This is a genomic window from Streptococcus marimammalium DSM 18627 (assembly GCF_000380045.1).
Classification (GTDB): domain Bacteria; phylum Bacillota; class Bacilli; order Lactobacillales; family Streptococcaceae; genus Streptococcus; species Streptococcus marimammalium.
Genome location: NZ_KB904357.1, coordinates 115343 through 173013, shown reverse-complemented (window position 1 = coordinate 173013; position 57671 = coordinate 115343). Strand labels below are relative to the sequence as shown.

Sequence of the window (57671 nt, the reverse complement as noted above, 5' to 3'; positions counted from 1 at the left end):
TACTGCTAGCACTTTGTTTTTGACCACCTAAACCAACTCCTGATTTAGAATAAGACTGCCACAAACGCATAGGATTAAAGAAGTGAACAACAGCAATATCTGCTAAATCCCCTTCATTTGATGACCAAGTTCTAGTGCCGTCTTTATGATAAATATACATACTATCTAAAGCTTCGGTAAATGGGACTTGTGTTCCAGGTTTTTTGACTGTATCAAGAAACTGTAACCAATTTTCTTGGTAATTAACAATATCATTGAAAAAGGGTTCGTTAATTTGTTCGCTTCCGCGTTGATGAAAATAATTTTCTATTTCAGGATAATCTTTTGTATAAGTAGCAATCAAACCAATAGTGATACTATTACTAGTCCCTGCTATGTACAGCCCTTTTCCTTGAGATAAAATCGGTAATAAATAATGAGATTTATGATTTTTAATCGAGGAATAAACATTATTTCCTCTACTTGCACCAACTAAAGCCTCCGTTCTTTCTTCAAAATAAGAAGATGGATCTTTGTGTTTTTCAATAGCTAATTTTTCAAATAAATCAATTGGTGAACTTGTCCCAGTGTATTGGCCAATTTTGTGTGTCTTAAAATGGGTTTCATTTAACGACAAAGCCATCTGTCTTTTATCATTAACTCGAGCACCATAAGATAACAATCTTTGATAAGCCGTTTCAGGTCCCTTTTTGATAGCACCAATACTTTCTGGTGAAAAAACTAATCGTTGAGGTAAATCTTCTTCAAATGAGTATTGTTCTTGTAAAAATAAAATTCCTCTAAATAATTGATGGAGATCTTGTTTTAATTGTTTAATCGTAAGATGAGGTTGACTTTCTAAGATACCTTCATTATTTGTTGGCATTAAAATATTTTGAAAATTTTTCTTAGCTTTTTGGGCTAACGATGCTAAGTGGTAGTCATCATATAATTCTTCATTTGCTTTTTGAATGGCCATTTCCCATGCTTGTTGGATTAATGCCATATTATCAAAATTTTCTTGACTTTTTTGTGCTTCTTGTCGTAGTTTAATGATAATTGGTGAAAAATACTTAGTAATTTCCTGCGGTTTAAAATCTTTTGATGATTGCTTTTTCTTTGTAAAATCCCTAATTGCAATTTCAGGAGCTGTCTTTTCAAAATCTGATAATAATAAATTTTTTAAAGCCACTTTTTTAGTAGCATTTAATTGCTCAATTACTATTTCATCAGAAAATTCCGTTACATTTCCATCAATAAAATCAATAGCATTTTGAGATTTATCCATTGATTCTTGGACCTTAAAAAACTGAGTCAGTGGATTTGATTTTTTTTCATTTGTCTCAAGAGAAATATTAGTATTAGAATTTTCTAAAATATCTATTTTATTAATATCAACATCTAATTCCTGAGATAAATCTTTAGATGACTCAATAGCATCTTGATTCTCAATATTTAAATCATGTACAATCTCATTTTCTTGATTTTCACTAATAACTTGATCTAATTTGTCATTTAACTCAATTTTTTCATATTCACCTATCTGTTGATGAATATTAGTTATTTTTGAATCATTAACAGTATCATCAGCTGAAACCTGAACAATCAAAAAAGAAAAACCTATACAGATTGAAGCTACACCTGTAGTTAATTTTTTAATAGAAAATTGTTGCTTTTTCTCTCTCATTCAAAACTCCTAGGTTAATATATTATTATTTACTTTAAATATCATATACTGATAAATAACAATTGTCAAGATTTGTTTTTTATTCAGGTAATAATACTTTTTTATAAAAAATAATCATTTTCACCTTTATAGTTAAAAAAAAAGTAATGGCCAATGCCATTACTTTTTTTCATATTATTCAACACGTGATTTAGCTAAATTTTCCTTAACATTCTCAGTTCCATCAACGACTGCATCTTTAGCTTTATTAGCAGTATCAGATGCCAGTTCACCAGTTGATTGAGCTACATTAGAGAGACGATCTTGAAGAGAAACTTTATTTTTCTCAAATTCTTCTTTTGTTTGAATATCAACAACGTTAATATTAACCTCAACTACTTCAAGATGAGTCATCTTTTCAACGTTCTTAGCAATAACTGCTTTCATTTCATCAGCAATTTTTGGAATATCTTTATCGTATTCTACAATGATATTTAAATCAACAGCGACTTGTTTTTTTCCAACTTCAACGTTAACACCATCTGTTACTGATTCAGAGTTAACCAATTTTTCCTTAAGGTTTGAGAAGAACCCACCATCAACAGACAATAGACCTTCAATTGTTTTTAGGGCATGACCAACAATTTTTTTGATAACTTGTTCTTCATAAGACACCTCACCTTTTAAAACTGAAGTTGTTGCTTGTTTGTTTTTATTTGTTTCGTTAGACATATATTTTCTCACTTTTCTTTTTATTTTTCTTTAGTTTCTTATAAAACACGTGGCTCAGTTGGTTCAGCTACTTTCTCCAAAGAACCACTAACACCTGATTTAAGTTTACCAAATTGCTCTGAGGTTGCTTCACCTGTGGCGCTTGCTACTCCTGAAACACGATCTTGTAAACTCACTGAGTCTGATTCATGTTGTTCTTTAGTCTTAATGTCAACAACTTTAACATTGACTTCAACAACATCCAAATCAGTCATTTCTTTAACTTCTTTTTCGATAATTGATTTAATATTACGATAAACTGTTGGCACATGTTTTTGATATTCTACAATGATATTCAAATCCACTGCTACTTGTTTAGTCCCAACTTCAACATGAACACCATCAGTTACTGATTCAGTATTGACTAATTTATCTTTAATATTTGAAAAGAAACCACCGTCTACTGCTAAAAGACCATCAATAGAAGCTATTGCAATACCAATAATCTTCTCGATAACTCTTTCTTCATAAGTCAATTCACCTCTGATGTCACTAACCTGTTTAGGGGTTTCTGTAACAACTGTTGATTTTACTTCATTCGCCATCTTTTTCTCCTTTTAACGATTTTTGTTAATAAACTTATCTAAGAGACCTGTTGTTTTTAAATAAAAACCAACAAAGGCTCCCAAACCAATACAAATCAATAATAACAAGGTTTTAAAAAAACCAACTGATATAATAAAAACTGCCATAAGGAGGCCTACAATTCCTCCCAAAATTGGGTATTTATATTTTTCAAAAAGTTCCATTTTTTCTCCTAATTTCTACTAAATAACACGTGGTGCAACAGGTTCTTTGTCAGGTGCTTTAATCTTTTTAACTGATATTTCAAATTTTACAGACTGGTTTAAGCCAAAGAACTCTTTCAATCCTTTTTCGATATCAGCCTTAATTTGACTCACCTCTGGAATAACATTAACTCTTGACTCAAGAGTTCCTGATACAATTACTTTGAATTTACGCTTATATAATTTAACAGAAACATTAGGAGTTTCCATTATTTCTTTGTTGTTAATCAAAGAGCGAACGAAACCTTCTATTGCTGACTTACTCAGTAACAAAGTTCCTTGTTTTTCTTTCAAATCAATCTCAGTTTTAGTTCTTGGGTAGAACAATACGACTAAAATAGCAATAATGATGACAACAAATAGTACCAATGATACCCAAAAAAGATATTGTGAAACAAGTCCACCTTTAAATATAGATAGATATGAAGGAAGTTCTATCTGAAATTGTAGCCAATCCATATAATTGGGTAAGACTACACTATGAGCATTTATAAGAATAACTGCTCCTAGAAAAGTCAAAACTACTATTCCTATCAAAAAACTAATAATTTTAGCTAATTTAGACATTCGTTATAAATTTCCTCCTATTTTGATTTCAATTTAGAAACCACTAATACTAAGATAACTGCACCAATAATTGATGGAATAACTGCCATACCTGCTAACATTGGTCCCCAATTACCTAATAATAATTGACCAATAAATGATCCGACAAGTCCAGCAACAACATTTGCTACTAAGCCCATTGAATCTCCCTTTTTAGTAATAGCTCCAGCAATAGCTCCGATAATACCGCCTACAATTAATGACCAAATTAATCCCATTATTTTTCTCCTTTTGATATAAATATTTTCTAAATTATATAAATTTATATAATTAGGCTTTAGTTAAAGACTATACAATAATTGTAGTCTTTTTTTAAATAATAGTCAATTAATATGCTCAATAAATGTTTGTTTTCAACTTTGATGTTTTTGAAATATTTTATAATAATTCAAAAAAAGAATAAACTTATTTTTAAGATTAAATATTTATTTTTATTTGATGATAAAAATGTTGATATATTCTATACTTTTACGAACTGTTTTAGAAATGATTTTCAATATTAAAATTGGTGTATAAAATATATTGAGTAATCATCTCTTTTATTGTAAAATATATACTATATACAAAAAGGAGATAAAATGGACATAAAAAAAACATTATCAAAAGCGGTGATTTTATCATTGGCCTCTGGGGCTGTTTTAGTGACTCAAGATAATTTAATTGCTCTTGACAATCCTTTTGTCATTACTGCTTTTGCAGATAGCCAAGTGGATAATCATCAAATTAATAAGAACGCTTTATCATTTATAAAAAACTACGCTGAACCAGGTTCATACACACATTGGGATGAAAACCTATCTGGTTTAATTATGACAAAAGCCCAAGAAGAAGAACTAAATGCTTTTGTCAGAAATCACATCATTAAAAATCCAAATGACAGTGATATTGAAAAGGCTAAGCATATTTTTAATTGGATTACTAGTAATGTCAGATATGCTAGTGGCAATCAAAATCCAAAAGCTAATCCTTATGATGTTATGAAAGAAAAAATCGCCGTTTGTGGTGGTTACTCTAATCTTTATAAGGCTATGTTAAATGCCGTTGGTATTCCTTCTATTATTGTATATGGAACTATTCCATCAGGAAGTACAGTCAATAATTTATCTTTAGACCCTGCTCACCAATGGAATGCCATGTATATTGATGGTGAATGGCATTATTCTGATAGCACCTGGGGAAATGGTTATTTCAAAAAATCAATAGCTGAATTTTCAAAAGACCATAAAACCACAAATATTCATAGGGTCTCATACAATGATGATCAATTAACAATTGGTTTTGAAAATAGTGGGTTATCCGTTATTAATATTAGCAGTCAAGATGAACAAATTACAATTCCAAGCACTTCTAATGACTCTCCTATTATTGCATTGTCAGTTCAACTGTCAGCTAATAATAAAACTCTTAAAAAAATGGTTCTTGGAGAAAATATTAAACACTTTGAATCTGCCGCTCTTGATTTTGAAAACTTAGAATCAATTGAAGTATCACCACAAAATAAATGGTACAGTACCAACGAGGGAGTTCTTTTTTCAAAAGATTTATCAACAATTGTTTATTATCCTAAAAATAAAAAAGAAACAGTTTTCACTATTCCAAAAGAAACAAGAATTTACGATGAAAAACAAACCTTTCAAAATCCTTATCTAACCAGTTTTATAGTTGAGGAGGGTAATCCTAATTTTTCAGCTTACAAAGGAAGCTTATTTAATAAAGAACAAACAAAATTACTTACTGTTGCCGAAGGTGCTTCTGAAGTTACTATTCCTGGGTCAGTCTTATTAGATAATATTGCATTATCTTTCAAGCCAAACTTAGAAACAGTTACTTTAGAAGAAGGTATTACTACTATTCCTGATTATGTATTTAATGGATCTGAACATTTGACAACTGTTAACATCCCTGACTCAGTTACCACTATTAGTGACAATGCTTTTTGGGGGATATCAACTAATCAACTAACACTTGTTGGTGGTGAACAATCAAAAGCCAAAGAATTTGCACAACGACATAAGATTGCCTTTCGTTCTCATCAAGCAGATGACCAAATTGCTGATGATGAGGAGACTGAAAGAAAATTGGAAAAATTAATTAGCGATGTTAATCACGTTAAAGAAATGGATTATACCATTGAAAGTTATATAACATTTCGAAATAGGGTTTCTGAATTAACTTCCCTACTAGCCAGGGATTCTTTTACTGTGAACGAATTAGACAGCTTAATTGAAAGTATTTATCAAGCTTACGCTAATCTTGTTCCCAAAGAGAGCATTGAAAAACAACTATTAAATGAATTTTTAGTAGCTAAAGAAGCTTACGAAACTATTAAAGAAGGGATTGACCCAAATGTCCCACTTTCTCGCCAAACCTTAGAAAAATTAAATAAAGCAACAATTACTTATAATAACGCTCTTGAAGTCGCTAAAGAAGTTATTAAAGATGCCACTATTTTAGAACAATTAAATGTTTATAATACTATTGATGAACAACCTATTGAATGGGTTGTACCAAATGCTGCACCTAAATCTGAGGATGCACCCGAATTCAATGGTAAATTAGAAGAAAAAGTTCCTGAAAATGCACCAACTGCTGAAGACGCACCTAACATTTTGTGGAATACTTCTCAAAACCCACCTACTACTGAAGACTTGCCAAGTATTGAATGGAATATCCCTCAAAATGCACCAACTTTAGAAGATTTGCCTGAATTTAATGGTCTATTAGAGGAGAGAGTCCCTGAAACAAGCCCAATTACTGAAAGTCTACCAGAATTTGATGGTGCTTTAATTGAAAAAAAACCTGACGTGGTAATAACTATTGAAGATAAACCGAGCATTGAATGGAATACTTCTCAAAACCCACCTACTACTGAAAACCTACCGAGTGTAGAATGGGATATCCCTCAGAATGCGCCAATAACTGAAGACTTGCCAAATATTGAATGGGTTATCCCTCAGAATGCGCCAACTTTAGAAGATTTGCCTGAATTTAATGATTCATTAGTAAGCAAGATTGCTGAAGCGGCACCAATAGCTGATGATTTGCCGCCGTTTAATGAACCCTTAATTGAAAAAGTTCCTATGGTGGCACCATCTGTTGAAGATAATCCTAGTATTGAATTGAGAAACTCTGAAAAAGTTTCACATATTGAACAAGCAATAGCAGAATCAAAAGTGCCTAAAAACAATTTAAGCACTGAAGATAAACAAGAATTTAAAGGAAAATTAACTGAAAAAGAAAGTTCAGGAAATGATACTTTCAAACATGAAAAAGCTAAAGAGACACTTCCTAAAACTGGTGATTTAAATCAATTCTCTCCTTTAGCAATTTTAGCTCTCATTAGTAGTGTAGTAATAGGAATTCTAAGTAAGAAAAAGCAAAATAATTAATTGTTTCATAACAAAACCTCAGTACTTATTGATACTGAGGTTTTGAGTTTTTATTCTAACATATTGATAATATTTTTTTTAATTTTACTATAAAAGAATAGAGAAATAAACATTGATACGACTTCTGCGACAAAAAAGGCCCACCAAACATTGTTAACATTTCCTGTTAAAGATAATAGCCATGCTGCTGGACTAAGAATTATTAATTGCCGAAATAATGATGTCATTAAAGAGTAAATGCTTTTTGAAAATGCAGCAAAAACACCACTAATTGTTATCCCAACAGCTGCCATTGGAAATGATAAGGCTATTATTTGTAAAGCTGAAATTCCAATAGCTTCCATTTTCGTACTAGCATTGAATAATGACAACAATTCTTTTGGAAATAATTCTAAAATAATTAAACCTATAACCATAAGTGTAATGGCTAAGAGCATTGCAAATTCCACAGCTTCATCAATTCTATTTTTTTGTCGAGCACCATAATTATAAGATAAAACAGGAACTAAGCCACCATTTAAGCCAAAAAGAGGCATAAAAAAGAAGCTTTGCAATTTAAAATATATTCCAAAAACAGCAACTGCTGTCGTAGAAAAACCTAACAATATCTGATTCATAATCAATAACATTAGTGAACCAATAGATACCATTAAAGTTGATGGTATACTGACAGAGTATATTTTTACAATAGTTGATTTAATAGGATGTAGAATACTTTTTAAAGATAATGTAATTTCTTTATTATACTTAATATTGAAGTATAGGGCTAATAATGAAGCCATTGCTTGTGCCATAATGGTTGCAATAGCTGCTCCTGCAATGCCCATCCCTGGAATACCAAAAAAACCAAAAATTAAAATCGGATCTAAGATAATGTTTATAATTGCTCCAAATACTTGAGAATACATACTAAGAACAGTTCTCCCAGTTGATTGTAGCAAACGCTCAAATGTTATTTGGGCAAAAGCACAAAAACTAAATACACAGATAATTGTTATGTAAGATTGGCCATACTCAGCAATTATCTCGTTTGAAGTTTGAAGTAACATTAATGGTCTGATAGCAAAAAGACCTAACACAAGAAAAAGGAGAGAGTGACAGATATTTAAAAAAATGCCAGTGTTTGCAGCATTACTAGCACCAATTAGATCCTTTTCACCTAATTTCTTTGACAAAAGGGCATTCATACCAACTCCCGTTCCGGCAGCTACGGCTATTCTTAAGTTTTGCACTGGAAAAGCTAATGAAATGGCTGCTAAAGCATTTTCATTGATTTGAGCCACAAACATACTATCAATAATGTTGTATAGAGCTTGTACCAACATTGAAAACATAATAGGCAATGAAATATTAAGAATTAATCGTTTTATGGACATCGTGCCCATTTTATTCGAATTTGATATTTGAGTAATTGAAAACACCTACCATTCTAATCATTAAAATACTAAATAAATATATCACATTTCAATTTAAAATTCATCAAATTTTTTTCTTAGCAATTTAAAAAACTCAAATCAAAATAATAAAATTTAATTAAAACACATTTATGATAAGTTCATATAAATAAAGAACCACCACAAATAAACTTATAAAAGAAAATAAATCTTAATGAACGTTTTGGATTTAAAGTGATTTAATCATCTTATCAATTTTTAGAATTGCAATAATCAAAAAAAAACCATGTAAAGTAATTCAAAATCCATTCATTTTAAAACATATCGCTTTACAAATAAAATAATTAAGGATATAATTATTTCATATTCTAAATAATTTTAAGGAGAAATTTTATGACTAAAAAAATTCTTTTCATCGTTGGATCATTACGTAAAGAATCATTTAACCAGCAACTTGCTAAAGAGGCTGAGGCTCTACTTTCTGGAAAAGCTGAAGTGTCTTACTTAGATTACTCTGAGGTACCTGTCTTTAACCAAGACATAGAATTAACAGATCTTCCAGCTATTTCAAAAGTACGTGATGAGATTCTAGCTTCGGATGCTATTTGGATTTTCTCTCCAATTTATAACTTTGCTGTTCCAGGAGCTGTTAAAAATCTTTTTGATTGGCTATCACGTGCTTTAGATCTTTCTGATCCAACTGGACCATCTGCAATTAACCAAAAAACAATAACTGTTTCTTCAGTTGGAAATGGTGGACATGAGCCTATGTTTGATGAGTACAATAAAATGCTTTCGTTTATCCGCACAAATGTTGTTGGTGATTTTACTGCATCTAAAATCAACCCTGAAGCTTGGCAAACTGGTAAACTAGAAATTTCAGATGATGTAAAAGAAAATCTAAAAAAACAAGCTAATACTCTTCTTGAAGCAATCAACTAAGTGACAAACACTTTCAACCGGCTCTCTCAAAAATGGCAATTTAATTTAATAAAAGGATTGTGTTTAATCTTAAAAACGAAAGATAAACATTATATTTTCCTCAAAGGACTAGATCTGTATTTTACAGATTAGTCCTTTTAGTTTTCTTTTTATTAATTTGTTATTGTAGTTTTTCTGATAATTAGATATAGCTATCTTAAATACTACAAGAAAAACATCCTTATTTCTTCTATAGAGCATTTCTGATTCCTAATTTCAAAAAATGTTATTCTGCATTTTCATGATTTTAAAAAAATTGTGAGTTTTAGGATAGATTTCTGCCTTAGGATCAATCTTAAAAAATACTTTACGAATTTTTTTGATTGGTCACTCTATTAATTCTTATAATAATTAGATAATAGAAATTTTCATAACTTAATTTATATATTTAAACTCTACCTTATTATTAATTTCGTTTGAATTTCTACTTATACAAGTAAATTTCATCAATTTAATCATAACGGACATTATAAGTAATTTATTTTTAAAAAAAACAGACCTACAAATGTAGGTCTGTTTGGATACTTAAAGATTTATTTATTATTCATCTTCATCATCGTCTTCACTAAAAAGCACATCATTAACATGTTGAATATTTGTTGTACCAAATTCGACAAGATCAACATCCTGATCTAATAAAACACCATTCAAGAAACCGATAACCATTGGCATATTCATACCTACATAGAAATCAAATTTCTTACCTTCAAGCATCATTCTTGAAACAACGTTTGCTGGTGTTCCACCAAGGAGGTCTGCAAAAACAACAACGTTTTCAAGACCTTCAACAACTGCTTCTAATTTTTGACGAAAATCATCTGGGCCTTCTTCTGGTAAAAGGCTAACCGCATGAATATTTTCTTGAGGGCCCATAATCATCTCTGTGCTTTTTTTCAATTCTTCACAGAATAAACCGTGACTAACTAAAACTAAGTGTTTACTCACTCGATTCGCCTCCTAATTAGACTGTAAAGATTTCAAAACCAAAGAAGTTAGTAATAAGTTTTGAACCGATAGCGATTGCAATAACAATAAAGATTGCTCTTGTTGATGTCATACCTTTACGGCCAAGTAACCAGTAAACAAATCCTGCAAACATAGCTGGTACAAGTCTTGGGAAGATTTTGTCAAGAGTGCTTTGAAGATCAAATGTAACACCACCAAAGTCTTGAGCAAAACCAAATTTAAAGTTAATCATTGTTGCGATAAGTGCACCGACCATGAATACCCCAAGAACAGTTGCAGCATCAGTAAGAGCTGATAATCTGTGTTGCATTGTTGTAACAAGGTTTACCCCTTCTTTGTAAGCAAACTCTAATTGTTTCCAACGGAAAACGTTGATTACCATAGTAACAGCTACCCATAGGAAAATACCAACTGGATTTCCTTCAATAGCAAGACCAGCAGCCAAACCACCCATGATAGCTGGTACAGTTGCAGCAAATAAAGCATCACCAATTGCAGCAAATGGGCCCATCAAACCTGTTTTGATACCAGTAACAGTATCTTTTGATGCAGTACCTTCATTTTCTTCCAAGGCAAGGTCGATACCAGTAACAATTGTGTGGAAGAAGTTTGAAGTGTTAAAGAATTGTGTATGTGTACGCATCATTTCTAACAATTCAGGAGTATTATCTCCATACATTTTACGAAGTTGTGGCAAGATCATGTAAAGGTATCCTGATGCTTGCATACGCTCATAGTTCCATCCTAATTGGAAAGTAAATAAACTACGACGATTAACTTGATTAAAATCAGCTTTTGTTAATTTGTAATTAGATTTCGTCATCTTCAATTTCCCCACTTTCTGATTGAGTAGAAGCTACTGCTACTGGTGCATTAACTGCATTTTGGTAGCTGATTCCTGCTAACGCAAAACCGATTATAGCAATACCGATCATTGGAAGACCGTTAAATTGTGCACCACCTAATGCTTCTGCAATTTCTGATACAACACCTACACCACCAGCAAGAGTACCGATGTATCCGTAAAGAGTTGTAAGCATAGCAGTAATAGCAAAACCTAAACCAAGATATAGAAGGTTTTTCTTAACTGGAAGGTAACGAAGTAAGATAGCAAAACCGACACCAGGAAGCATTTTACCAGCAAGGATAAGACCATCAGCCATCCATTGTGCGTTATTAGTAATCCAGTCAGAGATATTTCCAACAGCATCTCCACCAAGTGCAAGCGCTAAGAATACTGGAAGCGCACGAGAAAGTGCCCAAGGAATTGCACCTAATAGGTAGTTAATTTCAATTCCTTTATAGTTGAAGTTTTCAACATGTTTGTCAATACGGTGTGCGAAGTAAGTAGTTGAGAAACGACCTAATACGTCTGTGTATACCATAAGTGCCGCAACAGGTACCGCAATCGCTGAGATTGCAAGTTCTCTGTCCATTCCTGTACCAACTGAGAACGCAGTTGCAAGAAGAGCTCCTGAAGTTGCGTCGATACGAGAAGCACCACCAAAGGTACCTACACCAAGAACAACGAGTTGTAAGCTACCACCGATATAAAGACCAGTAGTTACATCTCCCATTACAAGACCTGCGATAAAACCTGAGAATACAGGTGAACCAGCAGATGAAACAATTGTTAACTCATCACAGATTTGGTATGCTGAGTAAAGAGTTAAAAGTAAAATTTGCCACCATTGAATCATGGTTGTTTCCTCCTTTTATTTGGATAAAAATTATAACTTATTAAGTAAAGGCATGAAGTCGTTGATTGGATCACTTGGAACCATTTGAGCAGTTAAGTGAACACCTTTAGCGTCAAGTGCTTTGAATGCTTCAATATCACTATCTACGACATTAATGCTACGTGTAACAGAACGAGTTTCTTCTGTTTGAGACATGTTTCCTACATTTAATTCAGTCAATGGTACACCGTACTCAACTAAACGTAAGAAGCGATCAGGTCTTCTAGCTACAATAAGTAAACGTTGTGCGTCATACTTACCGGCCATAATGTTGTTAGCTGCTTTCTCAACAGGTAAAACACTTAATTTTACACCTGGTGGGACAGCTAATTTAAGACCCGCTTTTTCGATAGCATTCTCAGCAACTTCATCATCGATTACCATAATTCTAGTAATTCCTAAAGAAGTTGACCAAAGGTTTGCTACTTGACCATGAATTAAACGACCGTCAATTCTTGAACCAATAATTGCCATGATTTTCCTCACTTTTCTTTTTTTTATAATATTACAGGTTGTTCTGAAAAAGTTATACTTTCCATAAATTGTCCCTCAGTTTCGAAGACAACAATTTCATTATCTCCCTGCTTTAAGTATCCATGTGGTAAATAAAGAGAAAGTATAGGTCCTTTATTCCAGAAACGACCAATATTAACATTGTTTACAAAGACAACACCTTTTCCAAATCCAGTCAAGTCAAGATAAGTATCTTTTACATCATCTAAGGTGATATGGTATTTATAAAAACTCGGAGTTCCTTCTTGCCACTCTTGATTAAAATCAACTTTAGAGAGATTTTCAAGTGGTAATGGATATATTTTCCAATTACCAATATAATGCAAGTCGGCTATAACACCTCTACCCAGACCTTTTCTCTGTGTAGGTGCAGTTAATTTATGTCCATAATTAACTCGACCCATGTTTTCTACCAATATCTTTAGATGCGTTTCGTTACTTTGCGGTGTAAATAAAATATCCTCACCAATTTCTTCTTGATATTGTGTTGTCACTAACTTATCATCAGCATAAAGTTTTATCCTATCTCTAGCATCGATAACACGTAATTTTTCTTCATCTGTTTTATCATTTTCAATGACAGTGTGATAAAGAGTGTAACCAGTGTTTTGACCAATTTCTTCCATATTCAATGGATAGAAAGAAGAGACGTAATCGCTTTCATTTTCAATCAATGAAAACAGACTCACTTTATCTTTCAACTCAGCTTTATCATAAGCTTTTGCCTCTTTAATGAGAGGATTACTATATGATAATTCTGGAAATCTTTTTTTCATAAGATTTTGAAGAGCGTAAAATTTCTTACTTGGATTTCCTGCTTCATCTAAAATAGCATCATAATCATAAGATGTTACTTGTGGTAAGTCTTTTTGACCTCTTGCTGAACATCCATTCATAAAACCAAAATTGGTTCCCCCATGAAACATGTATAAATTGACACTGCCAATTTCTAAAGCATCCATAACAGATTGAGCTAATTCATCTGGGTCACGTCTTATGACTTCTTCACCCCAACGATTAAACCATCCATCCCAAAATTCCATACACATGAGCGGCCATTTTTTGCCGTGTTCATCAAAGAAATCTTGCATCATTTTAAAGTTTTCTTTTGCTTTAGAACCAAAGTTTCCAGTTGGCAATATATCATCTTCTATCAAGCTTCCTGCTCTTAAAGTAGCTCGCCACGGACCATCTGATGTGAAAAATGGTGCATCAATGCCTCTTTTTTCCATCAATTTTTTAATTGCTCTTAGATATTCTTTTTCTTCCCCATATGAGCCATATTCATTTTCGATTTGGAACATTAAAATGTTTCCTCCTCGATTCAATTGACGTTTTGCTAGTTTAGGGATGAGAAACTCATAGTAATCATCAACATGTTGCAAATAAGTAGGATCAGCCGTACGAATACGAATGTTTTCTTTAAGAAGCCATGCTGGTAGACCACCAAATTCCCATTCTGCACAAATAAATGGTGAAGGGCGAACAATCGCATATAAACCAAGTTCTTGTGATAAGTCTAAGAATCTTTCAATATCAAGAATGCCTTCAGATGTAAACTGTCCTTTTTGAGGTTCATGCATATTCCAAGGAATATAAGTCTCAACAGTATTAAACCCTAAAGCCTTTAGATTATATAGAGATTGATACCAATCATCTGGATGAACTCGAAAATAGTGAATACTACCAGACATAATTTTGATAGGTTTATCGTCTATATAAAATTGATCAGAAATCTTAAACTGAGGCAAACACTTCACCTCCCATTTCTTTTTAATTTTTACATTATTATATTAACATATCTGAGTGGTTATATCAAGTTATTTTTTCAAAAAATTATTTTCTATGTTACTTTTTTAAAAAATATTTAGTATAATAATAATTATAAAAGAGATTTTTAAAAACCAATTTAATGGATTCGCTTACATTTTTTTAAGTTAGGGAGTGATGTAATATGAAAATACCTAAATACCAAATGATTCAAGATGAACTTCGCCAACAGATTATTAATGGTAATTTTGAAAATGGTGATAAATTTTATACAGAATTAGAACTAAGAAAAATTTATAAGGTCAGTTCTATTACTGTCATTCGTGCTATGAATGAACTTGTTAAAGATGGGTATTTGGTTCGCCAACAAGGAAAAGGGACTTTTGTTTCTCGCTCAAGAAAGGGAAAATTGGTTGGCTTTTCAGATATTGAAGTCTTTCCATTAAAAAATGATATCGTCACTGTTCTTTCTATTGAAAAAGGGAATGACCCTGACTATATTAATAAATTAGAATTGGCTAAAAACGATTTTTACTATAAAATAGTAAGACTAAGAAAAGCTGACAAACAACCATACATCTACCAACAATCTTATATTCCAGCACGCTATGTTTTAAATCCTAATAAACCTTTATCTCATTATAATTCTATATATAAACGTTTTAAAGAAGATTTTAATATTCATATGTCTGAGGAACCCTTTGTTGAAACAAACGAAGTCAGCCTTCCTACTCCTAAACATATCGCTAGTAGCTTGAAATTAAAAACAAATGAACCAAGTATAAAGCAAATTAAATTAACTAAACGTAGTAATAGTGAAGAAGTTCTAGAGTATATTGAAAGCTATAAACATTGGAAATACTTTAAATTTGAAATTACTGCAAATGGGCAATAAAAAAACTGGCTTGACCAGTTTTTTTTATTTTTTATTTGTATTCATGAATGATAACGCCTTTAACAACACGGTTAACTGTCCCTGTTTTAGAAGGAGTATCAGGAGTGTTTTTAACTTTCACAGCCGTCATGAGTGAAATCATTTGAGCGACAAAAACATCTGCTAGACTAAGATAAGCGTCGTGAAGAATGATATCAGATTTCAACTCAAAAGTATCACCTGAGAAAGTTAAATCACCTTTTTGTCCAACAGCAAGTGTTTTAAGAGCGATTTGATCACCATAAACTTCCTCAATTAAATCCAAATCGTATTGTCTTGTGTAAGGATTGTTATGAATGAAATCAATTAGAAGAGTTTTCTCATTAACAAATGATTTTGGTCCATGTCTAAAGCCCATTGAAGAGTCAAACATAGTAGCCACTTTACCAGCTGTTAATTCAAGAATCTTAAGTTGTGCTTCTCTTGTTAAACCAGATAATGAACCAGACCCTAGATAAACGATACGATCAAAGTCTAAATCAACAATAGCTTTGATAACATCTTCTCTATCAAGAATGTCATGAGTAATCTCTGCTAAATAATTAACAAAAATTTCTTTTTCAGCTAATGAATGCTTAGTGTCAAAGGTTAATAAAGTTGTTAGTAACATACATGAGAAGCTACCAGTCATTGCAAAACCTGCATCGTTAGATAACTCAGGCATTAATAACAGAAGATTTTTATCATCACCTTCAGCATTTTTGGCTAATTGCCCTTCTTTAGCACATGTAATTGTAAGGTGGAAAACTGACGGCACTAATTGGTTAGCTAATTGAACAGCTGCAACACTTTCTGGGCTATTTCCACTACGAGCAAATGAAACAAGAAGAAGTGTTTCGTCTTCAAAAAGATGTTCATAAGGAACAGAAGCTAAATCAGTCGTTCCTACACTTTCAAAAATAAAACGGCTTCGATCACCATTTTGTTTTAAAAATGGTAAAACTGTATCTCCGACATATTGAGAAGTTCCAGCTCCAGTAAAAATTACTTTCACGCGCTTATTAGGGCTAGCCGCCTTCACTTTCTCCAAGAAAGCCATTATTTCTTCTTGTCGTTGTTTATATGAGTCAAAAGCCTCTTGCCAAAGCTCAGGCTGTTGCTTGATTTCTTTGGTTGTAATCTTAGCACCTAATTTTTCTAATTGTTCATCACTATATTGAAACATTATTTTCTCCTTTTTATTTTTATTTCTGATAGTTATCAGTTAGGTTTTATGATGTGTGATTTTGTATCTAAATTGGTCAGCACGTGCAATACTAAAAGTAAACTCAATGATATGATTTTTTGTATTAAACGTTTTGCGGATAATATGCAAAACAGGACTTCCTGATTTAATCTTTAAAAATTTGGCCTCACGGTCAAGTGCAATGCTGGCAAAAAATTCTTCTTCTGCTGTCCTTATGGTCTGACTATAATCATCAGAGAAAATCTCATAAAGAGGTTTTTGAGAGACACGTTCATACTTTAAATTTTTAAAAATATCCTTTGGAATATAGGAACGCTCTACCATCATCGGTACATCATCAGCAATTCGCAATCGTTCAATCTCGTAGACTATATCATTTTGAGAAATATTTAGCTGCTTAGCAATATAATCTGAAGCCTTAACCTCACTAAAAGAGAGAATTTTAGTTTTAGGAACTTTCCCTAAATTTCTCATATGATCAGTAAAACTGTAAGATGCTGATAAGTCAACTGTACCACCGCTAGTTTCAGCTACAAATGTCCCTTTACCATGCTTTTTATAGATTAAACCTCTGGTTTCTAATTCCTGCAAGGCCAATCTTACTGTCATTCGACTGACACCATATTGATTGGTTAATTCACGCTCAGACAATAATTTATCATTGGGAGAAAACAACTCTTTTATCTTTTTGGCTAGTGTATCAGCTAGTTGTAAATACAACGGTTTGTCACTCATCGTTTTCTCCTTTCATCGCCTGGTTATAACCACACTTCCAGTATAATATATTAATATAAAGTAGTCAAGAGGAAAATGAGATTTCAAAGAAAATTTTTAATCTTTCAAACTCTTATTTAATCAATAAGATAACGCTTTCAATCGGAGAGCAATCTCTCTAATTTTTCAAAATAGTCCAAAGTATTTCTAATTCTTTTTCAGAGGTAAGTTTAATTGATAAAGCTGGCAAATTAGTCCTAACAAAATAAGTCATCTTGAAACTTGATGATTTGGCATACAATGACCATCTTTTAAGTGACATAAATTTCTAATATCGCTAATGCCGCTACAATGCTAGTGTAACTTTTTTGTGAGATCATTTTTACCCCTTTTCAAATAGTGTTTTTGCTAGTCTTATCGCTAGTTGACCAATTTCATCCTTTCTTTCCAAGTCGGCATGATTACTAAGGCTTCTTTCATCCCAAACCTCAGCATCTAGGTTGTCAGCTGAATAAAAGAGTTGCGCATGGTTAATTTCTCTAAATTGACTCATAGCAGCAATCGCCGAGCATTCCATATCAACACAAATGGCTCCTTCTAACTTTCTTTGTTTCATTTTGGCAGCTGTTTCTCGGTAAATACCATCTGTTGTCCAAACCTTTCCTATTTGATAAGAAACTTTTTCCTCATTAAAAAAGGTTGTCATTTCAGAAAGAAAGTCTTTATTAACTGATACTTCGCAACTACTTTTTAAATAATGATAGCTAGTCCCCTCATCTCTAATAGCAGAGTTTGGTATGATAATAGAGGTTTCTTCAATAGTAGCATCTAAAACACCACATGTCCCAAATACCAACAAATTCTTCATTCCCATAGCAATCAAATCCTCAAGTACAGCAACACAACCAGCTGCACCAACATAGGAGTTAAAAAAACCAATCCGAGTTTCTTCTATTGTTAAAACATAGATTGGTATCTCCATATTAGCCATTGTTGTTGTCGTTAGGACTTGATGAGGAAACTGATGCAACAATCTTTTAAAGGTCTCACGCGCAAAACAAGTAATAACGGTACAAGGAAAATCTTTAATTGGAGCAATAATATCTTCTGGATTAATAATTGCTTTTTTTGCTTCATCAAATTCTGTTAAAATCATTGGCAAGTCTCCCACTTTTATTTGTTCTATCATATCAAAAAGAGAATAAAAAAAAAAGTCTCGTTTAGTAGGTGACTTCTTTTTTTATATATTTTTTTGTTTCATTTCTGAATCTTGATAAACCAGCTTATTTTTTAAGCCATTTGATAAATAAAGAACTTGATCAGTGGTTAAGATGAGAACTTCTATTCCCTCTAAAGTATCTACTATCGCCAATATTTCTTTAGGTGTCTTAGTATACAAACGACTGGACCAAATTTCTCCATCTAAAGAGTCTTTTGAAATAATCGTCAAACTGATAATATTTGTGGTTAAAGGATAACCTGTTTGTCGGTCAATCAGGTGATGAAAACTTTTGCCATCAATCATTGATTGTCTTTCATAGGTACCCGAAGTGACAACTGATTGGTTTTTTAAACTTAACACAACACTATCTTCCTCTTTTTTATGGTAAGGATTTCTGATACCAACGCGCCAATAACCATCAGCACTATTTGGATTGTCGCCATATAAAAGAACATTTCCCCCAAGATTTATAACTGCTGAGGTGACCTTGTTTTTTTGATAACAAGCTTTTAGCTTATCAGCAGTATAACCTTTAGCAAGGGCACCAAGATCTAGAGCCATTCCTTTTTGGGCTAGAAAAACCGCTTTTTTAGTCTCATCTAATCTAATCTGATGAGGATTAGTCAGAGCTAAAGCCTTTTTAATGGCAACAGACGTTGGTTTCTTAGCATCTTGAAAACCAATACGCCATTGGCGAATAACACTGCCTAAAGCAATGTTTAAACCACTATCTTCTGATAAACTATGGGTTTTGCCGATGCTTATCAATTCAAACAAATCAGGATGGACTTGTTTAGGCTGATGCCCAGCATTAAGATTGATGGCTGTTAGTTCTGATTTACTGCTGTGAGCACTAAAACGCTTTTCATACTCTTTTAAAAGTTTTTCTGATTGCTTCATTATATCAGATGGATTGGTGGCTGTGATCGATAAATCAATCACCGTTCCCATCATTTTAAACCGTTTAGATATCTGTTTAATCATGTTAGTCCTTTTAAAAAATTCTGTTTAGAAGTGATTCTACACTGCTTGGGAGCTTGTTTTGTTATTAATAGTCAATGATTATGAATTCTAAAAAGACTTAATCGTTTTCTTCAAAAAAAATAGTTATTATTTTTTAGAAGAGTGTTGGGATAAAAAGGTTAAAATTGCTTTTCATGTCTACGCAGTCGACATCCAAACAGACATTTACATCTATGTCCTTTTTTTGAACCTTTTAGGTCAAAATCACTCTTTTCAATAAAGACAAAATGCTTGAAAAAGTGCTTAAAATAAAGGATTCTTAGCCTTTCTTTCGTTGTAGTCTCACTACCGCCTCGGTTCTTGCAGTATGAGGAAACATGTCTACTGATTGAATGTACTTAACATCATAAACACTGACTAGTTTCACCAAGTCTCTTGCCAAGGTAGAAACATTACAAGAGACATAGACCATTTTTTCTGGTTTATAAGTAGTGATTATCTTTAATAGCTTATCATCTAATCCCGTTCTTGGAGGATCTACAATTAAAGCAGTTGCCCGGTAACCTTCACTGTACCATTTTGGGATAATCTCTTCTGCTTTACCTGCTTCGTAATAGGTATTGTTAAAACCCATTTGTCTAGCATTGTTTTTTGCATCATGGATTGCTTCTTTGATGATATCCATCCCTCTCACAGAAGCCACCTTGTCAGCAAAAGCAAAGCCAATGGTCCCAACACCACAATAAGCATCTATGAGATGATCTTTTTTCGACACATCTAATGCCTTAACAGCTTCTTGATAAAGAATCTTTGTCTGTTCTGGATTCAGTTGATAAAAAGCTCTTGGCGATAGAGAAAACTGGTAATCAAGAACACCCTCAGTAATACTTTCTTGTCCCCATAATAGACTTGTTTTGTCACCATAAATATCACTTTTTTTAGAAGTATTGATATTCATGGAAACTGTTTTAATGTCTTTGAATTCATCAGTCAAGACCTTAACAATAGGTATAAAATCAAGGACTTTACTAGTGACAAACATAATTTGAACTTGATTGGTCTCCCTTGCTTTTCTAATCATGACCGTTCTAACACCAGCAGTTTTTCGTTCATCATAGATAGGAAAATGAAACTCTTCTAATAATTCCGAAATTCGATTGATGATAATTTGTGTCATTTTATCTTGAACAAGACAATCCCTAATCTCTACAAGACGATGAGAATTTTCCGCAAAAAGTCCCGCATGAACACTCTGGCCAAAGCGTCTGGTCTGAAATTGCAACTTAGCACGGTAATGCTTTGGTTCTTTCATCCCAATTGTAGGTCTAATTTCAAAATGCTCAAAGCCCTGAGGCTTAAATTTTTTCAAGGCTTGCTTTAAAAGATCTGTCTTAAAAACTAATTGCTTATCATAACGAAGATGCATGATTTGACAACCACCACACTCTTCATAAATAGAACATTCTGGTACCACACGAAATTTTGAGTTTTTATTGATTTTAAGCAATTTAGCCTCAGCAAAATGACGCTTTACTGCGGTAATTTGGCAAAAAACATCCTCTCCTTTTAAGGCTCCTCTGACAAAAACCAATGTTTTCTTGTAAAAACCAATGCCTTCTCCGTTGATTCCCATTTTTTTAATTTTTAAAGGAATTCTTTGTTTTACTGTTAAATTCATGCTTCTATTTTACCATTTTGATATAATAAAAACATGAAAATTAGTCGATTAGAAAAGAAAAAACGCCTTTATCTGCTGGAATTAGATAAAAAAGAACAACTTTACATCACAGAAGATACTATTGTTCGCTTTATGCTGACCAAAAATAAATCTATTAATGAAAAAGAGTTGGAGGAGATTAAAAATTTTGCCCAGTTTTCTTATGGTAAAAATCTTGCAATTTATCTTTTATCATTTAAACTGCGAACTGAAAGAGAAGTTTTTGACTATCTTGTAAAACATGACATTAAAAAAACTAGTATTCCTACTATTATCCAACAATTAAAAGAAGAAAATTGGCTTAATGATCAAAAGTACATAGAAACTTTTATTGAACAATCTCTTAAATCTGGTAATAAAGGACCTTATATATTAACTCAAAAACTAAAGCAAAAAGGCTTAGACGAAAAAATAATTGAACAAACCATTGAGAAATATGATTTTACAGAAGTAGCTGAAAAAACAGCTCAAAAACTTTTAAGAAAATACGAAAGCCGACTTCCTGTTAATGCCTTAAAAGACAAGATTACTCAATCTCTTACTACCAAAGGGTTTTCTTACACTGATGCAAAAATAGCATTTGATACATTAACTATTGAGAATGATGACGAAAATGATGCGACTTTAATTCAAAAAGAAACAGAAAAACAATATCGAAAATATAGCAGGAGATACGATGGTTATGAATTAAAGCAAAAACTCATGCAAGCTCTTGTGAGAAAAGGTTTTGATTATGATCGCATTAAAACAGTACTTCGTGACTATCTTGACTTATAATTTCACAAAGCGTGCGTTTTCGAATAAATTGTGATAGACTAGTTAAGGACAACGTTAATTGTAGAAAGTTGGTAGGCCATGAAAATTCCTAAAGAAGGCGACTTTATTACAATTCAAAGTTATAAACATGATGGCAGCTTACATCGGACGTGGCGTGAAACAATGGTTCTTAAAATAACCGAGAATGCTATTATTGGCGTAAACGACCATACTTTAGTCACTGAAAATGATGGTAGACGTTGGGTAACAAGAGAACCAGCTATTGTCTATTTTCATAAAAAATATTGGTTTAATATCATTGCTATGATTAGAGATAATGGCATCTCCTACTATTGTAACCTAGCAAGTCCTTATGTTTTAGATGCTGAGGCTCTAAAATATATTGATTATGATTTAGACGTTAAAGTCTTTGCAGATGGGGAGAAAAAATTGTTAGATGTTGATGAGTATGAAAATCATAAAAAAAAGATGAATTATTCATCTGATATCGATTTTATTCTGAAAGAAAATGTCAAAATATTAGTTGACTGGATTAATAATCAAAAAGGTCCATTTTCTCAATCCTATGTTAATATTTGGTATAAGCGTTATCTTAGACTGAAGAATAAATAAAGTTGTCAAGCACCTATTAATCATAGGTGCTTTTTCAATAAAAAAAGAATCATTTCTGATTCTAAAAATAGTCCGTACGGGATTCGAACCCGTGTTACCGCCGTGAAAAGGCGGTGTCTTAACCCCTTGACCAACGGACCATAATTTATAAATGGGCACGAGTGGACTCGAACCACCGACCTCACGCTTATCAGGCGTGCGCTCTAACCACCTGAGCTACGCGCCCAAATTTATTGTTAATGCCGGCTACATGACTTGAACACGCGACCCTCTGATTACAAATCAGATGCTCTACCAACTGAGCTAAGCCGGCAAATGACCCGTACTGGGCTCGAACCAGTGACCCATTGATTAAAAGTCAATTGCTCTACCAACTGAGCTAACGAGTCTTATTTTTTGTTAACACTAACAAACGGTCCCGACGGGAATCGAACCCGCGATCTTCGCCGTGACAGGGCGACGTGATAACCGCTACACTACGGGACCTTTTAGGTTTTTAAAAGAAACAACTATTTTATTTTATCATCTCCTTTCTTCATTGTCAATCTTTTTTTAAAAACCACCTACAAAATTGTAGATGGTTTTACATTATTTTTTAAGTTTTTCTTTATAAGAATCAATCTCTTTTGAGTTCCCCCAAACAAAATGATTCGGTTTAATCTCAACCATTGTTGGTTTATCAACTGAATAATCATGCTGATCAACATCATAAACAATCAATTCTTTTTGACGTTCTAAAATAGGATCTGGAATAGGAACAGCCGATAATAATGATTTTGTATATGGATGGATTGGATTTCTAAATAATTCTTCAGTTTCTGCAACCTCTACAATAACACCTTTATGAATAACAGCGATACGATCAGAAATAAAACGAACCACTGATAAATCATGAGCAATAAATAGATATGTTAAACCGAGCTCTTTTTGCAATTTTTTTAATAAATTTAAAACTTGCGCTCGAACAGAAACATCTAAGGCAGAAATTGGTTCATCCGCAATAACAAAATCAGGATGCATCACAAGAGCTCTTGCTATACCGATACGTTGACGTTGTCCACCTGAAAATTCGTGTGGATAGCGTGTTAAATGTTCAGGTAACAGCCCAACAGAACTTATTATTTCATCAACCTTTCGTTTACGGTCTTCTTCATTATCATATAATTTAAAATTATATAAGCCTTCTGAGATAATATAATCAATTGTTGCACGTTCATTAAGGCTAGCAGCAGGGTCTTGAAAAATCATTTGGATTTTACGAATGACATCTCGTTGTTCATTTTTGCTTATTTTACCATTAATTTTTTTTCCTTCATATAAGATATCACCCTTACTAGTAGGATTTAATCCTATAATGGCACGGCCAATAGTTGTTTTTCCTGAACCAGATTCACCAACTAATGAGAATGTTTCTCCTTTATTAATGAAGAAATTAGCATTTTTAACAGCAACAAATTTTTTCTTTCCTTTTCCAAAAGAAATTTCTAAGTCTTTTATTTCAACTAATCTCTCAACCATTTTGTTGCTCCTCCAAAATCATCTTATTTTTAATTTTTTCATGCAAGTTTTGAATCGCCTCTGGCTTTTCAACTTTTGGAGCATCTGGATGAAGTAACCATGTTTTAGCCCAATGAGAATCAGTTATATGAAAAATAGGTGGATGCATTTCGAAATCGATTTCCATAGCATAATCAGACCTCAAAGCAAATGAGTCTCCTTTTATTTGAGTATAAAGAGAAGGTGGTGTTCCTGGTATTGAAAAAAGTTCACCTTTTTCATTAGCCAACTGAGGAAGACTTGATAGTAAGCTCCATGTATACGGATGATAAGGATTATAGAAAATATCTTCAATAGTTCCAAACTCAACTATTTCTCCGGCATACATAACGGCTACTTTATCAGCTATACTTGCAACTACACCTAAATCATGGGTAATAAAGATAGTAGTAAATTTGTATTCTTTTTGTAAAGTTTTCAATAAGTTAATAATTTGAGCCTGAATGGTTACATCAAGTGCTGTTGTCGGTTCATCACAAATTAAAATATCTGGTTTACAAGCTAAAGCAATCGCGATAACAATCCGTTGTCTCATACCACCAGAATACTGAAAGGGATATTCATCAAAACGCTTTTCAGCTTCTGGGATACCAACTTTGTTCATATAATCAATTGCCATTTTTTTCGCTTCTTGAGAAGAAACTTTTTGATGCTTAATAATAACTTCTGTGATTTGACTTCCGATGGTATTAATAGGATTAAGACTGGTCATTGGATCTTGGAAGATGGTTGCTATTTTCTTTCCTCTAATTTCTTCCCAATCCTTGTTGCTAGTTAAAGCCGTTAAGTCTTGACCACGATACAAGATGCTTCCTGAAGCAATGCGTCCGTTTTCCTCTAACATACCAGTGAAGGTTTTTGTGAGAACAGATTTTCCAGAGCCTGATTCTCCCACTAGGGCAAGAACTTCTCCTTCTTCTAATTCTACCGAAACACCTCGGATGGCAGTAAGAATCTTGTCACGGACGTCAAATTCTACCACCACATCCTTGGCAGATAATATTACATTTTTTTCTTTTAACATATCTACTCCAATCTATGAATGTGAACGTGGATCACTTGCATCAGCAAGGTTTTGACCTACAATAAAAAGAGATAATGATACTACCACAAGAGTGGTTAATGGAATCCAAAAAAGATATGCATTAGTAGTCACATTCTGTGTATAGTTTTGAATTAATCTACCTAAACTAGGTACTGTATATGGTAGGCCTAATCCAAAATATGACAGAAAGGCTTCAGTCGAAATAAAGCTAGGTAACATTTGTGACATTTGAGTTACAATAACTGAAATAAGTTGAGGTAATAAATTTTTCGTAACCATTTTGAAAGTAGAAGTACCTAAAGTACGACTGGCTAGGTTATATTCTAAATCACGATAGCGTAAAATCTGAACACGAATAAAATAGGCTACACCTATCCAACCTGTAATAGTCATTGCTAAAACTAGATTCCAAAATCCAGCTCCAAAAGCATAGGTTAAAACAATAATAACCAACAATGATGGAATATTTGTAATGACATTATAAACCTCAATCATAATCATATCAACTTTTTTTGAGATTCCCCAAATACCTCCAACAACAACTCCAACAAAAAGATTAATGAAAGTTGCAATAAAGGCGATTAGAATAGAATTTCTTGCACCATACCAAACACCATCAAAAAGCGAATGACCATTTTTATCAGTTCCAAACCAAAATTCGCCATTTGGCGAGATATATCTGGCTGAAAAATCATTAATCTTGCTAACATCATTAAAGTCATAATCTGAAAACATTGGATAAATAAAGCTAAACAATAAGATGAGAATTAAAATCCCACTCATAATAACTGTTGACTTTTTCTTCAAGAATTCTGTAAATACTGATTTCCAATAAGAATAACTTGGTGCATCAATGACTTCAGAAGCAAAATCATCTCTTTGTACAAATTGAAATTTAGTTTTATCAATCTTAGACATTATTTACCCCCCTTGTCAGATAATTTAATACGTGGATCTAGCGCAGTCATTGCTAAGTCTCCTAAAAGTAAAGCGAGAATAGACAAGGCTGAAAAGATAAAGGCTAGACCAACAACCATACTATTATTTGCTGCTTTGACTGAGTCAATTAACATTTTACCCATACCTGGATAAGCAAAAACTGTTTCCGTTAAAGTTGCACCAACAATAACACTTAGAATAGAACTTGGTACGCCAGCTACAATTGGGACCATAGCATTTTTAAAGATATGCTTATTTGCAATTTCCTTTTCGGATAATCCTTTGGCTCTAGCAAAACGAGCAAAATCACTATATTGTAAATCAATTAGATAACGTCTTACCCATAGCGCTAAACCAGGAATGTATAATATTGCCAAAATCATCGACGGCATGATATAGGACAAAATATTATGTGCCCCTAGCGTAGGGAAAACATCAGGCAGTCCAAAAGAAGAGCCAACGAATCTCACAACATAGATTAAAGCAATAGAAGGGATGGCCAATAAGAACGTCAACATTCCAGTAGAACCCCTATCAAAAATAGTATTTTTGAAACGCGCCATATATGACCCCAAAGGAAGTGCTACTGCATAAGCAATTAAAATCCCAGCTAGACCAATTCTAGCAGACATTTCTAACATTGATGGATCTTTATAATTATATTGTGTATTCGAGTATGGATCATCACCGTAGAGTACTTTTGATCTCCTGTCAGCCTTACTAGGGGATTGATAAGTTCTACTGTAGATGTCAACTGGGGTAGTTTTCGTTTCCCCGTTTGGAAATTTCACTTCTAGAGATCTTTTTTGACCTTGACCTTGACTAATAACCTGTAAAACAGGTGTATTAGAAAAAGTAGGATAAGAAAGCCCTAAATCTAATGTAATAAAATTCTGATGGATAAAAGGGAAAGATTTATTAAAATACAAAAGGTATTTATGTTCAGTTCCAGAACCAACTACTGACCAACCAATTGAAGAGTCATTTTCAATACGAATATAACGTTCCAAATCAGGATTCTTAGCATCTTGAATTTTCCAAGGATGATCAAATTGAACTAAATTAGCGTAAAATTTAAATACTCGTTCATATAATGGAATTTCTCGAGTAGCATAAAAAGTTTTATTGTTTGGCATTTGCTCGAGTTTCCAATTTTGACCAACTGATTTGATATATTTTTTATAGATAGACTTATTTTTTTCATTATTATCAATAGTAACTGTTTCATCTATCTTACTTGCAGCTTTTTGTAGCTCTTTTGAAGACATATATTGGATATAACCCATTTTTTCAAAAATTGTATTTTCATAATTGGTTTTTTTATCCGGATCAGCCGCCATCTTACTGTAAGTACTATCTTGTTTGAAAATAAGTTTTCTAGGTACCAAAGTAAAAACTATAGCATATATCAAAGTTGTTATCAGAAAAATTGATACTAGTGACCTTAAAATACGACTGAAAATGTATTTTTTCATTTTTCCCTCCAATTTCAAAAGAACCTTCTCTATAGTAGGTAGAGAAAGTTCTCCCGAAAAATTATTATTTTTTATTCTACATGATTCTCAAAATCTTCTTGTTCCTTAGCATTAGATTTTGCTTTTTCTTCTTTCCACTTTTTAAATGCTTTTTCATAATCTTTAGCAGTTACAATGTCAGATTGAAGTTTGATATACTTATATGATGACACTGAACTCTTCATGCCTGACCATGAGTATGAGCCTGAAAATGGAACTTGTTTACTTAGTACTGGAACTCCACCTTTTGAGGTAGTCATTAAAATAACTGAACTATCTGTTAACCAAGCGTTAGCTTTTGCATATAATTCGTAACGTTTTTTAACATCATGTGTTTCAGCTCCAGCTTCACGAAGTAGTTCTTCATATTTATCTAATCCTACTGTTGAAACAACATCTTTACTTCCTCCAGCTTCAATACCAAGCTGACGAACTATTGCACCATCAGTTGGATTGAAGATGTCCAAATATGTTGATGGGTCTTGATAGTCAGGACCCCAACCAGCTGCTGTTGAGAGGTCATAGTCCATTTGCTCAGGTGTTTCAGCATAGAAAGTAATAGCATAATAACTATCTTCATCTAATGGATGTAGATCTATAACAACGTTATCAGAACCTAAAGTATCTTCAATTGATTGTTTAATTGAAGCTGTTTTTTGAACTTGTACTTCACTTGATTGATAAACTGGTAAATCTAAGTGAATTGGGAATTCAACACCTTCAGCTTCTAGAGCTGCTTTAGCTTTTGCAAATTCTGCCTTAGCTTTTTCAGGATTGAATAATCCATCTTGTCCGTCTGAAAGATCAACATCTTTCCACTCATCACCATATTCAACTAATTCACGTTGAGATACTTGACCAAAGCTCTCTTCTCCAATAGTAACGAAATTTTCAGGAACTACGGCATTACGTAATTGTTTAGTTGCCGCATCTTCTCCTGCATCCTGTGCAGCATAAGATGTTCTATTAAATGCAAAGTTAACCGCTTGACGGAAATCTTTATTTAAAATAGCTTTTTTAGTTGACTCTTTTTGACTATCTGTTGTTTTAGCTGAATGTTCATATGCTGAACGGTTAAGGTTGAAGACTCCATAATATGAAGTACCATCTTGAGGTCCATATATAATATTATCATTATATTTTTCTTTTACAGATGCATAACTTGGTGTATTTGGATATACTCTAGCAATATTATACACACCGTCAGAAAAATTGTTGACTAATGACTCAGGATCAGAACCATCATAGTATGTTAACTTAATGTTCTCAATAGAAACATTATCAGCATCCCAGTAGTTAGGGTTTTTGGTGTATTCAATAGAAGATTTTGTTGTTAGAGATGATAGTAAATAAGGTCCACTATATAAAATGCTTTCAGCATTTGGTGCCCCAAATTTATCACCTTTTGATTTTAAGAATTCTGCGTTAACAGGGAATAAAATACCCATAGTCATTTTAGAATTCCAATAAGTTTCAGGTCTAGCTAAAGTATATTGAACTGTTTTTTCATCTAATGCTTTAACGCCTACAGTTGAGAAGTCATCTGTTGTTCCGTTAACATAGTCAGCCAATCCTTTAATTGAATCTTGAACGAGGTAAAGTGCTTCAGATTTTTTATCAGCAGCATATTTAAGCCCAGTGACAAAGTCTTCTGCAGTAATTTTTGCATACTCCTCACCATCTGATGTAAACCATTTAGCATCATCTCGAAGTGTGTAAGTATAAACTGTTCCATCTTCTGAAACTTTCCACTCCTCTGCTAAAGACGGAACCATGTTGCCAAACTCATCATTTTCCAACAAACCGTCTACTAGGTTTCCTGTAACATTAGTTGTTGTATCTTTGTTTGTAACAATATAGTTTAAATCAGATGGATCTGATGTATATACATAAGTATAAGTTGACGTTTCAGCTTTATCGCCAGTTGATTTAGAACCACCACAAGCTGCCAATGTCGCAGCCGAAAATAGTGTAACGCCGGCTAAAGCCAGTAATCTTGTCTTTTTATCCATAAAAAGTACCTCATTTTCATTTTCATTTTCAAAGACATTTTCTGTCTATAAGATACATTATATCATAAAAAAAATTTTTAGGAAAGTGATTTATCAGAAAATTTTGTCTATTGTTAAAAATTATATTTTGATTATTATAATAATTTGGAAATTTTTTTCATGTAATACCTTCTAAAAAAAGTTATTAGATAAGATTATTAACTGATCTTATCTAATAACTAGTTTATCAAAAATCATATAATGTAGCCATGAAAATAACGCTATTTAACCCACTGATCCTTCCATCTCATAACTAATCAAACGATTCAGTTCAACAGCATATTCCATTGGCAGTTCTTTTGTAAAGGGTTCAACAAAGCCCATAACAATCATTTCTGTGGCCTCACTTTCAGTTAAACCACGGCTCATTAAGTAATACAACTGCTCTTCAGAAATTTTAGATACTTTTGCCTCATGTTCTAAAGCCACCTGCGAATTATGAATTTCATTAAATGGAATAGTATCTGATTTTGACAAATCATCCATAATAATCGTATCACATTCAATATGGCTAACTGATTTTTTAGAGTTTTTAGCAAATGTCACTTGCCCTCGATAATTGACTTCTCCTCCACTTTTTGCAATCGATTTAGAAACAATGGATGAACTGGTATGAGGTGCATTATGAATCATTTTTGCTCCAGTGTCTTGATTTTGCCCTTTATTTGCAAATGCAATGGATAACATGGTTCCTCGTGCACCTGGACCATCTAGATAAACGGATGGATACTTCATAGTCGTTTTAGCACCAAGATTACCATCAATCCACTCCACTGTAGCATTTTTTAGAGCTTGGGCACGTTTTGTTACAAGATTGTAGACATTATCAGACCAGTTTTGAATAGTCGTATAACGCATATAAGCACCATCAAGAGCAAAAATTTCAACAATAGCTGCATGGAGACTATTACTTGAATAGGTTGGTGCTGTACAACCTTCAACATAATGAACACTTGCCCCCTCATCAACAATAATAAGAGTTCTTTCAAACTGTCCTGTATTTTCATTGTTGATTCTAAAATAAGTTTGTAGTGGAATATCTACCTTCACTCCTTTTGGAACATAAATAAAGGTTCCGCCGGACCAAACTGCTGAATTGAGTGCAGCTAATTTATTATCAGTTGGTGGGACTAGTTTAGCAAAATACTGTTTAAATAACTCAGGATACTCTTTTAAAGCTGAGTCAGTATCTGTAAAGACAATGCCTAATTTTTCAAATTCCTCTTTCATATTATGGTAAACCACTTCTGATTCATATTGAGCTGAGGCACCTGCTAAAAAAGCACGTTCTGCTTCTGGAATACCAATTCTTTCAAAAGTTTCTTTAATTTTTTCAGGCACATCATCCCATGACCTAGCAGGTCGATCAGAAGCTTTTTGATAATAAATAATGCTATTAAAGTCAATATCTGATAGATTTGGTCCCCATTCTTGCATGGGCATTTTATTAAAAGTCCTTAATGATTTCAGGCGAAATTCTAGCATCCACTCGGGTTCATCTTTAGCTTTTGATAACTGTCTAACAACCTCCTCATTAAGTCCTTTCCCCGTTGAAAAAATCGGAGTAACATCATCATGAAAGCCAAACTGGTAATCTCCTAAATCAATTGGTTTAGGCTCTATTTTTTCATTTTTCTCAGGCATATTCATTTTCTCCTAATTGTTTTTCTTGTTTGTCAAACTATCTGTGGCAACTTTTTTTAAAGCATGCCAAGAAAGTGTTGCACACTTAATCCTTTGTGGGAACTTTGAAACCCCTGAAAGAAACGATGCGTCTCCCAACTGTTCCTCTTTATCACTTTTTTTTCCTTGTACCATTTCAAAAAAAACATCTGCCAAAGCCAAAGCTTCTTCTTTAGTTTTTCCAATCATTACCCCTGTCATCATGCTTGCTGATGCTGTTGAAATCGCACACCCATGACCAGAAAAAGCAATATCAGAAATCTTATCCCCTTCAAATTGAACATAAAGAGTGACAACATCACCACAAGTTGGGTTACTTAGAGTTATCCCATCAACACCTGATAAAGTACCATAATGACGTGGTGCTTTTGAGTGGTCAGAAACCACTGCCATATATAAATTGTCTAATTCAAAAAGAGCCATTAAAATACTCCTTTGTTTTAATAATCGCATCAACTAAACGATCACAGTCATTTTTTGTATTGTAAAGGTAGAAACTCGCTCGTAATGTTGAAGAGACCCCTAAATGATTAAGAAGTGGTTGAGCACAATGATGCCCTGCTCTAACGGCAATCCCCTCATAATCCAAGGCCGTTGCCACATCATGTGGATGAAGTCCTTCAATATTAAAAGAAATGACACTACTTCTATCCTCAATTGATTGAGGACCATAGATAGTAATTCCTGGAATCTCTTGTAATTTTGGGAGAACATAGCTCATTAATTCTTGTTCATGTTGATGAATGTTTTTCATTCCCACCTCTTCAAGGTAATCGATTGCAACACCAAGAGTAACAGCACCAGAAATATTTGGCGTTCCTGCCTCCAACTTCCAAGGCAACTCTTTCCAAGTAGCACTTTGTTCATAAACAAAATCAATCATCTCACCGCCAAATTCAATAGGTGACAGTTGATTCAATAGTTCTTCTTTACCATATAAAACACCAATACCGGTTGGTCCTAACATTTTGTGACCTGAAAAAGCTAGGAAATCACAATCCAAGTCTTGAACATCAACTGCCAAATGTGGCACTGATTGTGCACCATCAACAACAAGATAAGCCCCATTTTCATGAGCTATTTCAGCAATTTTTTTAATCGGACTAATATAGCCTAAAACATTAGAGACATGAGCGATACTAACAAATTTTGTCTTATTTGTGATGGTTTTTTCTAATTGTCCCATGTCAAGACTGCCATCTTTTAAATAGACATATTTTAAAACCGCTCCTGTTTTTTGACAGGTTTGTTGCCAAGGAATGAGATTTGAATGATGTTCCATAATTGAAATCACCACTTCATCACCAGGATGTAATACCTCACAAGCAAATTGGGCGACCCAATTAAGACTAGTTGTTGTTCCTCTTGTAAAAATAATTTCTTTTTCGCTACTAGCATTTATAAATCGAGCCACTTTTTTCCTAGAAGCTTCAAAGTCTCGGGTTGCTTTTTCAGCTAAAGTATGAACTCCTCGATGAACATTAGCGTTACTAGCATGGTAAAAATGTTGCAATTCCTCTAAAACCTTTTCAGGTTTTTGAGTAGTAGCAGCACTGTCTAAATAGACTAGAGGTTCGTCATTAACACTTTTATCTAAAATTTTAAAATCTTGACGAATTTTATAACTATCTAATTTCTTCATATTATTATCTTTTTTCAAGTTTTTTATCTAACACTACAATCATTTCATCTCGAACTTCTTTGACAGGTATTTCTGAGATAACACTGCCTAAAAAACCTCGTATAACTAGTCGCTCTGCTGTTTCTTGATCAAGCCCACGGCTCATTAAATAATACATATCATCAGGATCAACTTGACCAATTGAGGCTGCATGTCCTGCAGTCACTTCGTTTTCATCAATCAATAAGATAGGATTAGCATCACTTCTTGCTTGGTCAGAAAGCATTAGGACACGGCTTTCTTGCTGAGCATCTGCACCTTTAGCCCCTTTTATAATATGACCAATACCATTAAATGTTAGAGTTCCTCTTTCAAGAATAACACCGTGCTGTAGAATATGACCAACAGAATTTCTACCATAATTAGTGACACGCGTATCAATTCCTTGAATTTGTCGTCCACTAGACGCAGCAACTACCTTTAAGTTAGCATAACTTCCATCTCCTAAAAGATCAGAATCAAAATCAGCTATGACATTTCCTTCATTCATAACACCTATCGCCCAATCAATTGTTGCATTATTTTTATGATATCCTCGGCGAGTCATATAAGTCGTTAGATTATCTCCTAAACGGTCAATAGCTGAAAACTTAACCTGGCTACCTTCTTTAGCAATGACTTCCACACTAATATTTGCAGTTGTTTTGACATTACCTTTTCCAATTGTTTCAAAACGTTCTAGATAGGTTAAACGGCTATTTTTTCCTACCACGATAAGAATATGTTTATTAAATGGAACATCAGATTCTGAATCCTGTAGGAAAATACCCTCAATAGGAAAGTCAATTTCAATATTATCTGGAATGTACAAAATAGCACCACTGTTAAAATAAGCATGATGATAAGCAGCTAACTTATCTTCTTCAAACGATAAAGCTCTACCAAAATAATCTTTAATTAGATTAGGATTTTCATCAAGAGCTGTTTCAAAATCAGTAAAAACAACGCCTTTATCCATTAAATCCATAGGTAATTGTTCTAAAACAGTTTGAGTGCCTACTTGTACCAATTTCGGATGATTATCTATCGCCATAAAGTCAACGACATTGGGTTTTATATCACTTTCAGTAATAGTACCATCACCCAGTGGCCATCTTTGAAATTTAACACGTTCAATCTGTGGTAAAGGTAATTCAGATATTTTTTCAAATGCTGATAATCGGTGATCTAAAAGCCATTTGGGTTCTGCCTTACTTTGTGAGAAATCTATTATTCTCTCTTTTGTCATTTTTTACTCCTTTACTCCATATCGGCAACAATGACTCTAAACTTCTTCTTTATACGCAATGCCTAATTCTTCTGCAATGGTAGAATAGCCTTCTTTTTCAAGTCGATCTGCTAATTCTGGACCTCCAGATAGGACTACTCGACCATCCATCATCACATGAACAACATCTGGACGAATATAATTTAATAAACGTTGGTAGTGGGTGATAATCATGGCACCAAAACCTTCTCCACGCATTTCATTCACACCTTTAGAGACAACTCGAAGAGCATCTATATCAAGACCAGAGTCTACTTCGTCTAACAAAGCAAAGCGAGGTTCTAACATGAGGAGTTGTAAAATTTCATTACGCTTTTTCTCTCCTCCTGAAAATCCTTCATTAAGGTAGCGCTCAGCCATTTCTTCTTTCATGCCTAAGAGTTCCATTTTTTGATCAAGTTTGGTAATAAAATCACGAACTGATATTTTATCCTTGTCGTCTTTTCCTGCATTCATTGCAGCACGCATGAATTCGGCATTAGTGATGCCTGGAATTTCACTTGGATACTGCATCGCAAGAAACAAACCTAATCTTGCTCTTTCATCCACTTCTAACTCAAGAATATTTTCCCCATCTAAAAGGACTTTACCTTCTGTAACTTCATAATTAGGATTCCCCATAATAGCAGCAGAAAGCGTTGATTTCCCCGTCCCATTTGGGCCCATAATAGCAGCAATCTCTCCTGTTCTTAAAACAAGGTTAACTCCTTTTAAAATCTCTTTATCTTCAATTGATACGTGAAGATTTTTTATTTCAAGTATTGACATAGCACACTCCTTTTATCTAGTCATTACATTATATCAAAAAAAGCCCTTGAGGGCTTTTTTATTGTTTGTAACCTAATCATCATTTTTTTTAATCTTATCCATAAAAGATCTTCTTCTATCAGAATTACCAATAAAAGATAAAATTTTAAAAAGTGGTGTTCGTCCTTTACCCCAGATCTCAATGCTTTCAATAAAGATTTCTAATGCAAAAAGCACACCAATCATTAACAATATACCCCCAATCCGACTGGAAACATTCAATAGTAAGGATACCAGTGAGAAAAACAAGGCAATGCCATAAACAACCAAAACTGCTCCTCTGTGAGTGAAGCCCATGGCTAGCAATCTATGATGAAGGTGCATGTTATCAGCTTCATAGAATTTTTGACCTGATAATGTTCTACGAATAATCGCTACAAAAGTATCAATGATTGGAACACCTAAAATAACTATTGGTGTCACAACTGCTACAGCAGTTGCATTTTTTAATCCTTGTAAAGATAAAACAGCAATCATAAAACCGATAAATAAAGCCCCTGTATCTCCCAGATAAATAATAGCCGGATAATAATTATAAGGGAAAAATCCTGCAATTGCTGCTATCAAGATAAAAATTGTTAGGGTTAAAAAAATATCTCGATCAAATAGGAAAAAATAAGAAATAAGACCCATTGTTGTTAGACTGATAATGGAAACTCCACTCACTAAACCATCAAGACCATCAATTAAATTAACAGCATTTGTAATAGCTGTTATCCATAAAATAGTTAATAAGAAAGTAATCAGTGGATTAAACTCCAACATCGGCCCACCAAAAGGAATTTTAAAACTATCAAATCTAAATTCGGTAAATTGCCAGATAATCAATGCTGCTAATAATATACCAAACATTTTTTTCTTGGGACTGATTTCAAAAATATCATCAATAAAACCAGTCATAGCAACTACAAGGGCACCAATAACAACAGGCATAATATAATCAAAATAAGATTGGCTACCGATGATTAATTTTGTAATCATTGGCATAAAAACAAGTGAACTAAGCAAAAAAGAAAAAACAATAGCTAAGCCACCTGAGCTGGCCATGGTCACCTTGTTAATACGTCGTTCATTTGGCTTGTCAACAGCACCAACTCGAAAAGCAAAAAAACGAACTAAGGGTGTTGCAATCAAAGACAGTAGAAAAGTTCCAATAAGTACCAGAACATATTCAAGTTTAAAAGGCGTCATGTCAATGCACCTCTATCGCTTGTAACTCTTCAATAGCTTTGCTAGTTAGTAAGATACCATGCTCTTGCAAATATGCTCGTGTTTTGGAACTTGTTTTAGCATGTTCAATTAAACGAGCGTAAATTGTATTAGCATAATAATCTGGTTTTCCGATATTTTTGATTAAAATCGTTAAATGATAGCCATCATTTTCTTTAAAAAGCTCAGAAGCCTCAATTTCATAATCCACAGTTCTAGAAAATAGAATCACTTCTTTTAAGTTTTCAAAGTCTAAGACATAGTGAGTATAGTCAGGAATTTTTTGGTCGTGCTCTTGTTCTTTCTCATCATGCTCTTCTGCCTCTTTTAATCTATCTAGTGCTTCTTTATCCCCTTTTTCGCGCATGGTTGTTTCTAAATTTTTAAAAAACTCTTCTGGTGACATTTTTGCGATATCTTCTAATTCAGCTAGATCTTCTAAACTCAACTCTTTACTGATTTCAGATTTTGTCACAAAGACATCAATACGATCTTGTCTTGGTGTCACACGAAAACTAAGCATTCCGCTATCTTTAAAATTATCTGGTAGTTCTAACTCATCCATAACGGCATAAAAAAATTCTTCTGTTTTTTCTTGAGGAACCAAAAAATCTTTTAATTCCATTCCTCTTTCTTCTAAATCATCCATACTAATCGTAATCTTAAGTGTTGTGTCACTAATTTGTTTCATTTCCATTATTTTCACCTCGCACATGTAATCAAAACCATTATACTAGAAAAAAAGATTATTTACAATTTAGATAATTGTTTTAACAAATTAAGAAGACTGAAATAAAAATAATCATCTTTTAATCTTTTTCATTTTATTTTTAGATATAGCCATTTCATAAACATCAATTGGTTGAGACATTTTTTTAATATCAACCAATTTTCTAGCAAGCCATACATTAAAAACAAATTTTTAAACTAGACGATAGTTTTTTTTGATAGCGAAAATTGTTTATAAGAACAAAAGCTTGACCCCTCCATAAACCAATAAAAGCAAACCTAAAATAATGCGATATTTCCCGAAAACGGTAAAATCATTCTTTTTGACATAATCGGTTAAAAAACGAATGGCAAACATACTTACTACAAAAGCAGTCACCATTGCAATGGCTAAAATAGCAAATTGGCCTAGAGTCAAACTAGCTCCGCCAAGGATAAATTTCAAGATTTTTATAAAACTAGCTCCAAACATGACTGGAATGCCTAGGAAAAAGGTGAATTCCGTAGCGACCACTCGACTAGTTCCCAGTAACATGCCACCGATAATCGTAATTCCAGAACGACTGGTGCCTGGTATAAGACTAAGTACCTGGAAAAAACCAATGAACAAAGCTGTTTTATAGGACATCTTTGCTAATGAAGTTACATTTGGCTGAAGACTCTCATTTTTATATTTTTGCTCTATCCATAAAAAAACAAACCCATAAAAAATTAACATCAAAGCCACAGTGACAAAATTATGGAGGTGTTCTTCCATCCAATCATCAAGTGGTAAGCCAATTACAATTGCCGGAATAACAGCAAGGATAACCTTAGCCCACAGTTGCCATGTTATTCTGATTTCTCTAGCTGTTTTTGCTTTTTGGAAAGGATTTAAACGATTAAAATAGATAACAACAACAGCTAAAATAGCTCCTAGTTGAATGACAACGTTAAACATACTGATGAAAGCTTGGTTCTGATTTTTAAAATTAAGAAATTCTTGCACTAAAATAAGATGACCTGTGCTAGAAATGGGCAACCATTCTGTCACTCCTTCTACAATTCCTAAAATAATCGCTTTGATTAAATCTATGATAAACATGCTAACTCCTTTGATGATTTGTTGTAAATGATTTTAACATTAGAAGGCTCCGCCTCCGCCGCCTCCGCCACCACCAGAGAATCCTCCTCCACTGGTGCCACCCGATGAGACAGAAAAATGAGAAGCATTTACTGCGTGGTGATTAGATGATATGATGGCTTTTGTCTGCTGGCTGAGCTGTGGTGAGATAAAAAGATAAGACTGATACAAACTGTCGTTTACGAGATTTGGATGAGTCATGATGAGGTGTTTTTCAACCTTTTTAGCAAAGCCAAGTAAAGTGGCGTAAACCAAAATCCGATTCCAGACAATAACTCCTTCAATCTCGACTTGATTAAATTTTTGAATATCACGAAGCATATTGGTAAAACTAATCCACTTTTGAACTTCATCATGTCCATTAGTTTCTAAAAAACCAAATTCTGATATGGTATTTTTACGAGTAGAAAAATAACTGATAAGAATGATTTCCATACCAATCACTCCAAGATAAATCAATGAATAAGACGAAATAATAACACCGACAATAACTAACATTACTATGGCTAAAATTGATATGAGTAATCCAAAAACAAGCATTGCTAAAGACCATCTATAATAGTTTAAGTCGCTTGGTAAAAATGCTCTTCTAATGTTTTCCAATGGTCCATTTTCGATGTCTTGTAGGACTAATTGATCCATTTTATCTAGTTTTGATTCTAATCTTTTGTTAAAGTTTTCTCCCAAATGATTAACTTTTTTCTCTAACTGTTTTCCGTGATAACGTTTCTTTAATTCTTTTATCTGATAATCATTAAAAAGATAGGTAGAAAAGAGTTGGTTGATGGCTATTTTATTTTTTTCGCCAAAGGCAAACTCTAACAGTTCTTTTTCAAAAGCAGTTGTTTTTTCATCTGAAACAATGATCAGTTCCTTGTCATTTGACAATGATAATATCTGACGGTCTATGAAATCTAAAATACTAGCTTTTAAAAGAGTTTCAAAGGTAATTGTTCCTAAATAAGAGGAGGGTCGTTTTAAGCTTGATCTCAGTGTTTTGGCATAAATATATTTTGCAACCACTAAAGGTGGTAAATCATCAGGAAGATTAAAAAGATGACTGTTTTTATTAAAATGTTGGTATTTTTCAACATGTTTTTTAAATAAAAGAAAAAAGAGGATTGCTAAAATGACAGTCAAACCAATGATAATAGGAATGAGTTTATCAAGAAGGAATAAAAGAATTTTCTGTTTTAAAGCAATATCATCTTCAAGACGTTTGAAGTCTTCTTTTTTTGGGGTTGAAAGCATAAAAGGAGTTGAGACAATCTCATTATCCCAGTATCCGTGTAATTCCAATTGTCCTGAAACATTGGTAGCTTCTAAATGATAGCCTTCATCTCTTAAGGTGATGGTAGGCTGTTTTTTAACATAACCCGTGTGTCCAAAAAGTTTTGTATCTTTAGAAGTTAAATCTGTTTTAATAGTAAAATCAACTCTTTGTAATGTTCTATCCCAATCACTTATTGGTAACCAGTTAAGTTCAGCAATGTCTGGATGGACAAAAAGAATCTCTTTTAATTGCCACTCAACGACAACAGAAACCTTATCTCCCTTTTTTCCTTTATTATATATCTTTAAACTATAGCCATCAGCTAAATCAGTCATTTCATGTTTTGATTCAACCAAGTTTCCGTTACGATAGACGGTAACAACAGGTGTCGGCTCAATAAGAAAACCTTCTGGCATTTTGCCAGCTTTTCCTAGAGTGACTATCTGACCATTATATGAGCTATCAAAGTCATAGTTGATGATTTGTCTGAAATCTGCGGAATTATCTGCATGAATAATCAATTCCCCTGAATATTGAGGAATAGTATAAGAAACATCTGCATCAACAGATTCACCAAATACAAAAAGGAGAGACGCTAATAGGAGCCAAATAATCTTTTTCATTAGAAACCTCAGAAATATCATTCCTATCCATTTTACCACAAAAATCCTTTGAAATAGTATTTATCAATCAAGTATATTGTAAAATCAATCTTTTTAAGGTAAAATGGAAGGCAATATACTTACAGGAGGTTGAAATGAAAAGGATATTATTTACTATTTTGGCAACAGTCTCTTTTTTATTTGCTGGCGTCACTAGTATCCAAGCAGATGATTATTTGCGTGTTGGCATGGAAGCTGCTTATGCTCCTTTTAACTGGACACAAGAAACAAATAAACATGGGGCTGTCCCTATTGAGGGATCCTCTCAATTTGCTAATGGATACGACGTCCACGTTGCCCAAAAAATTGCTGATAAGCTTGGGAAAAAATTAATTGTTGTAAAAACCTCTTGGAGTGGTCTTATTCCAGCCTTAACATCTGGTAAGATTGATATGATTATAGCTGGTATGAGTCCTACTGAAGAAAGAAAATTAGAAATTGATTTTTCAAATAGCTATTATACTAGTAAACCAATCTTAGTAGTAAAAAAAGATAATCCTTATTCAGAAGCTAACACTCTATCTGATTTTTCAGAAGCTAAAGTGACTTCTCAGCAAGGGGTTTATCTCTATGATCTCATTGATCAAATTCCAAATGTTTCAAAACAGACCGCTATGGCAGATTTTGGACAAATGAGACAAGCTCTCAAATCTGGTGTCATTGACGCTTATGTATCTGAGCGTCCTGATGGCATTTCAGCTGAAATGGCTGACTCGGAATTCCAAATGGTTGAACTCAATGATGGCTTTAAAGTTAGTGAATCAGATGTAGCCTTAGCAATTGGTCTTCGAAAAAATGATCCGATTATGGAACAAGTTAATAGTGTATTAGAAGATTTTTCAATAGAACAACAAATTGCCTTGATGGATGAAATTATCGCACTTCAACCTATCCATGAAGAAAGTACAGAAAAACCTCATTTTATTAGCCAAGTTTTTGCAATTGTTCAAAACAACTGGAAACAGCTGTTAAGAGGAACTTGGATGACTTTATTTATTTCCATTTTGGGAACAATTTTAGGCACAAGTATTGGACTTTTAATTGGTGTTTATAAAACAGCCCCAAAAGCAAGTCACAAAGGACTTTTAATCTTACAAAAAGCGTTTAATGTATTGATTAATATCTATATAGAAGTTTTTCGTGGAACGCCAATGATTGTTCAATCCATGGTTATTTACTATGGGACTGCTCAAGCCTTTGGTTTATCGATTGATCGCACACTAGCAGCTGTTTTCATTGTTTCTATTAATACAGGTGCTTATATGAGTGAAATTGTTCGTGGTGGTATTTTTTCAATTGATAAAGGACAGTTTGAAGCCGCCACAGCTCTCGGTATGACACACCGTCAAACCATGAAAAAGATTATTCTACCTCAAGTCATGAGAAATATTTTACCAGCAACCGGAAATGAATTTGTCATTAATATTAAAGACACTTCTGTTTTAAATGTTATTTCAGTGGTTGAACTCTATTTTTCAGGAAATACCGTGGCTACTCAGACCTATCAGTACTTCCAAACCTTTACGGTGATAGCTATTATCTACTTTGTTCTTACCTTTACAGTAACAAGAATTCTGCGTTACATTGAAAAACGACTTGATACAGATTACTACACAACTGGTGCTAATCAAATGCAATTGGAGGTGATTCCTAATGACTGATACCATACTTGATATTAAACACCTTAAAAAATCTTATGGACAAAATCAAGTTCTAAAAGACATTTCCTTAACAATTAAGAAAGGTCAAGTTATTTCGATTATTGGTAGTTCAGGTTCTGGAAAATCTACTCTTCTTAGATCAATTAACCTTCTTGAAACCCCAACCGAAGGGGAAATTCTTTATCATGGGAAAAATGTTCTTGACAAAGGATTTGATTTAACCACTTATCGCGAGAAGTTGGGGATGGTTTTTCAATCATTCAATTTATTTAACAATCTCAACGTCCTAGAAAATGTTATGGTCGCTCAAACAACAGTTTTAAAAAGAGACAAAAACGAAGCCGAACGGATTGCCAAAGCTAATTTAGATCAAGTTGGTATGACAGAACAATATTGGCTCGCCAAACCAAAACAATTATCTGGTGGCCAAAAACAAAGAGTTGCCATAGCAAGAGCACTAGCTCTTGATCCCGAAGCCATTCTTTTTGATGAACCAACATCAGCCCTTGACCCTGAAATGGTTGGTGAAGTTTTAAAAACCATGCAAGATTTAGCTAAGTTAGGTTTAACAATGATTATTGTAACGCACGAAATGGATTTTGCTCGTGACGTTTCTGATCTCGTTATCTTTATGGATAAGGGTGTTATCGCTGAAAAAGGAAGCCCAGAACAAATTTTTGAAACACCAAAAGAAGAAAGAACAAAAGAATTTCTAAAACGCTTTTTGAAATAAAAATGACAAAAAGACCACTCACTTGAGTGGCCTTTTTTAATAGGATAAAAAAGTAAATCAGTTGTGATTTTTCACTCTCAATGCTGACAATACTTGTGTTCTAATATCTTCAACACCATCTGGATTATTTGGCAAGAAAATTGTTTGATTGCCACTTGATGCAAAGGTATTTAAGGTATCTAAGTATTGGTTGGTCAACAATATAGACATGATTTGTTCTTCATTTAAACTAATATTAGCATCTTTTAGCTCTTGGATAGAGTCTGCCAACCCATCAACAATAGCTTTACGTTGTTGAGCAATACCAACCCCATGTAAGCGATCTTTTTCTGCCTCAGCTTCTGCTGCAGTAACAATTTTAATCTTATCTGCATTTGCTAGTTCTTGGGCAGCTACTCGTTTTCGTTGCGCTGCATTAATTTCATTCATTGATTGCTTAACTTCCGCATCTGGCTCCACTTTAGTAATCAAAGTTTTAACAATGATATAACCATAACTAGACATTTCCTCAGCTACTTGATGTTGGACTTCAAGCGCGATTTCATCTTTTTTCTCAAAGAGTTCATCTAGTGTTAGTTTAGGAACAGATGAACGAAGGGCATCTTCAATGTATGATTTAATCTGCTCTTCTGGACGCATGAGTTTATAATATGCATCCATGACATTATTTTCATTGACACGATATTGAGTTGCTATATTTAGAGTAACGAATACGTTGTCTTGTGTCTTTGTTTCAACAATTAAATCACTTTGAAGCAAACGTAGTTGAATCCGTGCTGCTAATCGATCAATACCAAACGGCATTCTTATATGAATTCCACTAGTGGACGTTTTCAGATACTTACCAAAACGCTCTATAATCACTACCGTCTGTTGTCTAACGACATAGAGAGTACTGATAACAACTGCTAAAATTAATAGCAGAATAAAAATAAATGGCAAAAATGTTATGATTAACATATAATAACCCCCTTTTTATAAATTATATAGCTTTCTCAAACAGTTTGCAAGACTTGTATATTAATAATTTAAAAATCAATCAAAACTGAAATTTCAGATAGCAAAAAAGAATGGTTGAACCATTCTTTTTTAATCATTATCTGGAATTACCACAACATAGCGGTTAGGATCATTTCCTTCAGAATAACTATTAACTCCTTCAATTGCTGCAATAGTTTTATGGATAACCTTTCGTTCTGTATTACTCATAGGGTTCATTTCATAATGTTCACCGGATTCTAGAACACGTTTAGCAATTTTTTTAGAAAAATCAATCAGAGTTTTAGTTCTGTGTTCAACATAATCATGAACATTAACAGAAACTGAAAATGTTTTTGAATAATGATCATGGAGATAATTTTGTGCTAATAGTTGTAGCGATTTTAACACTTTACCATGATATCCAATAACTCTACCAGGATCTGGGGTGTCAATCTTAAGATTAATTTGGCGATGAATATAAGTAATATCAATTGTTGCTTCCAAATCCATTTCATAGATAATTTTGGAAATGTAATTTGAAACATTGTGGCTGGCTTCTTCAATAGAAACTATGTCTGTTTCTTTTTTGTTATTCTCTTGATTTTTTTCAGAACTCAATTCTTTTAAAACATTGATATGACCTGTTTCTTGTAAAATTGTTTGAGGTGATTTCTTGCTTTCTAGTAATTGTTCTTTAACACTCTCATCAATCAGCTCACCTTTTTCTTCCATTTCTTTGATGATGCTTGTTACTTTACCAAGTTCCACAGTATCTTCTAGACTAGATTTTACCGGTGCATTTTTCTTGTTAATCTCCTCTGGAACCCCTCTAACAGCTTTTCTATCAGCTTTATTGATAATGGATTCACTGATACTTTCAATTTCTACCTGTGCTAATTTTTTACCAAATCCTAAGAAACCTTTTTTTTCACGAGAAACAACCTTAATATGAGCTTTTAATCGTGAAATATTAAGTTCTTTTAGGCCATTTTCAATAGCCTCTTCAACAGTTTTTCCTGTGAATAAAACCATAATATTCTCCTTATTTTTTCTTTCTTTGTGCTTTTTTCTTAGCACGTCTTATCTTTGCTTGTTTTTCTTTTTCTTCACGTTCTATTCGTTCGAATTCAGCTATTTTCTTAAAAGGATTATTAAAAATTAATGTTTGAAAAACTTGATAAGCATTTGAAATTGTCCAATAAAGTGCAATACCACTAGCCATATTAATACCAATCACTAAAATCATGATTGGCATCACATACATCATTGCAGTTAGGACACCATTTTTCTCTCTAATACCTTTGTTACTTAACCAAGTTGATAAGAAAGTAAAAATAGCAGCCAATACTGGCAGAATAAAGTATGGATCTGGATTTGCAATTTCAAGCCATAAAAAAGTTCCTGTTTTTAAAAAGGCAACTCGAGAAAGAGCCTGATAAAGTGCCAAAAGAACTGGCATTTGAATAAATAATGGAATAAAACTAGAATAAGGGTTTACATTATTTTCTTTATATAGTTGTTGTGTCTCTTCTGCAAGAAGCATACGACTATTTGTGTCTTTACCAGGATATTTTTTTTGCAATTCTTTTAATTTGGGCTGAATTTCCTGCATCTTTTGACTAGATTTCATTTGCATGTTGTAAACTGGTAAAAGAACTGTTCTAATTACCAAGGTAAAGAGGATAATTCCAACACCAATACGGTCATTAAATGATAAAGCATGAATCATCTCAGCGAAGAAATAAACAAATTTATCCCATATGCTATCTGAATTAGCAGCTATTTCACTAGTGCCACAGGCTGTCAAAATAACAAGTAAGATTAGAGCTAAAAATGATAACTTAAGTTTCTTTTTCAATGGTCAACCTTTCTTTGAATAGCATTTAGCTAAGCTAAACACATGAATCATATTTTTTTTTATAGCTTGATAGTCTATTTTTTCTACACCTTTACGTGCAATTATCACATAGTCTTTGTGAGCGATATCTTGTGATATCTCCATAAAAGCATGACGGATTTTGCGTTTAATACTATTTCTTACCACAGCATTTCCTAATTTTTTACTAACAGATAAACCAACTCTAAAATGTGCATGATTTTTATCTAAGTAGTATAAAACAAAATGACGATTAGCTACACTCTTGCCATGATCAAAAATAGCCTTAAAATCTTTATCACTTTTTACACGATAGGTTTTCTTCAAAATACGACTCCAAGTATCTAAATTACTATTATTATACCACAAAATAATAAGTCTAGTCATTTGTCTTACCAACGAGATGTCTTGTTTATTAATCTCACAAGATTATATTATACCATGACACTTCTATAAAAACAACGTTACTGCCTTCAATCCCTTGAAAACAAACCATTTTCAATTGATTTTTCAAACAAAAAACTTCTGTTAAATCTTAATATTTATTGTAGATGAGGCAAAAATTTAAGTAAATAGAGCAACTGATAAAAAAATCATTTGCTCTATAGTAAAACAAACACAAGCATTACTGTTATCAAACCATGAGTAACTATATGAGAAAGATGAACTTCTTGATAAATCAGCTGACCATTGATGGGTCTGATCATTAAAAAAGCTATTAAGCTAGCAATTATGATATAGTGCAAGTTAATTACCGAAAAGAATCCTAGTAAAAAAATAGAGAAGCTTGCAATCACCAATACAATTGGTATCATATTAAGCAATAAAAGCCATAGAGGCATTTTTTGATAGTTATTTATAACGGCTAAAGCTATTAGAAATACATAGATTAGGGGTAGAATGAGTGAGAACATCCTTGTCTCCTTTCTTATCTTTTCTTCATTATAAAATGAGGGGCCAAGCCCCTGTCAAGGAGATGACTAATGAAAACAGGAACTGTCGTGAAAAAATACCGAATTTCGCGAGATAGCTTACGAATTTATATTGAAAAAGGCTTTCTTTCTCCCGAAAAAAAGGAACTCACTATGATTGGTCAAAAAAAGATTGTGAAGACCTCGAAAATATTATTGCTTTAGGTGATTTTGGTTTTTCAATCAAGTCAATTCTTCGAATCAAGTGGTTACACGATACAAAGTGTGGTTCTAAAGAACAATTATAGGAAAATAAGGCCGTTTTACTTGAAGAAATTGAAAATAGAGAAAAGGAACTTGAGCACGTTAACTATCAAAAAAACGATTAGAAGAACTCTTAAAACAGGTTGAAAAAAAATTTAAAAAATCTATCAGAAAACTGATAGATTTTTTGCTTACAAGGTTTTTAAAATATTGTTAATATGTTCAATCGATTGTTTTCTACCAAGCAAATAAATAGTATTTGGTAAATCAGGACCATGCATTTCCCCAGAAACAGCGATACGAATTGGCATAAAGAGGTTTTTCCCTTTTATACCTGTCTCTTTTTGAACAGCTTTAATTTGTGGGAAGATATTTTCTGGCTTAAAATCATCATCTGACAAAGCTTCTAACTTTTCTTTAAACTGTCCAAGGACGGTTACAACGGTGTCACCTCGTAAAACTTCTTTTTCTGCCTCGCCTAACTCTGGAAAAGCAGAAAAGAACAAATCTGTTAACGGAACAATTGTATCAATAGAGACTAGCTGAGGTTGATAAAGGGCAACCAAGTCTTTTGATTTTTCATTAAGGCGACCTGCTTTTTCTAAAAATGGTTTAGCCAGTTCATAAATCTTACCAGCTTCGGCATTTTTAATATAGTCGTTACTCATCCAGTCTAATTTCTTTTGATCAAAGGCTGCTGGTGATTTACTCAAACGGTTTTCATCAAACAGTTTAATCAATTCATCACGTGAAAAAATTTCTTCTTCTCCACCAGGATTCCAGCCAAGAAGTGCAATAAAGTTAAAGACAGCTTCTGGGAGATAGCCTTTTTGACGATAGTCTTCGATGAATTGTAGAGTGTTGGTATCACGTTTTGAGAGCTTCTTTCCAGTCTCGCTATTAATAATAAGCGTCATATGACCAAATTCTGGAGCCTTCCAACCTAAAGCCTCATAAACCATGAGTTGTTTTGGTGTGTTTGCGATATGGTCATCACCACGAATAACATGACTAATCGCCATCAAGTGATCGTCAATAACAACGGCAAAATTATAGGTTGGGTAGCCATCTTTTTTCTGGATAACCCAGTCTCCACCGATATTTGCCCCTTCAAAACTAATCTCACCCTTAACCATATCTTGCCATTGATAGATGCCTTCTTCATTAACTGCTAAACGAACCGTTGGCACAATACCTTTAGCTATTCTATCAGCGATATAAACCTCTTTTTCTTCGTCGGTCATTCCTAGAAATTCATTGACATAGCGAGGAGTTTCACCGGCTGCTTCTTGGCGTTCACGCTCAGTAGCTAATTCTTCTTCTGTGACATAAGATTTATAGGCGAGGCCTTTTTCTAGTAATTCATCAATGTATTTTTGATAAATATCAAGGCGTTCTGATTGGCGATAAGGGCCAAAATCTTCCTTTGGGTTAACAGGGCTTTCATCCCAGTCAATCCCTAGCCATTTTAAATTATCTAGTTGTGAACGTTCGCCATCCTCCACATGACGCTTACGGTCAGTATCTTCAATCCGGATGATAAAGTCTCCACCGTGGTGGCGAGCGTATAAATAGTTAAATAATGCCGTACGAGCATTACCAATGTGTAATAGTCCTGTCGGACTTGGTGCATAGCGCACACGAATCTTATTAGTCAAAATAGTTCTCCTATCCTATTTCAATCATTATATTATATCACAAGTTTAATACTTCTTTAGCTCACAAAACTAAGGTTTCTTAAAAATATTGCACAACTTTTTTGGAACATTCTTATGCTTTCGATGGAATATAACGTTTTAAAACATTAGCAAAAGTTTCAATATTAAGACTTTGCACATAAATCTCACCAGTACCAGAAAAAGTATTAACAATCCCTTCTCCAGTTCCAATAGATTGTAAAAAACCATTTTCTAAATGGATATCATAATCCAATTCCTGACTCCATGCGACGACATGAGCATTATCGATTGTTATCGTGTCGTTAGCTAACTCTATTTTTTTGATGGAACCAAAAGCATTGGCTAAAAGTGTTCCCGAACCTTTTGTTGTCATGATGAAAAAGCCACCTTGTCCACCTAAAAGAGCACGCCCTACACTTTGACGTTCCATTGTATATGATGCAGATCCATCAAGCGCTAAAAAGGCTCCATCATTCAAACGATATTGTTTAGGACCAATCTCTAAAGGAATAACTTCACCAGGTGTAGCTGGTGCTAAAGCGAGTTTACCATTGTTTGATTCGGCAACAGCTTCTGTGATAAAAGCTGACTCTCCTGAAACCACTGAACGACCGATAGCACCTACAAGTTTTCCAAGACCGGAACCTTTACTGTTTAATCTGGTTTTTAAAACAACATTTGGCGTGTGGTAAATCATTGACCCTTGTTGAATGTACACTTGTTCTCCTTGATCAAGTTTTATTTCAACTAGTGGAAATTGTGACGCTTCACTTATAGTGTATGACATGCGGTTATCTATCATGATATTATCCTTTCTTAACTGTGTATTATGGTATTTGTTATTAGATAGTTTCGAATATTTTATTTTACTTCTACCATTCGACCTGTATCAACATCATAGATGGCTCCAGAGATTAAAACATCGTCTGGGATAAGGGGTGATTTTTTTAAAATGTCAACATCTTCTCTAACACTTTCTTCAAGATTTTCAAAAGGTAAAAAATCATAGTCTGATACATCAACAGCTAAATCTTTTTTAAGTTGCAGTTTAAAAGCATCATTAGTAAAAGTTTGAGCTCCACAATCCGTGTGATGGAGAACAACAATTTCTCTAGTTCCTAATAATTGTTGAGAAATAGTTAAAGAGCGAATCATGTCAGGAGTCACTCGGCCACCAGCATTTCTCAGAATATGGGCATCACCCAAGTCTAAACCTAGTGCTTGAGCAACATGCAATCGTGAGTCCATACAAGTCACAATAGCTACCTTAGTTTTGGGCATCAAGGGAAGGTGAGAAGTTCCGTGAAGATTGATATAGGCCATATTAGCTTCTAAAAATTTTTCAAAGTAAGACATTTATTCTCCTTTTCATTTTATAGTCAACAAACCACTTTAAATCATTGCTCATTAATATCCCTAACCTCCAAATACCTTCTGTAGGACTTCATTCACCGTTGATACACCAATAACTTCTATATTTTTTGGAATTTCTAAACCTATTAAAGCAGTTTTTGGCACATAAATTTTAGTAAAGCCGAGTTTACTTGCTTCATTGATTCGTTGATCGAGTCGATTAACTCTTCTAATTTCACCGGTTAGACCAATCTCTCCAATAAAACAAGCTTGAGGATTAGTTGATTTATCTTTATAGCTTGAAGCAATAGCAATCGCTACTGCTAAATCAATAGCTGGTTCATCTAATTTGACACCTCCCGCAGATTTAAGATAGGCATCTTGATTTTGTAAAAGTAAACCACAGCGTTTTTCTAAGACTGCCATAATGAGACTTGCACGATTAAAATCAAGACCTGTTGTCGTACGCTTAGCATTACCAAAAACTGTTGGTGTCACAAGAGCTTGTACTTCCGCTAAAATTGGCCTTGTTCCTTCCATTGTCACGACAATGGCTGAACCTGTCGCACCATCCAATCGCTCCTCTAAAAAAACTTGACTAGGATTTAACACTTCAACCAAACCAAGAGATTGCATTTCAAAAATACCAATCTCGTTAGTAGAGCCAAAACGATTTTTTACGGCTCGTAAAATTCTAAAGGTGTGTTGCCTCTCCCCTTCAAAATAAAGAACCGTATCAACCATATGTTCTAACAATCTTGGGCCAGCAAGAGTACCTTCTTTAGTAACATGACCGACAATGAAGATAGCAATATTATTGGTTTTAGCTATTTGCATGAGTTCAGCAGTGACTTCTCTCACCTGGCTGACTGAACCTTGCACACTAGAAATATCTGGACTCATAATCGTTTGGATAGAGTCTATAATGAGAAAATCTGGTTGAATTTTTTCAATTTCTACACGGATAGATTGCATGTTGGTTTCTGCGTAGACGTAAAAACCATTGTCAATATCACCCAAACGCTCACTACGTAATTTGATTTGTTGGGCAGACTCTTCACCAGAAACATAAAGGACCGTCCCTTGATGAGCGAGTTGTGTTGATACTTGAAGAAGAAGCGTTGATTTTCCAATACCTGGATCTCCACCAATCAAAACAAGACTTCCCGGCACAAGACCACCACCTAGAACACGATTAAACTCAGGCATGTCCGTTTTAATACGTGAAAAATGATTTGAAGTGACATCCTTTAATTTGACGGGTTGACTTTTTTCTCCTGTTAATGATATACGCGCATTTTTTATCTCAGTAATAGGTATATCTTCAATAAAAGAAGACCAAGCTGAACAATTTGGACAACGACCTAGGTATTTGGGAGAATTATACCCACATTCTTGGCAAATATAAACTGTTTTTTTCTTAGCCATAATTAGTTCCCAGTGCTTCCAAAGCCACCAATTCTTTGTCCGGTTGCTTTATCATTATCAGCAATTAGAAAAGGGGCAAAAACAGCTTGAACAATCCTTTCACCAACTTCTACTACAACTTCTTTATCAGTGATATTTTTCATTTGAGCAAAAATATGACCCTCATTAGCTGAATTTCCATAGTAATCTCCATCAATCACACCGACAGAGTTAATGAGTACAAGCCCTTTTTTGCGAGGGTTAGAAGAACGATCGTAGAGATAAAGCACCTCATTAGCCTGCATATAAGCTTTGACACCTGTTGGTATTAGTTTAATTTCACCAGGTTCTAATATAATTCTTTCAGCCGCTTTTAAATCATAACCAGCTGCATGGGTTGTTTCTCTTTTGGGTAATAATGAGTCATCTGTGTACTTACTAAATAGTTCAAACCCTCTTATTTTTGACATTTAATTATCTCCTTCTTTTATACTTTATTATAATTTATTCGCATATGAATTGCAAAATCAAAATAACTATTTTTAAAAAAGAGTTCTCTTAACAGAAAACTCTTAATCTTTTAATAATTATTCAAAGACAAATTGATTATGATAAAGTTCAGCATAAAATCCTTTTTGCCTTAATAATTGATGATGATTACCTTGCTCAATCACTTTACCATCTCTTAATACGATAATATTATCAGCATTTAAGATGGTTTTAAGTCGGTGAGCAATCACAAAACTAGTTCGCCCGGCAATAACAGTCTCCATAGCTTTTTGAATTTTACTTTCAGTGACGGTATCAACATTCGATGTTGCCTCATCCAAAATGAGCACTTGTGGATCGGTTAACAAGGTTCTTGCAATAGAAATAAGTTGTTTTTGACCCGTTGAAAAAATATTATCATTATCACTCACCATTGTTTGATATTTGTTTGGCAAACTTTCAATGAATTCATGGATATGAGTAGCACGTGCTGCTGTTTCAATCATTTCTTGAGTAGCTTCTGGCATACCAAAGGCAATATTTTCAGCAATACTACCACTAAATAAAACTGATTCCTGCAATACGATGCCAACGTTTTGTCTTAGACTAGCTAAATCGTACTCTCTAATGTCTTTGCCATCAAAAGTAATTGAACCGGCATCAACATCATAAAATCGATTTAATAAATTCATGATAGTTGTCTTTCCTGAACCAGTTGGTCCGACAACGGCAATCATTTTCCCTTTAGGTGCTGATATAGTAACATCAGATAGGATTTTTTGTCCGGGAAGATAACTAAAGTCAACATGGTTTATCGCCACTTCCTCTTTTAATTCGCTAAATTGAGGAGCATTTTTTGGTTTAACTTCTTCTTTTTTATCAAATATTTCTTGAATCCTTGAGGCACCTGTAAAGGCTAATTGTAATTCTGCCCAGCTAGATGAGATTTGCATGATGGGTTGATAGTATTGCTGAGAGTATTGTACAAATGTTACAAGTAATCCTAACGCTGCAGCTTTTGATAGACTAGCATCATTTAAAACGATAGTTGAACCAAGAAAGATGACTATTGCTGTATTAAATAGACTAAAACCATTCATCACAGGAAATAATAAACCAGAAAATAATCTACCTTTAAAAGTGGCACGGCGAACACGATTATTAAGTTCTATAAAGCCATTAATTGTATCTTCTTGTAACCCTTGAACGATTATTGCTTTTTGGCCAGAAATCTTTTCATCCATATAAGCATTAAGTTGACTGAGTTCTTCTTGTTGAACATTAGTATATCTTCTAGCCTTCCTAATAATGAAAAACAAAACAAGAATGGCTATTGGTGTTGATAACATTGTGATAACAGCTAACTGAACATGCTGAGTATACATCATCCAAACTAGACCAATATAAAGGGCTATATTAGAAATAACTTGAGTCATACTTTGATTTAACGAATTTTGAATATTATCCAAATCACTAGTAAAACGTGACAAAATATCTCCATCTTTATGCTGGTCAAAAAAAGCAATAGTTAATTTTTCTAACTTACCAAAAAGGCCTTTTCTCATGCTACTTGTTGAATAGGCAACAATTCTTGTAAAAATCAATGTGTAAATCAGTGTAGAAATTACTGTAAAAATATAAGTTAAAAAAAGAGACCACATGACAGATAAAAATGGAGCCTTACTGGGTTCAACAAAAACTTGACCTGTCGCCTGACTGACTGCTTTGGCTTTAAAATAGTCTTGTGCCCATTGACCGAGTTCTGTCAAGGATTGACCTAAATAAATTGGTGCTTGCACTCTTAAATAAGTAGAAACAACAATGGCTAAAAAAATCAAAAGAAAAGATAATCGGTATTCTTTAAAATAATACCAAAAAAAACGGACTGTTTTCATTAATTTTCCTCCTGACCTTTTTGTGTATTGTATATTTCTCGATAAATTGTATTAGTGGCAATTAGCTCTGAGTGAGTACCTTGAGCAATAAGATAGCCATTGTCTAAAACAAATATTTGATCTGCTTTAATGACTGAACTAATCTTTTGCGCAATCATAATCGTAGTGGTGCCTTTTAATTCTTTATTTAGTGCTTCTTGCACTAATTTTTCTGATTTAGCATCAAGTGCTGAGGTGGAATCATCTAAAATGAGAATTTTGGGATTACCTATCACCCCTCTTGCAATACTCATTCTTTGTTTTTGACCACCAGAGAAGTTATTCCCCCTTTCTTCAACCAAACTCTCATAATGGTTAGGCATTTGATTGATAAATTCTTGAGCTTGGGCAATATTTGCTGCTCTTTCTAGGGCACGACTATCTGCTTCTGAATTGCCTTGTCTTAAATTATCTGCAATTGTCCCACTAAATAAAATAGCTTTTTGCAAAACAATTGATACCGTTTCTCGTAAGTTTTTTTCATTGATTGTTTTAATATCACGCCCACCAACTAAAATTCGACCTTTTTCAGGGTCAAATAGCCTAGCAATTAACTGAGCTAGGGTCGATTTGCCTGAACCTGTAGCACCTACAATGCCAACCATTTGGCCTTTTGAAATAGTAAAGCTAACATTTTTTAAAGTAGGGTTAGTGTCTTTTGGATAAGTAAAGGTAACATCTTCAAAGACAACACTACCAGACAGGTTCTCATCAGCTACATCCTCAAATACCATGGATGGTTTAGTGTCTAAGATTTCTTTAATACGCTTAATAGATACCAAAGCACGACTTGATTGCATTCCCATGAAAGCAACCATAATAATAGTGAACATAATTTGCATCATGTAGGTTATAAATGTAGCAACACTACCAATAACTTCTGGGTTTGTCTCAACAAAAGTTGATACCATATAAATAGCTATAAAAATGGCCATGTAAGCTACGAACATAAGAGCTGGTTGCATAATGGAAAAACCGTAGCCGATAAACAAATTCAAATCTAAAAGGTCATCTGATTTTTCCTTGAATTTATTGTATTGTGATTCTTCTTGAACAAATGATTTTACCACCCTAGCTCCACGAAGATTTTCTTTTGCAATACCATTAATCTTGTCCATTAATTTTTGAAATTGACCAAATCTTGGACCCATTAAACTCATGATAACACCCATAATGCTAGCAATAGTAATAACCATAACCACTAAGATCCACCATAGACTTGGGAGTGTATCTATCGCAAGAATAAAGGCACCTAGAAACATCAACGGCATTCTTAAGAGTACTTGGAAAAGCATCATCGTCAAATTTTGAATTTGATTAATATCGTTAGTCATTCTAACCACTAGATTTCCTGCATTGAATGACTCAACATTGGCATAAGAAAATGTCTGAATCTTACGAAAAGTAGCTTCTCTGATATCTGTAGAAATCCCTTGAGAAATTTTAGCGGCCAAAATAGTATTAACAACTCCTGATAACAGTCCCAGCAAAGAAATCAATAATAAAATAGTACCGATAGATGTTATTTTATCGTAATCTTCTGTAAGCAAGGCTGTGAGAATTGATTTCATCAATCTAGGTTGTAATAAAGAGTTAATCACAATTCCTAAAACCATTATAATAGAAGCTAAAGCATACCATTTGTATCTCATAATGGCTTTAAATATCATTTTGTCTCCTTTATATAAAATAAGAGCAGTGGGTTTTAACCCACTGATTGTTCAAATATTCTTCTACTTATTTTATAATAATTATTGCTAAAAGTCTAATAAGTAATATAGATAGCCTTAAGATTGATATTAAAAAAAGAGTTTTCTTAGAAACTCTCTTTTAGAAAAATAAGGGCCTAAAACAACTTACCAAAGATGAAAGAGATGTTGCATCCCCAAACTCATTAAAGTAATCGCAATCCAACAACAAGCACCCAACACAATAGCTTGTTTGCCTGTTTTTATTAATTTTATTAAGTGTGTATTAAGCCCAATTGCTGCCATAGCCATGACAATTAAGAATTTAGAAAGCTGTTTAAGTGGATTAAAAATACTAGTACTAATACCTATTTGTGTTAAAAAGCTTGTTAAAAGTGATGCTAGAATAAAGTAAATGATGAACATAGGGAAAATTTTACCAATTTTAGGGCCTTGTCGTTTTATTAGACCACTAACTTGACTTTGACGTAAACGATAAAACGATAAAAACAAGGTTATTGGAATAATTGCTAGTGTCCTTGTTAGTTTAACCACCGTCGCTCCATCCAAAGTATTTGAACCATGAATACCATCCCAAGCAAGAGCAGTTGCTGTTACGGATGACGTATCATTAACTGCTGTACCAGCAAATATGGCAAACCCATCATTTGATAGATTAATTATATCACCTAGAGTTGGGAAAATTAGTGCTGCTAAAATATTGAATAGGAAAATCACAGAGATGGCTTGAGCAATATCATGATCATCTGCATCAATCACTGGCGCCGTCGCTGCAATGGCCGAACCTCCACAAATAGATGATCCAACACCAACCAAGGTTGCTGTGTTAATATCTAATTTTAATGTTTTTTGTAACAAAAAGGCGATTACTAAAGAGGTGGTGATAGTAGCAAAAATAATAGGTAGCGAACTTTTCCCAACTGCTAAAACTTGAGATAAATTCAAACCAAATCCCAACAGAATAACAGCCAATTGAAGAATAAATTTGGAAGTAAATCTAACACCAATTTGGACGGAGTCAGAAGGTTTATAAAAGAGGTTTACAAACATTCCAATAAAAATAGCAAAAACTGAAGCTCCAACTAAAGGTGCTAATCCTCCAAAAAAAGAAGCTGCAATAGCCATGAGAAGACATAATAAGATACCAGGTATTCTTTTTGAAACGTAATGCAAAACAACCTCCTTAATACTTATTTTATGACTCTAGACCAATTTATTTTCTTTAAGTAAAGATGAATAGTTTCATTATAATAAAGTTTTGAGTTATTGTAAACTTACCAAAAATTCTTTCTTGAAAAACTGTTTTTAGTGGGCTATTAAGACTTTTTTATAATAATTTGATATAATAAAACTAATAAAATCATCTGTTTATAGATAGAGGAGAAAAAATGAGTAAACAAAAAATTGCTGTCTTGGGGCCAGGCTCTTGGGGAACAGCATTATCTCAAGTTCTTAATGACAATGGTCATGAAGTGAGACTTTGGGGAAATATTCCTGAACAAATTGAAGAAATTAACACACATCATACTAACCGTCATTACTTTAAAGAAGTAGTTTTAGACTCAAACATCAAAGCATATACTGAACTTGAAAAAGCTTTAAAAGATGTTGATTGCATTATTTTTGTTATTCCAACCAAGGCAACACGATTAGTTGCTAAACAAGTATCTAATATTTTAAAACACAAGGTTGTGATGATGCATGCTTCTAAAGGGTTAGAACCTGATACACATGAACGCTTATCAGTTATTTTAGAAGAAGAAATTCCAGAAAAGCTTAGAAGTGATATCGTTGTTATCTCAGGGCCAAGTCATGCAGAAGAGACTATTGTTAGAGATATTACACTTATTACAGCCGCTTCAAAAAATTTACAAGCAGCTCAATATGCTCAAACAATTTTTAACAATCACTATTTTAGACTCTATACCAATACAGATGTCATTGGCGTTGAAACAGCAGGAGCTCTTAAAAATATCATTGCTGTTGGTGCAGGCGCCTTAAAAGGTTTAGGATATGGTGATAATGCTAAAGCAGCTATCATTACTCGTGGTCTAGCTGAAATTACACGTCTAGGAGTTAAAATGGGTGCCAATCCTCACACTTATAGTGGACTATCCGGCGTTGGTGATTTGATAGTTACAGGAACATCTTTTCACTCTAGAAATTGGCGTGCTGGTTATGCTTTAGGCAAGGGTGAAAAACTAGAAGATATAAAAAAGAATATGGGCATGGTTATTGAAGGAATTTCAACTACTAAAGTTGCCTATGAATTAGCTAATGAACTAAAAGTTTATATGCCAATTACTACTGCTATTTACCGCTCTATTTATGAAGGGGCTGATATAAAAGAAAGTATTCTTGATATCATGTCAAAAGAAATGAGAGCGGAAAACGAATGGTGACCAAACAGGGAGAAAAAAATATGAGGAAAAAAGTTAAAAAAGCTG

General features: G+C 33.5%; 54 protein-coding genes and 5 tRNA genes (2 of these 59 running past the window's edge). 10 read left to right on the top strand and 49 right to left on the bottom strand.

Going from position 1 to position 57671, the window contains the following annotated elements:
* The 6 genes from A3I1_RS0105395 to A3I1_RS0105370 all read right to left on the bottom strand — a co-directional run.
* Positions 1–1666: part of a ZmpA/ZmpB/ZmpC family metallo-endopeptidase coding region (locus A3I1_RS0105395; protein ID WP_018370261.1), annotated on the bottom strand (this coding region is incomplete at its 3' end). 1273 nt of the annotated region lie to the left of the window's left edge; the window shows 1666 of its 2939 annotated nt.
* Positions 1667–1840: 174 nt separating this feature from the next.
* On the bottom strand, positions 1841–2377 hold the full coding sequence (locus A3I1_RS0105390) for an Asp23/Gls24 family envelope stress response protein (protein WP_018370260.1): 537 nt from the start codon (positions 2375–2377) through the stop codon (positions 1841–1843).
* 38 nt (positions 2378–2415) lie between these two features.
* A complete protein-coding gene (locus A3I1_RS0105385) occupies positions 2416–2961 on the bottom strand; it encodes an Asp23/Gls24 family envelope stress response protein (RefSeq protein WP_018370259.1) in 546 nt (181 codons plus the stop codon).
* A gap of 12 nt (positions 2962–2973) precedes the next feature.
* A complete protein-coding gene (locus A3I1_RS0105380) occupies positions 2974–3165 on the bottom strand; it encodes a DUF2273 domain-containing protein (protein ID WP_018370258.1) in 192 nt (63 codons plus the stop codon).
* A gap of 18 nt (positions 3166–3183) precedes the next feature.
* Positions 3184–3771 (bottom strand): alkaline shock response membrane anchor protein AmaP, encoded by a 588-nt coding sequence (gene amaP / locus A3I1_RS0105375; RefSeq protein ID WP_018370257.1) that lies wholly within the window; start codon positions 3769–3771, stop codon positions 3184–3186.
* A gap of 17 nt (positions 3772–3788) precedes the next feature.
* Positions 3789–4028, bottom strand: coding sequence for a GlsB/YeaQ/YmgE family stress response membrane protein (locus A3I1_RS0105370; RefSeq protein WP_018370256.1), 240 nt, complete (start codon positions 4026–4028; stop codon positions 3789–3791).
* A gap of 360 nt (positions 4029–4388) precedes the next feature.
* On the opposite strand from A3I1_RS0105370, the gene A3I1_RS0105365 reads away from it, so the two are divergent.
* Complete coding sequence (locus A3I1_RS0105365; RefSeq protein WP_018370255.1) at positions 4389–7199, top strand: transglutaminase domain-containing protein; 2811 nt, start codon at positions 4389–4391, stop codon at positions 7197–7199.
* 50 nt (positions 7200–7249) lie between these two features.
* Here A3I1_RS0105365 and A3I1_RS0105360 read toward each other — a convergent pair whose 3' ends face one another.
* Positions 7250–8575, bottom strand: coding sequence for an MATE family efflux transporter (locus tag A3I1_RS0105360; RefSeq protein WP_233275095.1), 1326 nt, complete (start codon positions 8573–8575; stop codon positions 7250–7252).
* 411 nt (positions 8576–8986) lie between these two features.
* Between A3I1_RS0105360 and A3I1_RS0105355 the strand changes: the two genes are divergently transcribed.
* Complete coding sequence (locus A3I1_RS0105355) at positions 8987–9535, top strand: NADPH-dependent FMN reductase (protein WP_018370253.1); 549 nt, start codon at positions 8987–8989, stop codon at positions 9533–9535.
* A gap of 579 nt (positions 9536–10114) precedes the next feature.
* Here the strand turns inward: A3I1_RS0105355 and A3I1_RS0105350 are convergent.
* Genes A3I1_RS0105350 through A3I1_RS0105330 form a run of 5 tightly spaced genes read right to left on the bottom strand, consistent with a single transcriptional unit; the run spans position 10115 to position 14543 of the window.
* The gene (locus A3I1_RS0105350; RefSeq protein WP_018370252.1) at positions 10115–10519 is read right to left on the bottom strand and encodes a PTS sugar transporter subunit IIA; all 405 of its coding nucleotides are present in this window, start codon (positions 10517–10519) and stop codon (positions 10115–10117) included.
* A gap of 16 nt (positions 10520–10535) precedes the next feature.
* Complete coding sequence (locus A3I1_RS0105345) at positions 10536–11363, bottom strand: PTS system mannose/fructose/sorbose family transporter subunit IID (RefSeq protein WP_018370251.1); 828 nt, start codon at positions 11361–11363, stop codon at positions 10536–10538.
* Positions 11350–12240: a PTS mannose/fructose/sorbose/N-acetylgalactosamine transporter subunit IIC gene (locus A3I1_RS0105340; RefSeq protein WP_018370250.1), complete on the bottom strand. Its 891-nt coding sequence runs from the start codon at positions 12238–12240 to the stop codon at positions 11350–11352. The genes A3I1_RS0105345 and A3I1_RS0105340 overlap by 14 nt, the downstream gene beginning before the upstream one ends.
* Positions 12241–12270: 30 nt before the next feature.
* Positions 12271–12753, bottom strand: a complete 483-nt coding sequence (locus A3I1_RS0105335) for a PTS sugar transporter subunit IIB (RefSeq protein ID WP_018370249.1) — start codon at positions 12751–12753, stop codon at positions 12271–12273.
* A 23-nt stretch (positions 12754–12776) separates the two neighbouring features.
* Complete coding sequence (locus A3I1_RS0105330; RefSeq protein ID WP_018370248.1) at positions 12777–14543, bottom strand: glycoside hydrolase family 35 protein; 1767 nt, start codon at positions 14541–14543, stop codon at positions 12777–12779.
* A 203-nt stretch (positions 14544–14746) separates the two neighbouring features.
* Between A3I1_RS0105330 and A3I1_RS0105325 the strand changes: the two genes are divergently transcribed.
* Positions 14747–15457, top strand: coding sequence for a GntR family transcriptional regulator (locus A3I1_RS0105325; RefSeq protein WP_018370247.1), 711 nt, complete (start codon positions 14747–14749; stop codon positions 15455–15457).
* A gap of 31 nt (positions 15458–15488) precedes the next feature.
* Here the strand turns inward: A3I1_RS0105325 and A3I1_RS0105320 are convergent, their stop codons facing one another.
* From A3I1_RS0105320 to rlmD, 6 genes are all read right to left on the bottom strand, one after another.
* Entirely contained in the window at positions 15489–16661 is a 1173-nt protein-coding gene (locus A3I1_RS0105320; RefSeq protein WP_018370246.1) for an SIS domain-containing protein, read from the bottom strand.
* A 39-nt stretch (positions 16662–16700) separates the two neighbouring features.
* Positions 16701–17417, bottom strand: coding sequence for a GntR family transcriptional regulator (locus A3I1_RS0105315; RefSeq protein ID WP_018370245.1), 717 nt, complete (start codon positions 17415–17417; stop codon positions 16701–16703).
* A gap of 157 nt (positions 17418–17574) precedes the next feature.
* On the bottom strand, positions 17575–17718 hold the full coding sequence (locus tag A3I1_RS08525) for an NUDIX hydrolase (RefSeq protein ID WP_169332635.1): 144 nt from the start codon (positions 17716–17718) through the stop codon (positions 17575–17577).
* Positions 17719–17778: 60 nt separating this feature from the next.
* The gene (locus A3I1_RS0105310; protein WP_018370244.1) at positions 17779–18552 is read right to left on the bottom strand and encodes a nucleoside phosphorylase; all 774 of its coding nucleotides are present in this window, start codon (positions 18550–18552) and stop codon (positions 17779–17781) included.
* Positions 18553–18636: 84 nt separating this feature from the next.
* Positions 18637–19602 carry an FAD:protein FMN transferase gene (locus A3I1_RS0105305; RefSeq protein ID WP_018370243.1) on the bottom strand — a complete coding sequence of 322 codons (966 nt, stop codon included), beginning with the start codon at positions 19600–19602 and terminating at the stop codon, positions 18637–18639.
* A 298-nt stretch (positions 19603–19900) separates the two neighbouring features.
* Positions 19901–21259, bottom strand: a complete 1359-nt coding sequence (rlmD, locus tag A3I1_RS0105300) for a 23S rRNA (uracil(1939)-C(5))-methyltransferase RlmD (protein ID WP_018370242.1) — start codon at positions 21257–21259, stop codon at positions 19901–19903.
* Between the two features lie 33 nt (positions 21260–21292).
* Here rlmD and recX point away from each other — a divergent pair, with 33 nt between their 5' ends.
* Both recX and ntdP read left to right on the top strand, forming a co-directional pair.
* Positions 21293–22075: a recombination regulator RecX gene (recX, locus tag A3I1_RS0105295; RefSeq protein ID WP_018370241.1), complete on the top strand. Its 783-nt coding sequence runs from the start codon at positions 21293–21295 to the stop codon at positions 22073–22075.
* Positions 22076–22153: 78 nt separating this feature from the next.
* Positions 22154–22687, top strand: a complete 534-nt coding sequence (ntdP, locus tag A3I1_RS0105290; RefSeq protein ID WP_018370240.1) for a nucleoside tri-diphosphate phosphatase — start codon at positions 22154–22156, stop codon at positions 22685–22687.
* 68 nt (positions 22688–22755) lie between these two features.
* On the opposite strand, the gene A3I1_RS0105285 is transcribed toward ntdP, so the two are convergent.
* The 19 genes from A3I1_RS0105285 to A3I1_RS0105195 all read right to left on the bottom strand — a co-directional run bounded on the left by A3I1_RS0105285 (position 22756) and on the right by A3I1_RS0105195 (position 40188).
* Positions 22756–22827 (bottom strand) — tRNA-Glu (locus A3I1_RS0105285).
* 12 nt (positions 22828–22839) lie between these two features.
* A tRNA-Ile gene (locus A3I1_RS0105280) sits at positions 22840–22913 on the bottom strand.
* A gap of 14 nt (positions 22914–22927) precedes the next feature.
* Positions 22928–23000: transfer RNA gene (locus A3I1_RS0105275), tRNA-Thr, on the bottom strand.
* A 3-nt stretch (positions 23001–23003) separates the two neighbouring features.
* Positions 23004–23076 (bottom strand) — tRNA-Lys (locus tag A3I1_RS0105270).
* Positions 23077–23100: 24 nt separating this feature from the next.
* Positions 23101–23173: transfer RNA gene (locus A3I1_RS0105265), tRNA-Asp, on the bottom strand.
* 102 nt (positions 23174–23275) lie between these two features.
* A complete protein-coding gene (locus A3I1_RS0105260; RefSeq protein WP_018370239.1) occupies positions 23276–24205 on the bottom strand; it encodes an ATP-binding cassette domain-containing protein in 930 nt (309 codons plus the stop codon).
* Complete coding sequence (locus A3I1_RS0105255) at positions 24198–25268, bottom strand: ABC transporter ATP-binding protein (RefSeq protein ID WP_018370238.1); 1071 nt, start codon at positions 25266–25268, stop codon at positions 24198–24200. The genes A3I1_RS0105260 and A3I1_RS0105255 overlap by 8 nt, the downstream gene beginning before the upstream one ends.
* 12 nt (positions 25269–25280) lie before the next feature.
* Positions 25281–26207, bottom strand: coding sequence for an oligopeptide ABC transporter permease OppC (oppC, locus tag A3I1_RS0105250; RefSeq protein ID WP_018370237.1), 927 nt, complete (start codon positions 26205–26207; stop codon positions 25281–25283).
* A complete protein-coding gene (locus tag A3I1_RS0105245) occupies positions 26207–27703 on the bottom strand; it encodes an ABC transporter permease (RefSeq protein ID WP_018370236.1) in 1497 nt (498 codons plus the stop codon). Before A3I1_RS0105245 ends, oppC begins: the two co-directional genes overlap by 1 nt.
* Before the next feature lie 71 nt (positions 27704–27774).
* The gene (locus tag A3I1_RS0105240) at positions 27775–29754 is read right to left on the bottom strand and encodes a peptide ABC transporter substrate-binding protein (protein ID WP_018370235.1); all 1980 of its coding nucleotides are present in this window, start codon (positions 29752–29754) and stop codon (positions 27775–27777) included.
* Positions 29755–30018: 264 nt separating this feature from the next.
* Entirely contained in the window at positions 30019–31437 is a 1419-nt protein-coding gene (sufB, locus tag A3I1_RS0105235) for a Fe-S cluster assembly protein SufB (RefSeq protein WP_018370234.1), read from the bottom strand.
* A gap of 12 nt (positions 31438–31449) precedes the next feature.
* A complete protein-coding gene (sufU, locus tag A3I1_RS0105230; protein ID WP_018370233.1) occupies positions 31450–31899 on the bottom strand; it encodes a Fe-S cluster assembly sulfur transfer protein SufU in 450 nt (149 codons plus the stop codon).
* On the bottom strand, positions 31886–33118 hold the full coding sequence (locus A3I1_RS0105225) for a cysteine desulfurase (RefSeq protein WP_026216776.1): 1233 nt from the start codon (positions 33116–33118) through the stop codon (positions 31886–31888). Before A3I1_RS0105225 ends, sufU begins: the two co-directional genes overlap by 14 nt.
* A gap of 4 nt (positions 33119–33122) precedes the next feature.
* Positions 33123–34385, bottom strand: coding sequence for a Fe-S cluster assembly protein SufD (sufD, locus tag A3I1_RS0105220; protein ID WP_018370231.1), 1263 nt, complete (start codon positions 34383–34385; stop codon positions 33123–33125).
* Positions 34386–34421: 36 nt separating this feature from the next.
* Positions 34422–35192, bottom strand: a complete 771-nt coding sequence (gene sufC, locus A3I1_RS0105215) for a Fe-S cluster assembly ATPase SufC (RefSeq protein ID WP_018370230.1) — start codon at positions 35190–35192, stop codon at positions 34422–34424.
* A gap of 72 nt (positions 35193–35264) precedes the next feature.
* Positions 35265–36422 (bottom strand): glycosyltransferase family 4 protein, encoded by a 1158-nt coding sequence (locus tag A3I1_RS0105210; RefSeq protein WP_018370229.1) that lies wholly within the window; start codon positions 36420–36422, stop codon positions 35265–35267.
* Between the two features lies 1 nt (position 36423).
* A complete protein-coding gene (gene mecA, locus A3I1_RS0105205; protein WP_018370228.1) occupies positions 36424–37137 on the bottom strand; it encodes an adaptor protein MecA in 714 nt (237 codons plus the stop codon).
* A gap of 264 nt (positions 37138–37401) precedes the next feature.
* Positions 37402–38253, bottom strand: coding sequence for an undecaprenyl-diphosphate phosphatase (locus A3I1_RS0105200; protein WP_018370227.1), 852 nt, complete (start codon positions 38251–38253; stop codon positions 37402–37404).
* Between the two features lie 39 nt (positions 38254–38292).
* Positions 38293–40188: a DUF2207 domain-containing protein gene (locus A3I1_RS0105195; RefSeq protein WP_018370226.1), complete on the bottom strand. Its 1896-nt coding sequence runs from the start codon at positions 40186–40188 to the stop codon at positions 38293–38295.
* A gap of 134 nt (positions 40189–40322) precedes the next feature.
* On the opposite strand from A3I1_RS0105195, the gene A3I1_RS0105190 reads away from it, so the two are divergent.
* Positions 40323–41888 carry an ABC transporter substrate-binding protein/permease gene (locus tag A3I1_RS0105190; RefSeq protein WP_018370225.1) on the top strand — a complete coding sequence of 522 codons (1566 nt, stop codon included), beginning with the start codon at positions 40323–40325 and terminating at the stop codon, positions 41886–41888.
* Positions 41881–42621 (top strand): amino acid ABC transporter ATP-binding protein, encoded by a 741-nt coding sequence (locus tag A3I1_RS0105185; RefSeq protein WP_018370224.1) that lies wholly within the window; start codon positions 41881–41883, stop codon positions 42619–42621. Before A3I1_RS0105190 ends, A3I1_RS0105185 begins: the two co-directional genes overlap by 8 nt.
* A 57-nt stretch (positions 42622–42678) precedes the next feature.
* On the opposite strand, the gene A3I1_RS0105180 is transcribed toward A3I1_RS0105185, so the two are convergent.
* The 4 genes from A3I1_RS0105180 to rnpA all read right to left on the bottom strand — a co-directional run bounded on the left by A3I1_RS0105180 (position 42679) and on the right by rnpA (position 45805).
* On the bottom strand, positions 42679–43581 hold the full coding sequence (locus A3I1_RS0105180; RefSeq protein ID WP_018370223.1) for an SPFH domain-containing protein: 903 nt from the start codon (positions 43579–43581) through the stop codon (positions 42679–42681).
* A 129-nt stretch (positions 43582–43710) separates the two neighbouring features.
* Complete coding sequence (gene jag, locus A3I1_RS0105175) at positions 43711–44634, bottom strand: RNA-binding cell elongation regulator Jag/EloR (RefSeq protein ID WP_018370222.1); 924 nt, start codon at positions 44632–44634, stop codon at positions 43711–43713.
* A 10-nt stretch (positions 44635–44644) separates the two neighbouring features.
* Positions 44645–45460 (bottom strand): YidC/Oxa1 family membrane protein insertase, encoded by an 816-nt coding sequence (locus A3I1_RS0105170; protein ID WP_018370221.1) that lies wholly within the window; start codon positions 45458–45460, stop codon positions 44645–44647.
* Between the two features lie 3 nt (positions 45461–45463).
* Complete coding sequence (gene rnpA / locus A3I1_RS0105165) at positions 45464–45805, bottom strand: ribonuclease P protein component (RefSeq protein ID WP_026216774.1); 342 nt, start codon at positions 45803–45805, stop codon at positions 45464–45466.
* Positions 45806–46461: 656 nt separating this feature from the next.
* Between rnpA and A3I1_RS08520 the strand changes: the two genes are divergently transcribed.
* Positions 46462–46614: a MerR family transcriptional regulator gene (locus A3I1_RS08520; protein ID WP_018370218.1), complete on the top strand. Its 153-nt coding sequence runs from the start codon at positions 46462–46464 to the stop codon at positions 46612–46614.
* Between the two features lie 230 nt (positions 46615–46844).
* On the opposite strand, the gene gltX is transcribed toward A3I1_RS08520, so the two are convergent.
* The 8 genes from gltX to A3I1_RS0105115 form a co-directional block, all read right to left on the bottom strand.
* The gene (gene gltX, locus A3I1_RS0105150; protein WP_018370217.1) at positions 46845–48311 is read right to left on the bottom strand and encodes a glutamate--tRNA ligase; all 1467 of its coding nucleotides are present in this window, start codon (positions 48309–48311) and stop codon (positions 46845–46847) included.
* 112 nt (positions 48312–48423) lie between these two features.
* Positions 48424–49134: a TIGR00266 family protein gene (locus tag A3I1_RS0105145; RefSeq protein WP_018370216.1), complete on the bottom strand. Its 711-nt coding sequence runs from the start codon at positions 49132–49134 to the stop codon at positions 48424–48426.
* A 59-nt stretch (positions 49135–49193) separates the two neighbouring features.
* Entirely contained in the window at positions 49194–49688 is a 495-nt protein-coding gene (locus tag A3I1_RS0105140) for a beta-class carbonic anhydrase (RefSeq protein WP_018370215.1), read from the bottom strand.
* 60 nt (positions 49689–49748) lie between these two features.
* Positions 49749–51113 carry a DNA repair protein RadA gene (radA, locus tag A3I1_RS0105135; protein ID WP_018370214.1) on the bottom strand — a complete coding sequence of 455 codons (1365 nt, stop codon included), beginning with the start codon at positions 51111–51113 and terminating at the stop codon, positions 49749–49751.
* A gap of 2 nt (positions 51114–51115) precedes the next feature.
* The gene (locus tag A3I1_RS0105130) at positions 51116–51562 is read right to left on the bottom strand and encodes a dUTP diphosphatase (protein ID WP_018370213.1); all 447 of its coding nucleotides are present in this window, start codon (positions 51560–51562) and stop codon (positions 51116–51118) included.
* Between the two features lie 117 nt (positions 51563–51679).
* The gene (locus A3I1_RS0105125) at positions 51680–53476 is read right to left on the bottom strand and encodes an ABC transporter ATP-binding protein (RefSeq protein ID WP_018370212.1); all 1797 of its coding nucleotides are present in this window, start codon (positions 53474–53476) and stop codon (positions 51680–51682) included.
* Positions 53476–55185: an ABC transporter ATP-binding protein gene (locus A3I1_RS0105120; RefSeq protein ID WP_018370211.1), complete on the bottom strand. Its 1710-nt coding sequence runs from the start codon at positions 55183–55185 to the stop codon at positions 53476–53478. Before A3I1_RS0105120 ends, A3I1_RS0105125 begins: the two co-directional genes overlap by 1 nt.
* Before the next feature lie 186 nt (positions 55186–55371).
* A complete protein-coding gene (locus A3I1_RS0105115) occupies positions 55372–56397 on the bottom strand; it encodes a putative sulfate exporter family transporter (RefSeq protein WP_018370210.1) in 1026 nt (341 codons plus the stop codon).
* A 215-nt stretch (positions 56398–56612) separates the two neighbouring features.
* On the opposite strand from A3I1_RS0105115, the gene A3I1_RS0105110 reads away from it, so the two are divergent.
* Together A3I1_RS0105110 and galU are read left to right on the top strand one after the other, a co-directional pair.
* Entirely contained in the window at positions 56613–57626 is a 1014-nt protein-coding gene (locus A3I1_RS0105110; protein WP_018370209.1) for an NAD(P)H-dependent glycerol-3-phosphate dehydrogenase, read from the top strand.
* Between the two features lie 20 nt (positions 57627–57646).
* Positions 57647–57671, top strand: partial view of a UTP--glucose-1-phosphate uridylyltransferase GalU gene (galU, locus tag A3I1_RS0105105; RefSeq protein ID WP_026216773.1) — the beginning only. Its footprint extends 875 nt past the window's final position; the window shows 25 of its 900 coding nt (coding positions 1–25); it begins with the start codon at positions 57647–57649; the stop codon falls past the right edge of the window.

Excerpts from the sequence above, each read along its gene's own strand:
- A3I1_RS0105390 (WP_018370260.1), bottom strand. The coding sequence starts at position 2,377 with ATGTCTAACGAAACAAATAAAAACAAACAAGCAACAACTTCAGTTTTA.
- A3I1_RS0105385 (WP_018370259.1), bottom strand. The coding sequence starts at position 2,961 with ATGGCGAATGAAGTAAAATCAACAGTTGTTACAGAAACCCCTAAACAG.
- A3I1_RS0105380 (WP_018370258.1), bottom strand. The coding sequence starts at position 3,165 with ATGGAACTTTTTGAAAAATATAAATACCCAATTTTGGGAGGAATTGTA.
- amaP (WP_018370257.1), bottom strand. The coding sequence starts at position 3,771 with ATGTCTAAATTAGCTAAAATTATTAGTTTTTTGATAGGAATAGTAGTT.
- A3I1_RS0105370 (WP_018370256.1), bottom strand. The coding sequence starts at position 4,028 with ATGGGATTAATTTGGTCATTAATTGTAGGCGGTATTATCGGAGCTATT.
- A3I1_RS0105365 (WP_018370255.1), top strand. The coding sequence starts at position 4,389 with ATGGACATAAAAAAAACATTATCAAAAGCGGTGATTTTATCATTGGCC.
- A3I1_RS0105360 (WP_233275095.1), bottom strand. The coding sequence starts at position 8,575 with ATGTCCATAAAACGATTAATTCTTAATATTTCATTGCCTATTATGTTT.
- A3I1_RS0105355 (WP_018370253.1), top strand. The coding sequence starts at position 8,987 with ATGACTAAAAAAATTCTTTTCATCGTTGGATCATTACGTAAAGAATCA.
- A3I1_RS0105345 (WP_018370251.1), bottom strand. The coding sequence starts at position 11,363 with ATGACGAAATCTAATTACAAATTAACAAAAGCTGATTTTAATCAAGTT.
- A3I1_RS0105340 (WP_018370250.1), bottom strand. The coding sequence starts at position 12,240 with ATGATTCAATGGTGGCAAATTTTACTTTTAACTCTTTACTCAGCATAC.
- A3I1_RS0105335 (WP_018370249.1), bottom strand. The coding sequence starts at position 12,753 with ATGGCAATTATTGGTTCAAGAATTGACGGTCGTTTAATTCATGGTCAA.
- A3I1_RS0105325 (WP_018370247.1), top strand. The coding sequence starts at position 14,747 with ATGAAAATACCTAAATACCAAATGATTCAAGATGAACTTCGCCAACAG.
- A3I1_RS0105320 (WP_018370246.1), bottom strand. The coding sequence starts at position 16,661 with ATGTTTCAATATAGTGATGAACAATTAGAAAAATTAGGTGCTAAGATT.
- A3I1_RS0105315 (WP_018370245.1), bottom strand. The coding sequence starts at position 17,417 with ATGAGTGACAAACCGTTGTATTTACAACTAGCTGATACACTAGCCAAA.
- A3I1_RS08525 (WP_169332635.1), bottom strand. The coding sequence starts at position 17,718 with ATGTCACTTAAAAGATGGTCATTGTATGCCAAATCATCAAGTTTCAAG.
- A3I1_RS0105310 (WP_018370244.1), bottom strand. The coding sequence starts at position 18,552 with ATGATTTTAACAGAATTTGATGAAGCAAAAAAAGCAATTATTAATCCA.
- A3I1_RS0105305 (WP_018370243.1), bottom strand. The coding sequence starts at position 19,602 with ATGATTAAACAGATATCTAAACGGTTTAAAATGATGGGAACGGTGATT.
- rlmD (WP_018370242.1), bottom strand. The coding sequence starts at position 21,259 with ATGAATTTAACAGTAAAACAAAGAATTCCTTTAAAAATTAAAAAAATG.
- recX (WP_018370241.1), top strand. The coding sequence starts at position 21,293 with ATGAAAATTAGTCGATTAGAAAAGAAAAAACGCCTTTATCTGCTGGAA.
- ntdP (WP_018370240.1), top strand. The coding sequence starts at position 22,154 with ATGAAAATTCCTAAAGAAGGCGACTTTATTACAATTCAAAGTTATAAA.
- A3I1_RS0105260 (WP_018370239.1), bottom strand. The coding sequence starts at position 24,205 with ATGGTTGAGAGATTAGTTGAAATAAAAGACTTAGAAATTTCTTTTGGA.
- A3I1_RS0105255 (WP_018370238.1), bottom strand. The coding sequence starts at position 25,268 with ATGTTAAAAGAAAAAAATGTAATATTATCTGCCAAGGATGTGGTGGTA.
- oppC (WP_018370237.1), bottom strand. The coding sequence starts at position 26,207 with ATGTCTAAGATTGATAAAACTAAATTTCAATTTGTACAAAGAGATGAT.
- A3I1_RS0105245 (WP_018370236.1), bottom strand. The coding sequence starts at position 27,703 with ATGAAAAAATACATTTTCAGTCGTATTTTAAGGTCACTAGTATCAATT.
- A3I1_RS0105240 (WP_018370235.1), bottom strand. The coding sequence starts at position 29,754 with ATGGATAAAAAGACAAGATTACTGGCTTTAGCCGGCGTTACACTATTT.
- sufB (WP_018370234.1), bottom strand. The coding sequence starts at position 31,437 with ATGCCTGAGAAAAATGAAAAAATAGAGCCTAAACCAATTGATTTAGGA.
- sufU (WP_018370233.1), bottom strand. The coding sequence starts at position 31,899 with ATGGCTCTTTTTGAATTAGACAATTTATATATGGCAGTGGTTTCTGAC.
- A3I1_RS0105225 (WP_026216776.1), bottom strand. The coding sequence starts at position 33,118 with ATGAAGAAATTAGATAGTTATAAAATTCGTCAAGATTTTAAAATTTTA.
- sufD (WP_018370231.1), bottom strand. The coding sequence starts at position 34,385 with ATGACAAAAGAGAGAATAATAGATTTCTCACAAAGTAAGGCAGAACCC.
- sufC (WP_018370230.1), bottom strand. The coding sequence starts at position 35,192 with ATGTCAATACTTGAAATAAAAAATCTTCACGTATCAATTGAAGATAAA.
- A3I1_RS0105210 (WP_018370229.1), bottom strand. The coding sequence starts at position 36,422 with ATGACGCCTTTTAAACTTGAATATGTTCTGGTACTTATTGGAACTTTT.
- mecA (WP_018370228.1), bottom strand. The coding sequence starts at position 37,137 with ATGGAAATGAAACAAATTAGTGACACAACACTTAAGATTACGATTAGT.
- A3I1_RS0105200 (WP_018370227.1), bottom strand. The coding sequence starts at position 38,253 with ATGTTTATCATAGATTTAATCAAAGCGATTATTTTAGGAATTGTAGAA.
- A3I1_RS0105195 (WP_018370226.1), bottom strand. The coding sequence starts at position 40,188 with ATGAAAAAGATTATTTGGCTCCTATTAGCGTCTCTCCTTTTTGTATTT.
- A3I1_RS0105190 (WP_018370225.1), top strand. The coding sequence starts at position 40,323 with ATGAAAAGGATATTATTTACTATTTTGGCAACAGTCTCTTTTTTATTT.
- A3I1_RS0105185 (WP_018370224.1), top strand. The coding sequence starts at position 41,881 with ATGACTGATACCATACTTGATATTAAACACCTTAAAAAATCTTATGGA.
- A3I1_RS0105180 (WP_018370223.1), bottom strand. The coding sequence starts at position 43,581 with ATGTTAATCATAACATTTTTGCCATTTATTTTTATTCTGCTATTAATT.
- jag (WP_018370222.1), bottom strand. The coding sequence starts at position 44,634 with ATGGTTTTATTCACAGGAAAAACTGTTGAAGAGGCTATTGAAAATGGC.
- A3I1_RS08520 (WP_018370218.1), top strand. The coding sequence starts at position 46,462 with ATGAAAACAGGAACTGTCGTGAAAAAATACCGAATTTCGCGAGATAGC.
- A3I1_RS0105145 (WP_018370216.1), bottom strand. The coding sequence starts at position 49,134 with ATGATAGATAACCGCATGTCATACACTATAAGTGAAGCGTCACAATTT.
- A3I1_RS0105140 (WP_018370215.1), bottom strand. The coding sequence starts at position 49,688 with ATGTCTTACTTTGAAAAATTTTTAGAAGCTAATATGGCCTATATCAAT.
- radA (WP_018370214.1), bottom strand. The coding sequence starts at position 51,113 with ATGGCTAAGAAAAAAACAGTTTATATTTGCCAAGAATGTGGGTATAAT.
- A3I1_RS0105130 (WP_018370213.1), bottom strand. The coding sequence starts at position 51,562 with ATGTCAAAAATAAGAGGGTTTGAACTATTTAGTAAGTACACAGATGAC.
- A3I1_RS0105125 (WP_018370212.1), bottom strand. The coding sequence starts at position 53,476 with ATGAAAACAGTCCGTTTTTTTTGGTATTATTTTAAAGAATACCGATTA.
- A3I1_RS0105120 (WP_018370211.1), bottom strand. The coding sequence starts at position 55,185 with ATGATATTTAAAGCCATTATGAGATACAAATGGTATGCTTTAGCTTCT.
- A3I1_RS0105110 (WP_018370209.1), top strand. The coding sequence starts at position 56,613 with ATGAGTAAACAAAAAATTGCTGTCTTGGGGCCAGGCTCTTGGGGAACA.